Here is a 57,671-nt window from a genome sequence, read left to right as displayed (position 1 = left end):
ACCCAGGAACCCACCGTCGCCGAAGGCGACAGTGCCGTTGTTACCGCGCAGGTCCCGCCAGGCCAGCCTGGTGACCGGGCGGCCGGCCGCGGCCACCGAGAGGAGCAGGTCACCCGAGCGGTGCCACCCACCGGCCCAGCCCTCCTGGGTGGAGAAGCGCCGAGCCTCCTTGGCGACGGTGTCGCGCTGGGTCAGCCGGCCACGGAACTCCGTCGGCTCTCCGCCCGGCTGCCGCCGCCAGCCGTAGAAGGCGGCCTGCTGCTTCTCGAACGTGATCGCGTACTCGGCGCCGGACTCGTCGGCCCAGGCCACCTGCTCGAGAACGGCCTGCTCGCCGCGGTCGATGAAGATGGTGATGTCGCCGGCGTCGCTGGCGTACCGCAGCACCGGCTCGGCGATCGCCCGCCGTTCGAGGGCCAGTCCCGCCTGGTCGTGTGCGTGCATCGGGTCGATCGTCACCCGGTACAGCCACAGCATGCTGCGGGCGTCGACACCGCTCTCGATGCGCAGCGTGTTCCGGCCGGCCGTCAACTCCTCGGCCGGCACCGCGAAGACCAGCCGTTGCGGGAGCCCACCGCCGTTGGGGATCCGCAGCCGGTTGGCCAGCGGCCTGCCGTTGAGGCGGACGGTGAGCGGGGCGTACCCGGGCGCCCGGGAGAGCATCGACGCGAGCGCCCGGACGGCGACACAGGCCTCGCCGACGACGGCCGGGTCGGGCACGTCGAACTCCAGCTCGACCGACCCGCCGGCCCCGATGGCCAGGTGGTCGCCGGCGGCCGAGGAACGGTCGACGCCGGTGATCGTGACGTTCCCGACCCGGGGCGGCTCGGTGCCGAAGTCGACGTAGGTGGGGTCCATCTGGATCCCGGGCCGCCGCCCGCTCGCCGGCGCGGCAGCCGGCGGCCGCAGCAGCACCTCGTAGGACCGGGCGGTCCGCTCGGCGTTGCCGTATCCGAGGTTGGCGGCGCCGAAGGACGACCGCACCTTGCCGATGTGCAGGGCGCCCGGCCCGACCGCCGCGCGGGCGACGTAGAGCGGTTCGCCGTCAGCCTCGTGGCCCGCCGGCAGCGCGTCCGCGGGCACCGCCCCACCGGACGCGATGCCCCAGACGCCGTGGTCCATCAGCACCTCGTACTTGTCGACGCGGACCTCCGCGCCGGCCCAGGTGGTCTTGGCGGCGCCGAAGGCCGGGCGGACCTCGCCCGGGTGCACGCCGCCACGCATCCGGACGCGGCACACCCACAGGGGCTCACCGTCCGCCGCGTACCCGTGCGGTACCGCGCCCGCCGGGATCGCGCCACCGCCGGCTGCCTCCCAGCGATATCCATCGAAAGCCAGGTCCATTCCGGAGAGGCTAGATCAACAGGGTCGGGCCTCGCCGACCACCCAACCCGTGGGTGGCGGCTCAGGGATTGACGGTGACCGGCGGTACGCCGACCAGGTCCAGCCGGTCCCCGAGGATCACCGCGCAGGCCCGGACGAGCTGGGAGAGCCGATCCACCTCGGTGGTGTGGAACGCGGCGGCGCTGAGCGTGTCGCTGTGCTCCCGGGCCACCACCAGGACCAGGCCGGCCCGTCCGAACGGCGCGACCGCGTGGTGGGTGCCGTCCGCCGTGGTCAGGGACCGGCCGCGCAGCGGCGTCACCTCGGGCAACCGCAGCGGTACGGGTGCCCGCCAACTGGCGTGCCCCACGGTCGCCCCGGGGCCACCCCCGGACCGCGAGGCCCAGTCCAGCGGGACCACCGCCGCCACCGCCCAGTCGGCCGCCAGCAGACCGGGCACTGCGTCGACAAGGGTGGCCAGCCCGTCGGCCGGGTTGGCCGCCACCTGGGCCAGCAGCTCGGCGTCCTGGCCGGTGGTGGTGGGCGCGCCGATCGCCCGCCACACCCCGTCCACGCGGACGCCGGGGATCGCCGCCAGCCCTGCCAACAGTCCCTCCACCCGGGCGGCGCCAGGCCAGACCACAGTGAAGTCGTCCACCGCGCGCCCGCCGAGCCGCTCCAGGACCACCACCTGGACGATGTCCGCGCCGGAGACGCCGAGCGTGCGGGCGACCTGGCCGAGGGTGCCCGGACGGTCCGGCAGGGTGACCCGAACTCGCAGCAACATGTCTGTCCCTCCGCTCGGCGGCCGGCGGCGGCCGGCAGGCTGGTCACAGCCTGGTCGTTGACCATTTCGTCCCTGTTGCAGGGGCATGTCCCGAGCGGAAATTTGCGGGTTGACGGCCGGCGAAGGGCCCGGCCGGGGCGCTACGGCAGCCCACCCAGGGGCAGGACCGGCGTGGAGGCGAGCTGCGCGTGGTAGTCGGCGGCGGACGTCTCCCGACCCCACTGCGGCATTCCGGTGGGCAGGTCCAGTGGGTCGGTCTCCACCTCGACGAGTGTCAACTGGGCCGGCCGTCCGTCGATGCCGGCCAGGATGGTCGCGAGTTCACCCTCGGTACGGGCCACGTGGGCGGTGAAGCCCTGCTCTCGTGCGAACACGGCGGGCAGTTCGGTGTACCGCCAGTTGTCGATGTCGTTGTACGGCTGGTGCCGCCCGTCGACGGCCCGTTCGACCGTGTAACCGCCGTTGTTGACCACGATGATGACCGGACGTTGGTTCGTGGCGAGCATCCGGCTGATCTCCTGCACTGTCAGTTGGAGAGATCCGTCGCCGGTCACGAGCACCGTCCGTCGATCCGGTGCCGCCACCCCGGCACCGAAGGCGGCCGGGGTGGCGTAGCCGATCGAGCCCCAGATGGGCGGCCACACGACCGTGACGTCGGCGGGCAGTCGCATCGTCGCCGCGCCGAAGGACGGGGTGCCGGTCTCCGGAACGAAGATGTCCCCCTCACGCAGCATGCTCTGGATCGCCGGCCAGAGCCGGGCCTGCCGGATCGGTTCGTTGTTCGACGGGTCGAGTGCGGGCGGATCGGCCGCCAGCAGCGGCGCGCGTGACCACTGCGCCGTACGGTTCGGGGCGATCTCGTGCAGGCAGCGCAGCGCCGCCGGCAGGGCCACCGGGGCGAAGCGGGTGCCCGCGACGACTGCGGCGTCCCGGTGCAGGCTGATGACCCGGTCCACCGTGATGTCGGCGGTGAACAGGCCGTCCCAGTCGAAGAACGTGGTGCCCAGACAGACGAGCGCGTCCGCGCCCTCCACGACCGCGCGGACCTCGTCGACGCTGTCACCGCCGTTGTAGACGCCCACGTAGTGGGGGTCGGACTCGTCGAGCAGTCCACGTCCCAGCGACTGTGCGGCGACCGGCCAGTTCCGTTCGGCGGCCATAGCCGTGACGGCGGCGCCGAGGTGGAAGCGGATCGGCAGGTTCCCGACGAGCATGGCGGGCCGCTCGACACCGTCGAGCAGCCGCCGGGCGGCCGTGGCGAAGGCGTCGAGCTGCCCGGCCGCCACGACCGGCTCGGGGCGGGTGAACCGTCGCCCCGGCCGGGCGATTTCGGCGTGGGCCACGTCGCCGGGCATCCGGACGTAGACCGGACGCTGCTGCGACCAGCACTCGGTGAGCACCCGGTCGACCTCCCCCAGGGCGTTCTGCGGGGTCAGCGAGGTCTGGGCGACAGTCACCTCTCGCGCCACCCGTACCCAGTGGTCGAAATCGCCGTCGGCGAGCGAGTGGTGCATGGAGGTGTGCTGTCGCATGATCTCCTCGGTCGGACCGCCGACGATCGAGACGATGGGTACCGACTCCGCCATGGCCCCGGCCAGCGCGTTGACCGCCGACAGCTCACCGGGACCGAACGTCGTGAGGATCGCTCCGACGCCGGCGAGGCGGGCATACCCGTCGGCGCTGAAGCCGGCGTTGAGCTCGTTGCAGCTGCCGACCCACTCGATCCCGTCGAACGCCTCGATCTGGTCGAGGAAATCCATGTTGTAGTCGCCTGGCAACCCAAAGACATGGCGCACCCCGAGGTCGTAGAGCCGGCTGAGCAACAGCTCACCCACCGTCGTCGTGCCCCCGCTCGCCTTCACCACGATTGACCCCCGTCGCTCCGGGGACCGCCTCCGCAGCCCACCATCAAGACCATATCGGGGCAATTGCCATGAAAGGCGTGGGTTGTTCCCCTTGAGACGCGCCCCGGCGGCGGCGCTGGCCCGCTTGGCCGAAGCCCTCCCGACGAGACGTGCGGTGAATCTGACCTTGACAACGTGAACGGGCTGCCATCAACTGGTCGGATGAGTGATCCGGCCGTCGATGCGTCGCGGCCGGAGGCCGTCCCCACCTCACCCGCGGGTCTGCCCCTGGACCGTCTCGCCGACCACCTGGCCAAGCACCGACCCGAGCTGCTCGTCGGGCCGTTGCGCGCCCAGCTGATCGCCGGCGGCAAGTCCAACCTCACCTACCTGCTGCGCCTCGGCGACCGCGAGGTAGTGCTGCGCCGCCCCCCGCTGGGGCACGTGCTGGCCACCGCGCACGACATGGGGCGCGAGTTCCGGGTCATCTCGGCGCTCGCGCCGACCGAGGTGCCGGTGCCGGGCGCGCTGCTGCTCTGCACCGACCCGGACGTCATCGGCGCACCGTTCTACCTGATGGAACGGATGCCCGGCGAGGTGTTCCGCACCCGCGCGCAGACCGACCCGCTGGGCGACGAACGACGCCACCACCTCGCCATGGCGATGATGGACACCCTCGCCGCGCTGCACAGCGTCGAACCGTCCGCCGTCGGGTTGGCTGACTTCGGCCGCCCCGAGGGCTACCTGGCCCGGCAGGTGCGCCGGTGGGCCGGTCAGCTCGACCGCTCCCGCAGCCGCCCGCTGGCCGGCATCGACGAGCTGCGTGACCTGCTCGCGGCGACCGCCCCGGAGGGTGCGAACGCCGGCCGGATCGTGCACGGCGACTACCGCCTCGACAACCTCCTCGCCTCGGCCGACCCCGTCGCCGTGCACGCGGTGCTCGACTGGGAGATGGCCACCCTCGGCGACCCCCTCGCCGACCTGGGGCTGCTGCTGACGTACTGGGACGTGCTCGGCGGCAGCGACACCGCCGAGGGCAACCCCGTCGCGGACGGGCTCGGCCCGCGCGCCGGCTTCCCCACCGGCAGCGAGCTGATCGACCGGTACGCCGGGCGCAGCGACGTCGACGTCGGACCACTGCACTGGCACGTGGCGCTGGGCTGTTTCAAACTCGCTGTCATCTGCGAGGGCATCCACTACCGCCACACGCTCGGGCAGACGCTCGGCGAGGGCTTCGACCGGATCGGCGAGATGGTGGCACCGCTGGTCGCACACGGGCTGACCGCCGCCAGGGAGCGGTGATGGACTTCTCATACGACAGCCGGACCGAGGAGCTGCGCGACGAGCTGACCCGGTTCCTGACCGAACACGTCTACCCGGCCGAGCCCGTGCACGCCGAGCAGGTGGCCGCCGGGGACCCGTGGTCGCGTACCCCGGTGTTGGCCGAGCTGAAGGCGGAGGCCCGCAAGCGCGGCCTGTGGAACCTCTTCCTGCCCGACCCGCGCTACGGCGCCGGCCTGACCAACCTCCAGTACGCTCCCCTGGCCGAGCTGACCGGGCGCAGCCCGCACCTCGCGCCCGAGGCGGTCAACTGCGCGGCACCGGACACCGGCAACATGGAGTTGCTGGCCGAGTTCGGCTCGGAGACGCAGCGGCAGCGCTGGCTGATGCCGCTGCTGGAGGGTGAGATCCGCTCGGCGTTCTGCATGACCGAGCCGGACGTCGCCTCCTCCGACGCCACCAACATCGCCACCCGGATCACCCGCGACGGCGACGAGTACGTGATCAACGGACGGAAGTGGTGGTCGTCGGGCGCGATGGACCCGCGCTGCGAGATCTTCATCGTGATGGGCAAGACCGACCCCACCGCGGACCGGCACCGCCAGCAGAGCATGGTGCTGGTCCCCCGGGACACCCCCGGTGTGACGGTGCGCCGGGGGATGACCGTCTTCGGCTACACCGACGGCTCCCACGGCGGGCACGCCGAGATCGACTTCACCGACGTCCGGGTGCCGGCGGAGAACCTGATCGGCGCCGAGGGCACCGGCTTCGCCATCGCGCAGGCCCGCCTCGGCCCGGGCCGCATCCACCACTGCATGCGACTGATCGGGATGGCCGAACGGGCACTGGAGCTGCTCTGCCGCCGGGCCAACGACCGGATCGCGTTCGGCCGGCCCCTGGCGGAGCAGGGCGTCGTGCGGGAGTGGATCGCCGAGTCCCGGGTCCGCATCGAGCAGGCCCGGCTGCTGGTGCTCAAGACGGCGTGGCTGATGGACACCGTCGGCAACAAGGGCGCGCACACCGAGATCCAGGCCATCAAGATCGGCACTCCGGCGATGGCGGAGTGGGTGATCGACAAGGCCATCCAGGGGTACGGCGGCGCCGGCGTCAGCCAGGACACCCCACTGGCCGCCCTCTGGGCGCAGACCCGCACCCTGCGCCTCGCCGACGGCCCCGACGAGGTACACCGCAACTCCCTGGCCAAGCGCGAACTCCGCCGCTGGGCCCCCACCTCCGCCTGACCGCCGGGCACCAACCCTGCCCCACTCACCCGCCCCGCGCACGCCCACCGCGGCCCCGCACGCCGCACGCCCCGCCCGCACACCCCGCCCAACCCGCCCGCACGCCCCGCACGCCCCGACACCTGAAGATCGCGCTCGATCCTGGATGTAGTGGTGTGCGGTCGCCGGGAGGCCACTCGATCCAGGATCGAGCACGATCTTGCCCTGTCGGCCTTCTTGATCATGAGGTTGGCGAGTCGAGATGCCGGGAATGTCCAGGCCAACCTCATGATCGACGCGGGGGGCGCTGTGCGGGGCGCGCGCTGTGCGGGGCGCGCGCGGGGCGCGGGGTGCGCGCTGTGCGGGGTCCTGGGGGCGTGGGGTTAGGCGGAGGCTCGGTGGACCAGTTGGGTGTCCAGGAGGATGTGGGAGGCGGGTAGCTCCTCGCCACGGATCCGGGCCACCAGCAGGCGGGCCATCTGCCGGCCCATCTCCTCCACCGGCTGGAAAACGGTGGTCAGCGGCGGCTCCGCCTGACGGGCGATCGTCGCGTCGTCGAAGCCGATCACCGCGACGTCCCGTGGCACCCGCCGGCCGGCCTCGCGCAGGGTCCGCAGCGCGCCGAACGCCATCAGGTCGGAGGCGACGAACACCGCGTCCAGGTCCGGGCAGACGTCCAGCAGCCGACGCATGCCGGCCGCGCCGCTGCCCTCGCTGAAGTCGCCGTACGCGATCAGGTCGGGGTTGACGCTGGCCCCGGTGGCCTTGACCGCCTCGGTGTAGCCGGCCAACCGGGCCAGACCGGCGCCCATGTCCTGCGGACCGGCGATGGTGGCGACGCGTCGCCGCCCCTGCCCCGTCAGGTACTCCACCGCCTGCCGGGCCCCGCCAACGTTGTCCACGTCGACGAACCAGGCCGGTTGGGCGCCGGGTTGCAGCATCCGGGCGGGCCGACCGCCGAGCACGGCGGGCAGGCCGCGCTCCTCCAGCAGCGTCGGCAGCGGGTCGGAGTCGTGCAACGACAGCAGCAGGACGCCGTCGACGTGTTGGTTGGTGAGGTGGTGCTCGACCCGCTCCCGCTCCACCGGCGACTGGGCCATGGCCAGCCAGAGCTGCATCGGCGTCTCCAGCAGCCCGGAACTGATCCCCCGCACGATCGAGGCGAAGAACGGCTCGGTGAAGACCCGCTCGCCGGATTCGGAGACCACCAGCGCGACCGAGTCGGTCCGCTGGGTGACGAGCGCGCGGGCGGCCCGGTTCGGCACGTACCCCAGCTCGGCGATGGCCTGTTGGACCGCGGCCCGGGCCTCCGGGCTGACCTGGGGCGAGCCGTTGACCACGCGGGAGACCGTGCCCCGACCGACGCCGGCACGCGCCGCGACCGCGTCGAGGGTCGGGCGCCCGAGCGACCGGGTGCGCTGCGTTGTCATCGTCTGCTCCTCCGACGGCGGGCGGACCCGGCGCCACCTGCGGGAGGTGGACGCCGGGGCCGTCCTGATGGCTGGCCCGAGCCTATTGTGCGGCCAGACCGTTGCGCCGGATCACCGAGGCGTACCACTTGGCGCTGGACTTGGGGGTGCGGACCTGGCTGTCGTAGTCGACGTGGATCATGCCAAACCGCTTGGTGTAACCCCAGGCCCATTCGAAATTATCCATCAACGACCAGGCAAAGTATCCCCGCAGCGGCACCCCGGCGTCGATCGCCTCGTGGGCGGCGCGCAGGTGGGCGTCGAAGTAGGCCAGCCGATCGACGTCGTCGACCTGCCCGTCGACCACCGAGTCGACGAACGCGGAACCGTTCTCGGTGACGTACAACGGCAGCTCGGTGTAGCCGTGCACCCGACGCAGCGTCTCGGTCAGGCCCGGGGCGTCGATCTCCCAGCCCATGTCGGTGACCGGGACGCCGCGGCTGACGAACCGGACGTCCTCGCTGCCCGGCCAGCACGAGGGGGCCGGGTCGGCCGGGACGCCCTCGACCGGCGCGGCGACGACGTGCCGGCTGTAGTAGTTGACCCCGACCAGGTCCAACGGCGTGGAGATGGTCGCCAGGTCGCCGTCGCGCACGTGGTCGAAGTCGGTCACCGTGCTGAGGTCGGCAACCAGGTCCTCCGGGTACGACCCGCGCAGCAGCGGGTCCAGGAAGAACCGGTTGGCCAACCCGTCGATCCGCCGGGCGGCGTCGCGGTCGGCGGGGGTGTCGCTGGCCGGGTCGACCGGGTAGAGGTTGACGGTCACGCCCACCTCGGCGGTCGGCCGGGCGGCCCGCAGCGCCTGCACGGCCAGGCCGTGCCCGAGCATCAGGTGGTGACCGGCGCGCACCGCGTCCGCTCCGTTGGTGCGGCCGGGGGCGTGCACCCCGGAGCCGTAGCCGAGGAACGCCGAGCACCACGGCTCGTTCAGCGTGGTCCAGTAGCGCACCCGGTCGCCGAGCGCGTCGGCCATCACCGTCGTGTAGTCGGCGAAGCGGGCCGCGGTGTCCCGGGCCGGCCAGCCGCCGGCGTCCTCCAGCGGCTGCGGCAGATCCCAGTGGTAGAGGGTGAGCCACGGCTCGATGCCGTTGGCCAACAGCTCGTCGACCAGCCGGCGGTAGAAGTCCAACCCCTGGGGGTTGACCGCGCCGCTGCCGGCGGGCTGCACCCGCGACCAGGAGACCGAGAAACGGTACGACTTCAGGCCCAGCTCGGCCATCAGCGCGACGTCCTCACCGAGGCGGTGGTAGTGGTCGCACGCCACGTCACCGGTGTGCCCGGCGACGACCCGGCCCTCGGTGTGGCTGAAGGTGTCCCAGATCGACGGGGCGCGGCCGTCCTCGGCCGCCGCCCCCTCGATCTGGTACGCCGCCGTCGCGGCCCCCCAGAGGAATCCGGGTGGAAAGGTCAGCCCCGGGCGCTCGTCGAGGACGTCGACGGCGGGTGGGCTGGCGGGGTTGCTCACGACTTGACGGCACCTTCCATGATCCCGCCAATGATCTGGCGGCCGAACACGAGGAAAACGATCACCAGGGGGATGGTGCCGATCGCCGTGGCGGCGAACACCTGGGAGTAGTCGGTGTAGTAGGCGTACGAGAGGAAGGAGAGCGAGACCTGCAGGGTCGGGTTCTCCGGGGTGAGGATGGCGTACGGCCAGAGGAACGAGTTCCAGGTCTCCATGAAGGTCAGCAGACCGAGGACGCCGGCGGCGGGCCGCAGCGCGGGCAGCACGATGCTCCAGTAGATCCGGAACGTGCTCGCCCCGTCGACCCGGCCGGCCTCGATCAGCTCGTCGGAGATCGCCTGGCTGGCGTACTGCCGCATCATGAACACGCCGAAGGCGGTGACCAGGAACGGCACGGTGACCGCGTAGAGGGTGTCGTACCACCCGAGGTCCTGCATCATGCCCCAGAGCGGGATGAGCCCCATCTGGGTCGGGATCATCATGGTCACGATGATCGCCAGCAGGAGGATGTTGCTGCCGCGGAACTTCAGCTTGGCGAAGGCGAACCCGGCCAGCGAACCGGTGAGCACCACCGAGACGGTGACCACCGAGGAAACGATGATCGAGTTCATCATGCCGGTGAGGAAGTTGGCGGCGTCGTTGTCGAGCACCCGCCCGAAGTTGTCACCGAACGCGCCGCCGGGAGTCAGCGGGGGTGGCACGTCGTTGATGTTGTCCAGGCTGCGGGTGCCGATCACCAGCATGTAGTAGAACGGGTAGATCGACAGCAGCGCCGCCAGGACGAGCGCCACGTAGGTCAGCGGGCTGGTGCGCCACAGGCGCTGGGAAGCCGAGATCATCGATCTCTCCTCACTTCGCCGAGCGGCGGACGAGTAGGAAGTTGAACAGCGACACCACGATGATGATCATGAAGATCGCCCAGGCCACCGCGGCTCCGTAGCCGGCGCTGTTCAGGTTCACGATGCCCATCTCGTACATGTACATGGCCAGCGTCTGGAACTCCCGCTGGTTGCCGCCGATGATGTTGCCGTTGCCGAAGAGCAGCGGCTCGGTGAAGAGCTGCATCCCGCCGATCGTGGACAGGATGACCACGAAGATGAAGGTGGGCTTGAGCATGGGCAGGGTGATCTGCCAGAACTGTCGCCACGGACTGGCGCCGTCGATCTCCGCGGCCTCGTAGAGGTCCTTCGGGATCGCCTGCATGCCGGCGAGCAGGATCAGGGTGTTGTACCCGGTCCACCGCCAGTTGACCATGGAGGAGATGGCCGTCCATGAACTCCACCGGTGCCCGTCCCAGTCGACCGGGTCGACACCGACGAAGCTGAGCAGCCAGTTGAACAGGCCGAACTCCCGCTGGAACAGCATCCCGAAGACGATCGCGACCGCTGCCACCGACACCACGTTCGGCATGAAGATGGCCATCCGGAAGAAGGTCTTGGCGCGCAGGAAGGTCCGGTTGAGCAGGTTCGCCAGGAAGAGGGCGAGCAACAACTGCGGGATGGTCGACAGGGCGAAGATGCCGAACGTGTTGACCAGCGCGTTCCAGAAGTACTCGTCGGACAGCAGCCGGGTGTAGTTGTCGAAGCCGATGAACGTGTGCTCGCCGATCATGTCCCAGTCGTGCAGTGACATCCAGGCGGTGCGCAGCATCGGGTACAGCCCGAAGATGCCGAAGATCAGGAAGAACGGGGCGATGTAGAGGTACGGCGAGTACTTGACATCGAGGCGGTTGAGTAATCTCCCCCGGCGACGTCGCCGAGAGACGTCGGGAGAAGGCGGTGCTGCTGGCGACGGCCGTGCCGTCGTGGCCGACAGGCTCATGCGAATTTCCTTTTCCGGCGAGGCCCGGGGGCCCTCGCGCAGGGCGCTACGCGGAGGGGACCGGCCGGTGGCGTCCGGGAAGCCCCGAACGCCACCGGCAGGGAATCACTCAGAAGGCACCCTGAGTCTTTGCGTCCTTCGTGAACTGCTCCCAGGCCTTCGCCTTGTCGGCCTGCCCGTTCTCGAACGCCCGCAGAGCCGGCTCGAGCGCGTTCTCCTTGACCGCCTGGTGCTTCGGGCCCAGGTGGATCGGCTGGATCTTGGCGACGCTCTCACCGAAGATCTTGCCGGTCGGCGCGTTGCTGAAGTACTCGTTGGTGTAACCGAGGAACGCCTGGTCCTTCAGCGCCTCCAGGTTGGTCGGCAGCGGGCCCTTGAGCTTGAAGGCCTCCACCTGGCTCTTGGCGTTGGTGAGGTACTCGGCGAGCTTCGCCGCCTCCTTCGGGTACTTGCTCTGCGCCGGAACCGCGAGCCACGAGCCGCCCCAGTTACCGCCGCCGCCCGGCACGGACGCGACGTCCCACTTGCCCTTGTTGGCCGGACCGGAGTTGTCCGAGACGATGCCGAGCATCCAGGACGGGCAGAAGGTCGCCGCGAAGGTGCCCTGCTTGAAGCCACCCGACCACTCCGGCGACCAGGTGGACGCCTTGGCGGAGATGTCGGCCATCGACGTGGCGGTGTCCCAGGCGTTCTTCACCGCGGGGCTGGTGTCCGCGATGATGTTGTCTTCCTTGTCGTAGAACAGATCACCGTTGCCCTGGAAGAGCACACCGTTGGAGACGGCGGTGATCGAGTCGATGAACGCCTTGCCGCCGCTGCCCTGCTTGTACTTCAGACCGGCGTCGTGGAAACCCTTCCAGTCCGGCCAGAGCGCCGACACCTGGTCGCGCTCGGTGGGCAGGCCGGCCGCCTGGAACAGGTCCTTGCGGTAGCAGACGGCGAGGCTGCCGACGTCGGTCGGCAGGCCGATCAGCCGACCGTCCGGCGCCTTGCCGAGCTCCCACTTCCAGGGCAGGTACTCCTTCGAGTGGTCCCCCACCAGCGGCGCGAGGTCCTCCCAGTTGCGCGCGTTGGGCTTGAACTCGTTGAGGATGCCCTCTTCCAGCGCGGTGACGTCCGCCGCGCCCTTGCCGGTGGCCAGGTAGCGGACCAGCTTCGGCCGGTACTCACCGAGCTGCGCGGTCTTGCGCAGCTCGACCTTGATGCCGGTGTCCTTCTCGTACTGCTTGACAAGCTCGTCGTAGCCCATCTCGCCGAACGTGTCGACGACCAGCTTGGCCGGCTTCTCGCCGGCCGCCGGCTTCTCGTCGTCCTTGCCACAGGCCGCGAGACCGCTGATTGCGGTGATCGCGGCCAGGGCGGCGGCTGCCAGGCGGGTACGCCGCGTGGTGACACTCATGCGCTGACCCCTCTTTCCGGTGGTGAGGCTGGATGGGTGTGGTGGGGGGTGCCCGTCGCGCCAGGCCGGGGATTCGTGAGTGAGCCACGCCACCTCCGGGAGCGCTCCCATGAGATTGCCGGCGGGTAACGGGAGTGTCAATAGGGCGATGGGAGCGTTCCCAGATCGTTACCGCTGACCACTCGGGTAACAGAAGCCCCAGCGACACCTCCCGCAACTGGCGGTTCAGCAGAAGCGGCGCAGCAGCGTGGTTGCCCGGTCCGGGTCGAAGCCCGACGGGTCGAAGGCGGCGCCCGCCCAGTCGCGCAGCATCGCGTGCCGGGAACTGACCAGGTCACCCGGGCCGGCCTGGGCGTCCAGCGCCTCCAGGAGCGCCTGATAGCCCACCGGCCCGCCGATGCCCTCCGGCGGGCAGGCCCGCTCGCCGGCCAGGCAGACCGGGTACCGCTCGTCCGGGTCGGCGGTCAGCGCGTCCTCCACGACCAGGTCGTGCTCCCACCAGTCGCCGAAGTCGTACGTGTAGGAGAACCGGCTGCCCTTGCCGAGCACCGCGTCGAGCCGCACGTCCAACTCGTCGTGCAGCGCCAACTCACCGTCCGGGTCGGGCTCGCCGTACTGCATCGCGTCGATCTCGAACGAGTGCAGGTGGCAGTCCCGCCAACCCATCGCGTGCTGCGCCACCCGGTGCAGCCGGTCCAGCGTGTAACCGGCCGGCACGAGCACCCGGCGCCACACCGGCGGCCGGGTCCCGGCGAGGGACATCTTCAGCTGGAAGATCTGACGCGGCATGCTGTCCTGTCCTCCCGCGGCTTAGGCTGCCAGCATGATCTGCCGAGCGTGCCGGGCCCGGCGACACGATGAGTGCCCGGGCCGGAACTGGTGCGACTGCCAGCACCGTACCGCCGAACCGACCCCTCCGGTCACCGGTCCGGCCGGCGAATGACCGTCAGAATTCCGATCCGACGGCTCTGGCCCGAGCCGTCGACGCAGCCACTCGACGACACCGAGCTGACCGCCCTCTACGGCCGCGCCGACCAGCCCCGGCTGCGAGTGAACTTCGTGACCAGCCTGGACGGTGCGGTCAGCGTGGACGGCTACTCCGCCGGGCTCTCCGGCGAGCCGGACAAGCGGGTGTTCGGCCTGCTGCGGATGGCCTGCGACGCCCTGGTGGTGGCCGCCGGCACGCTGCGCCACGAGGGATACCGGGCGGTCCGCCTCGACGAACGCCGCCGCGCCTGGCGTCAGGCCAACGGTCTGGCCGCGTACCCGACGCTGGTGGTCGTCTCCGGATCGCTGGACCTGGACCCGGCGCAGGCCGCGTTCGCCGACGCACCGACCCGCCCGGTGGTGCTCACCCACGCCGACGCCGACCCGCCGCCCGGGCTGACCGACGTCGCCGACGTGCTGCGCTGCGGCACCGGGCGCGTCGACCTGGCCGCCGGCCTCGCCGAGCTGCACGGACGCGGGCTCACCCAACTGCTCTGCGAGGGCGGCCCACACCTGTTCGGCGCGCTCACCGCCGCCGACCTGGTCGACGAACTGTGCCTCACCGTCTCGCCGCTGCTCGCCGGGCCCGGCCCCGGCCGGATCACCGCCGGCGACGTCACCGCGCCCCGGCACCTACCGTTGCGGCACGTGCTCGCCACCGAGGACGGCGTCCTGATGCTCCGCCACGCCCGCCAGTAGCTCCCTACACCGGCGGCCAGGACTCGCGCGGCACCCGACACGCTCGCGCCCACCTGGTGCGCCCGGTCGAACACCCAGCGTCATGAGTGTGACGGGGCATGGTGTCGTCCGCCGCGTCGCGTGGCGACCTGTCGTACTCCTCGGGCACTATGCACGTCATGCGCGCCGACAGTGATGCCCGAGCGACAGGGGTCGCCCGATGACCGACGCCGACCTCGACAGCCCGGGCGAGGCGGTCGGGCGGGTGCTGGGCACCGCCGACGCCACCCCGTTGCAGTTCTGGACGGCCGTGGCGCCCGGCAGCTACCTGCAGCTCGACGACGTGGTGGTCACCCGACGCGACCTGCCCGACCGCGAGCCGGTGACGATCGCCGGGGTGGTCACCCAGGTCCGCGCTCGGCACGAGGGCGCCCAGTTCGACTCCGACGTGTTCGCCATCGCCGACGGCACACTGCCGGCGATGGTGCAGGAGGCGGCCGAAATCACCACCACCCGGGTCGACCCGGAGCTCTACGTGCCGCCCACGCCGGGGGCCGTTGTGCACCGGGCCGAGGGCGACGCGCGGGCGCGCGCGCTGCACTTCGACCGGATGGAGCGGCGCATCCCGATGGGCATGGGTCGCGACGGGGTGCCGGTCTACCTCAACGCCGACTTCCTCGACGGCAGCCGGGGCGCGCACGTCTCCATCTCCGGCATCTCCGGGGTGGCCACCAAGACCAGCTTCGCCACCTTCCTGCTCTACTCGGTGTTCCGCTCCGGGGTGCTGGGCGGCGACGCGGTCAACGCCAAGGCGCTGATCTTCAACGTCAAGGGTGAGGACCTTCTCTTCCTGGACCACCCCAACACCCGCCTCGACGAGCCCACCCGCGCGGCGTACGCGAAGCTCGGGTTGAGCGCGGGCGCCTTCCCCGACGTGCGGGTCTACGCCCCACCACGGGTCGGTGACGCGGCCGGCACGCCGGATGTGAGCAGCCGGCTCACCGGCGTCGACAGCTTCTACTGGACGCTGAGCGAGTTCTGCACGGACCGCCTGCTGCCGTACGTGTTCGCCGACGCCGACGACGAGCGCCAGCAGTACACGATGGTGGTTCACTCGGTGGCCGCGCACCTGGCCCGCTACGCCCAGCCCGCCGACGGCGGGGTGAGCATCGACGGGGTTCGGCTCGGCTCGTACGGCGACCTGGTCGACCACATCGTCGACCAGCTCAACGACGACGAGACCCGCTCCGACTGGGCGGGCAGCGCGGTAGGGCTGGGCACCGTCAACGCGTTCGCCCGGCGGTTGATCGGCAGTAAGAAGGACCTGGCCCGGCTGATCCGTGGTGACCTCGCGGCCCGCCGCCCGCACTCGATCAACACCAGCGAGTCGGCGCAGGTCACCGTGGTCGACCTGCACAACCTGCCGGACCGGGCGCAGCGGTTCGTGGTCGGTGTGACGCTGAAGAGCGAGTTCGAGCGCAAGGAGAAGTCCGGCACGGCCAAGCCGCTGCTGTTCGTGGTCCTCGACGAGCTCAACAAGTACGCCCCCCGGGAGGGCTCCTCCCCCATCAAGGAGGTGCTGCTCGACATCGCCGAGCGGGGCCGCTCGCTCGGGGTGATCCTGATCGGCGCGCAGCAGACGGCGAGCGAGGTGGAGCGGCGGATCGTCACCAACTCGGCGATCCGGGTGGTCGGCCGGCTCGACCCGGCCGAGGCGTCCCGCCCGGAATACGGCTTCCTGCCGCCCGCGCAGCGCCAGCGGGCGTTGCTGGCCAAGCCGGGCACCATGTTCGTCAACCAGCCGGACATTCCGGTTCCGCTCTGCCTGGAGTTTCCGTTCCCGGCCTGGGCCACCCGGGTCTCCGAGGCGGGCCGGGCACCATCGGAGACGCTGCGCTCGATCACCCAGTCCGCCGACCCGTTCGCCGTGGTGGGCTCCGGCGGCGGCACCACCGACGACGACATCCCGTTCTAGGGGGCCGGCAAGCCATGAAGATCCTGCACACCTCCGACTGGCATGTGGGCAAGGTGCTCAAGGGGCAGTCCCGGGCCGACGAGCACAAGGCGGTGCTGGCCGGGGTGATCGAGATCGCCAATGCCGAGCGGCCGGATCTGGTGATCGTCGCCGGTGACCTCTACGACACCGCCGCGCCCAGTTCGGAGGCGACCCGCCTGGTCACCCGGGCGTTGACGGCGCTGCGGCGGACCGGCGCGGACGTGGTGGCGATCGGCGGTAACCACGACAACGGCCCCGCACTGGACGCGCTGCGCCCGTGGGCCGACGCCGCCGGCATCACGCTGCGCGGCGGGGTACGCGAAAATCCGGACGAGCACATCATCGACGGCACCACCGCCGGTGGCGAGCGGTGGCGGCTGGCCGCGTTGCCGTTCCTGTCCCAGCGGTACGCGGTGCGCGCGTTGGAGATGTACGAGCTGACCGCCGCGGAGACCAACCAGACGTACGCCGACCACCTGGGCCGGGTGCTGGGGCGACTGACCGAGGGATTCACCGAGCCGGACCGGGTGCACCTGGTCACCGCGCACCTGACGGTGACCGGCGCGGCCACCGGCGGCGGCGAGCGCGACGCGCACACGGTGCTGGGTTACGCGGTGCCGGCCACCGTCTTCCCGGCCACCGCGCACTACGTGGCGCTGGGTCACCTGCACCGGGCGCAGCGGGTCGCCGGCCCCTGCCCGGTGCGATACAGCGGCAGCCCGCTCGCTGTCGACTTTGGGGAGCAGGAGAACGTCCCCTCGGTGACGATTGTCGAGGTGACGGCCAGCACCGCAGCCCGGGTGCGGGAGGTGCCGGTGACGGCGGCGAGCGCGCTGCGGACGGTGCGCGGCACCCTGGCCCAGCTCGCCGAGATCGAGGCGCCGGACGCGTGGCTGCGGGTGTACGTGCGGGAGCAACCGCGTGCCGGCCTGCGCGAGGAGGTCCAGGAGCTGCTCCCCCGGGCCCTGGAGATCCGGATCGACCCGGAGCTGGTGGCCGCGCCGGGCAGTGGCACGCGCATCGCCCAGCGCTCGGGGCGTTCGCCCCGGGAGTTGTTCGCCGACTACCTGGACAGCCGGGGCCACGCCGACGAGGGTGTCCGGGAGCTCTTCGACGAGCTTTTCGAGGAGGTCGAGCACTGATGCGTCCGATGCGCTTGGACATGGCCGGGTTCACGGTCTTCCGGGACGAGACCACTGTCGACTTCACCGACGCCGACTTCTTCGCGCTGATCGGCCCGACCGGTTCCGGTAAGTCCACTGTGTTGGACGCGATCTGCTTCGCCCTGTACGGCATGGTGCCCCGGTGGGGCGGCGCCCGGGGGTTGGCCAACGCGCTCGCCCCGTCGGCGACCGAGGCGCGGGTGCGGTTGGTCTTCGAGTCCGGCGGTGCCCGGTACGTGGCGACCCGGGTGGTCCGCCGGGACGGCCGGGGCAACGTGAAGACCGCCAACGCCGGGTTGCAGCTGATGCCGGCCGGCTTCGACGTGACCAAACTGGACACCGGTCTGAGCCCGGACGACCTCGGCGAGGTGGTGGCCGGCACTCCCGCCGAGATGGAGCAGGCGGTGCTGGAGGCGGTCGGGCTGCCGTACGAGCAGTTCACCAGCTGTGTGGTGCTGCCACAGGGGCAGTTCGCCGACTTCCTGCACGCCAAGCCGGCGACGCGGCAGCAGATCCTGGTCAACCTGCTGGGCCTCGGCGTCTACGAGGACGTGCAGAAGAAGGCGACGGCGCGCGCCGCGCAGGCGGAGGCCCGGTTGGAGGCGGTCGACCAGGTGCTCGCCGGGTTGACCGGCGTGGACGACGAGGCGTTGGCCGAGGCCGACGCCCGGGTCGACCGGATGACCGAGCTGGCGGCCGCGGTGGCCGAGGCGGTGCCGGAGTTGGCGGCGGCGCGGGTCACCGCACGGGAGGCCGCTGCGGCGCTGACCGCCCTGGACGACGAGCTGACAGTGCTGACGGGGGTGCGGGCGCCGGGTGGGGTGAGCGCTGTCGCTCGCGCGGTCACCGCGGCGCGGGCCGAGGCGGAGGCGGCGGCGACCGGGGTGTCGCTGGCCGAGGAGCGGGAGGAGAAGCTGCGCGGCGAGCTGGCCGCCGCCGGTGACGAGAGCGCGCTGCGACTGCAACTGCGGGCGTACGACGATCGGGACCGGCTGGCCGGCGAGGCCGACACGGTCCGCGAGGCGGTGCGCACGGCGCACGACGAGCACACCACGGCGGTGGCGGCGCTGGTCGACGCCCGCGCGGTCGCCGAGCGGGCCGACGCGGACCTGGAGGCGGCCTTCCGGGCGCACGAGGAGGCGAAGGCCACCGACCTGGCGGTCAGCCTGCGGGTGCACCTGCATGCGGGGGCAACGTGCCCGGTGTGCGAGCAGCCGGTGGCCGAGGTGCCGGCGGTGCCGGCCGATTCGGCGGTGGCCGCCGCGACGGCGGCCGGCAAGGCCGCGCGGGCCGCGACCAAGGCCGCGCAGGAGACGGTGCGGCAGCGGGACGCGGCGGCGCGTGAGCTGGAGCGGCTGCTGGTGCAGGCGCGGGCCCGGCAGGAGCAGCTGGAGGCCCGGCTGGCCGAGCTGGACGGGCAGCTTTCCGGGGCTGCCGAGCCGGCCGTGCTGCGCCGGGAGTTGGCCGAGCACGCCCGGTTGCGGCGCGCACTGGACGAGGCGGCGACGGCGGTCCGGGCCGGCCGCGAGACCGCTCGCCAGGCCCGGGCCGCTGTGGATGCCGCCGAGGAGCGGCTGCGGGCGGCGTGGCGGGCCTTCGACACCGCCCGGGACGGGTTGGCCCGGTTCGGTCCCCCGGCGACCGACCGGGACGATGTGGCCGCCGCCTGGTCGACGCTGACCGGTTGGGCGACCAGCGAGGCGGACCGCCGCCGCGCCGACCGGGACGGTCGGGCCGCTGCCGTGGCGGCGGCCGAGTCGGTGGCCGACGGGGTGCAACGGGCCATCGCGGCCATCTTCGCCGACGCCGACGTGCCGGTGGGGGACGATCCGGTGCACGCGGCGACGGTGGCGGTGGAGCGGGCCGACGCCGACCGGCGGCGGCTGCACGAGCGTCGCGAGCAGGCCGGTGCGTTGCGCGAGCAGCGGGCGGGGCACGAGCGGGAGGCGCAGGTGGCGCGCGCGCTCGCCGGGCACCTGCGGGCCAACAACTTCGAGCGGTGGTTGCTGGCCGAGGCGTTGGACCTGCTGGTCGACGGTGCGTCGGGGATTCTGCGGGAGTTGTCCAACGGGCAGTACGAGCTGGTGCACGACAAGGGTGAGTTCGTCGTCGTCGACCACCACGACGCCGGGCTGCGTCGGGGGGTGCGCACCCTCTCCGGCGGTGAGACGTTCCAGGCGTCGCTGGCGTTGGCGTTGGCGCTCTCCGAACAGTTGGCCGGGATGTCCACCACGGCGGCGAGCCTGGAGTCGATCGTCCTGGACGAGGGTTTCGGCACCCTCGACGCCGCCACGCTGGACACGGTGGCGGCGACCCTGGAGAACCTGGCGGCCCGGGGCGATCGGATGGTCGGCGTGGTCACCCACGTGCCGGCGTTGGCCGAGCGGATCCCGGTCCGCTTCGAGGTGCGCAAGGACGCCCGCTCCGCCCGGGTGGAACGGACCGGCCGGTGAGCGCGAGGAGTGCCGCGCAGCGGAGCCCCGCAGTCGCGAACGACAGGCGAGCCCGGTGAACGTGCGGGGCGACGCAGCGTTCTTCGTCGACTCGTGGGATCCGGCGTACGGGGCGTCGTTCGAGGCGTCGGCGGCCGGGCCGGCCGCGCCGAGCAGCGCCCAGGTCGACGCGGACGTGGAGCTGCCCGCCGTGGACTGGCGGGCGATCGGGGTACGCCCCGGGGTGCGCGCACCCGACGTGGTGTTGCTGGTCGACGGGGTGCGTCGGATCGACGCGAGCATCTGGACGGCCGAGACCGACGGCGGGTCGTTTCCCGGGTTGGCGGCCTCGTACGCGGCCGGGGTGGTCCGCTGTGACCTGGGCCGGGGTGCGGCGCAGTTGGCGGGCACCCAGGTTGGTAGGGGTCTGTTCACCGCGAGCCCGTCGGCGCGGGATGTGGTGGCGGGCGCGATCCGTTACCCGGTGCACCGGGTGGGTGGCACCGGTGAGTTGGCGAAGCTTCCGGCCGCCGTGCAGGGTCCGCTGACCGCGTTGGAGGTGGCGGTGTCCGACGCGGCCCGGGTCGACGGTGACCTGTTGGTGGTGGACGGCCCGTTGCGCAGTCGTCGGCAGTTGCCGCGCACTCTGGGCTACATCAAGACGCAGCACAGTCAGTATCTGGATGCTCGGCTGACCGCCGTGGTGACCGGGATGGCGTCGGGTGAGCGGTCCCCGGTGTTCCGGCTCGGCACCGCCTGGGGCGGTTGGTCGTGGTATCTGCGGCTGCCGGTGGCGATCGGCGCGCCGTGGGCGGGCATCGTCCGGGTGGAGTGCTCCGCCGACCTGCCGGTCGAGGCGGCGATCGAGCTGGCCGATCTGTCGTTGGTGACCCTGCCGCGCTTCGCGTCCACCCCGTACAAGGACCCGCGGGCCCCGCAGAACCTGATCCCGATCGCCGGTCTGGAGCGCCGACTGCGGGCCCTGCTGGGTGATTCCCGGCTGCTGCACCGCGCGTTGACCGCAGCGGCCCGCGCCGCCCGTTGAACGCGGATACTGGTTCCGATGGGGCGTAAACGGGCGGCTGAGCGGGTGGTCGAGCAGGTGGACACCGGGCTGGCGGAGCTGGTGCCGGATCCGGACCGGGCCGGCTCGTGGACGTTGCTGCTGGATGGCGCGCCGCAGTCGCACGTCGACCTGGCCGACCCCACTCACCTGGAGTTCGAGTACGTGCGTCGGCTGGCTGCCGCAGTGGATCTGGTCGCGCCGGCCGGCGCGCCGCTGCGGGTGCTGCATCTGGGTGGCGGCGCCCTGACCCTGCCCCGGTACGTCTCCGCCACCCGGGCGGGGTCGACCCAGCGGGTGTCCGAGGTGGATGGCGCGCTGGTGGAGTTGGTCCGTCGGGCGTTGCCCTGGCCGTCGGACCCCCGGTTGAAGGTTCGGGTGCAGGACGCCCGGGCGGTGTTGGCATCGACCCGGGAGGCCAGCTACGACGTGGTGGTCGCCGACGTGTTCGCCGGGGCGCGTACCCCGGCGCACCTCACGTCGCTGGAGTACGCGGCCGAGGTGGCCCGGGTGCTCCGCCCGGCCGGTTGGTACCTGGCGAACCTGGCCGACGGCCCCCCGTTGCGGCACGCCCGGGGGCAGGTCGCCACGGTCCGGTCGGTGCTGCCGCAGGCCTGCCTGGTCGGCGACGCGGCGGTGCTGCGCGGGCGCCGGTACGGCAATCTGGTGCTGGTCGCCGGGCGGTCCCAGCCGCCGGTGCCGGAGTTGACCAGACGGGCCGCCGGTGACTGGTTTCCGGGCCGGGTGGTGGCCGGCGACGAGCTGGACCGTTTCGTCGGTGGCGCGCAGGTCGTGCGGGACGCCGACGCGACGGGTTCGGATCCGCCACCGCCGGGGTTGTTCTCGGTACGCCGCTGATCGTCCACCCGACGGGCGGCGCGGAAGTTTTTTCGCCGTTTGTTGATCCGTTGGGACCGGTGCTGCGTACCACCGGGCGGCCCGCCTCGTGGGCCGGCGTTGGTCACGGAGATCCCGGAGGTCTGCATGCACGCGGTGGCGGCCGGTTGGCATGGCGACGCGGTCCGCGCTGACTGGTTGTCGGCGCGACCCTCGTCACGGTCGACCTCGTCTGCCCGGGGGGTCGACGCGAGAGCGACGTCTCGCCAGAATGGTCCGGTGACGCCGCGACCGGCGCCCGGGCGCCATCAGGCGACGTCAACCGAGGCCAGCCACTCCGACCAGTTGATCCGTCAGCTCTACGCCGAGCACGCCGGCCCGTTGCTGATGTTCGTCATGCGCCTGACCGGGGGGGACCGGCAGCGCGCGGAGGACATCGTCCAGGAGACGCTGCTGCGGGCCTGGCGCAACGCGCACCGCCTGGGCACGCAGGGGCAGGGTTCGTTGCGGCCGTGGTTGGTCACTGTGGCCCGCCGCATCGCCATCGACGAGCACCGCAGCCAGGAGGCCCGGCCGCCGGAGACGTACGACCGGGACCTCACCGCCTTCGCCGAGGCGGACAGCACGGACCGGGTGCTGCGCACCATGACGGTGGCGGACGCGCTGCGTACGCTCAGTCAGTCGCACCGGGAGATTCTGATCTCGACGTACTTCCGGGGGCGGACGGTGCCGGAGGCGGCCGAGGAGTTGGGCCTGCCGCTGGGCACCGCCAAGTCGAGGGTCTACTACGCGCTGCGCGCGCTGCGCACGGCTCTGCAGGAGCGGGGGGTGACAGAATGAGCCGGCCGGACCACATGGACGTCGCGGCGTACGCGCTCGGTGTGCTCGACGAGCAGGACACTGAGCGGTTCGAGGAGCACCTCGCCACCTGCTGGGCGTGCGCGGCCGAGTTGGAGACGATGGTGCCGGTGGTCGGGCTGCTCTCCGACATCGACGGCGAGACGATGATGGCGCTGGAGCAGACGGCGACGGATCCGGCCCTGCTGGACCGGACGCTCGGCGCGGTCCGGGCGGATCGGCGGCGTACCCGGTTTCGTCAGATGCTCGCGACGGCCGCCGCGGTGGTGGTCTTCGGCGGTCTGACCGGGTACGGCTTCGTCAGTGTGACGGGCAACGAGCAGCCGCCGGGGGTGCTCGCCGAGTCGACGCCGAGCGCGCCCAACGATCCGCCGACGAGCGTGCCGACGGCTGCGCCGAGCGGCCCGGGTGTGGGTGGCACCGAGGTGGAGGGTGACCAGGTCGAGGCGACCGACCCGACCACCGGTGTGCAGACCACCATGTTCCTGGTGACCAAGGACTACGGCACCCGGATCAATTTCAGCTTGCGGAAACTGCCCGGCCCGCGCGTCTGCCGTCTGGTGGTGGTGCGCAAGAACGGCAGCACCGAGGTCATCTCGAGCTGGTCGGTGCCGGATGGTGGCTACGGCACCAACACCCGGCCGCAGGGTCTTGAGCTGAGTGCCTCGACGTCGGCTCTGCCGGCGGATATCAAGCAGCTCCAGGTGCAGTCGGTGAATGCCAACGGTGTGGCGAGTCCGCTGGTCACCGTATCCTTGTAGGCGCGCCTGCCGCATCGGCGCCGGTCATTTCCACAATGACCGGCGCCGATCTGTCGTTGCGGGAGGCATCCCCTGCGGGGGCGTACGCAGCGCAGCCGGAAACGGTTCAATCGTTTTACGTGAAATTGACCACTGTTACTGCTTCAACCTTGACAGCCCGCCCCCCGTACCTATGGGTGAACTGTCAAGAATGAGGAGGGCACGTGGCACAGATGAAGCGGACCGTCATCGTCGCGAGCGCGATGGTCGCACTAACGGCCTGCGCTCCCGCGGGTTACGACCCCGCGAACTCGAGCGCGGCGGAGCCGGTCGCCGTCGCCGCGGCCGAGCCCACCGCGACGGTTGAACCCGAGGTGTCGGCGTCCGCGGAGGCGCCGGCCGCCGACGCGCCGCCCGCGGACGTCGACCTGACCGAGAAGTTGGTCGGTAAGAGCGTCGCCCGGATGGGCAAGGTGGTCACCGACCAGGACGGCTGGATCCTGTACCGCTTCGACAAGGACACCGCCGACCCGCCGTCGTCGAACTGTGTCGACAAGTGCGCCGAGGTGTGGCCCCCGGCACTGACCGACGGCAACCCGGAGCTCACCGGCGTCTCCGACGACAAGGTCGGCAGCGTGACCCGGCAGGACGGCACCCGTCAGCTCACCGTCGGCGGCTGGCCGGTCTACCGCTACATCGGTGACAAGAAGCCCGGCCAGTGGAAGGGCCAGGCTGTCGGTGGCACCTGGTTCGTGGTCCAGCCGGACGGCAAGAAGAACCTGAGCTGCCTGCCCAAGGGCACCCCGAAGGCGGTCGCGCCGCCGTCGGACAGCGGCTCCAACGACGCCGGGGGTTCGGGCTACTCGTACTGAGCCTGACCGCCCGCGAGGGCACGGTGGTCGGTCGTCGCCGGGGAGGGCGCGACCGGCCACCGTCGTGTCCGGGGGTGGGTCAGGCCCGTTCCCACGGGCTCGGCACCGGGAAGTACGTCTCCAGGAACGGGATGAGCAACGCCATCTGCGCGTCGAGGTCCTCCTCGACGGAGAACGCGTCGTTGAGGCAGAACACCTGCCGGTCCCGGCGGGCGAGCAGGTGCGCCAACCGGGCGGGTGTGTCCGGGTGGGACAGCTCGGCGATGGTGTACCGCAGGTCCCCCGGTGCCGCGCGTCCGGTGTGGAAGGCGTAGTAGTGATGCAGCGACGAGGCGATCGACAGGTCGTCCATGCTGCGGAACTGACTCGCCGCGGTCCGCCGGTACTGCTGCGGGAACGTCTGCTCGATCTCCTGGAGCACGCTGCGCCGCAGCGCGTGCGGCATGTGCTTCATCTTCTGGGTCAGTACGGTGCCGAACCGCTCCGCGATCAACGCGCGGTTGTTCTTCCCGGCCGCCGAGGACGGGATGTCCCCGGCGGTGGGTGGCCCCGGCGGCACCAGCGCCGGCGAGGGGAAGAACCGGGAGATGCCGTTGGCCAGGAAGAAGTCCTGGGGCAGCACCTCGGTGCCGAGGAAGACGTCGTCGTTGAAGTACAGGAAGTGCTCGGAGAGCCCGTCGATGTGGTGCAGTTGACTCTCGATGGCGTGCGAGTTGTACGTCGGCAGCACCGTCGGGTCGGTGAAGATCTCCCGGTGGCTGACCACCCGCAGCCCGCTGGCGGACGGGTCCAGCCAGACCGGCACCTGGTCGTCGGTCACCACGTAGACGTGGCGTACCCAGGGCGCGAAGAGGTGCAGCGACCGCAGCGAGTAGCGCAGCTCGTCGCGGCTGAGGAAGCGGGCCGCGCTCGCCGCCTCCGCGTGGTACGGCACCCCGGCCACCTCGGCCCGTCGCCGTAGCCAGGCCGGGTCGGTGCCGTCGACCCAGGTGTAGACCACGTCGACCGGGAACGGCACGTCGTCGGGGCGCGGTGCGGCGAACTCCGGACGGGTCCAGGCGGTGGCCGGCGCGGAGGGGGACGCCAACCCGGTGAACCGCGACTCCGGTACGAGCACCAGCGGCGCCGCTACCGTCACCTGTTCGGCCACGGCGTTGGACCGCGGCGCGACAAGCGTGTCACCCTCCCGGGTCCAGAACTCGACGTCGCACCCGTACGCCTGCCCCAGCACCAGCCGACGCTGGGGGTCCGTCCAGTACCAGGTCAGCCGTACCACCGGGGCGTCCGCCAGCCGGTCCCAGGTCTTCGTCTCGAACCCGGCGGCCGGTTGCCCGGTGCCCTCCGGCACCGAGACGTAGCCGGGGACCCGGCCGCACGCGGCGGCGAGCGCGGCGCACGCCTGCGCGCGGTGGGTGGCCTCGACAGCCACCACCGACGAGCGGTGGGACTCCCCCCGCACCCGGAAATGGGGTACGCCGGCCTCGTCGAGCGCCGCCGTCACCGCGGTGAGATTGTCCAACCGTGCCATCAGAGGGGTGACCGACGCCCCGATCCGGGCCACCCGGGGCCCTCGGTCGGCGGTGACGACCACCCGGTCCGCGCCAGCCAGCAACTCCGGCTGGCGGCGGGCCAGCCGCTCGCCCCGGCGCTCGGAGAGGTGGCCGTCGCGGGCGGCCCGGGCGACCCACTGCTTCAGCTGGTGCCGGGCCCGGGGGCTCACCTTCGTCGCGATGGCACGCCGGGTCTGCGGGCTGAGCACCCGCCGGTACACCTCGACGAACCCGGTGGGTTCGGCCAGTGCCCGGGGTGGCTCGCCCGGGGTGGGCGTCGGTCCGGTCACGCTTGTCCCTTCCCTGCGTCCGGGTTCACGGACGGTCAACGACGACGATCGACAGTTCGCTGTCGCGGGTGTAGTACGGCCGGACCCGCAGCAGTGGCGCCGGGTCCTCCTCGACGAGTTCCAGTCCTGGGTCGTCCACCAGGTATATCTCCGGATAGTTGTAGACGAGCTTCTTGTCGACCACGTCGTCGACGAGCAGACCCAAGCGGACCTCCCGATCCGTGTCGGCTCGCCGTAGCCAGAGATCCCAGTCCTCGTAACGGCCCAGTCGGTGTGCGGCCAGTTCGTCGACGGCCACGTCGATGCGCAGATGACCGCTACGGGTCCGCAGAACCGGCACGGAGACCATGCCCTCGCGGTGGCCGCGTCGGTGCAGCACGGCCCGGTCGGGGGTGCCCGAACCGCACCAGACGGCCTCGATCGACACCCGCTCGCCGCTGAGCGCGATCCGCCGCACCTCCGCGTGCTCCTCCCGCACCCAACTGCGTACGGCCAGAAAGCCGTCCGCCGTTCGGTAGGGCAGGTGCGCACGGATCGGGTTTGCACCGCTCGGACCATCCACCGGTTGGTATCCGCCGGCGAGTACCCGCGTGTCGATCCGGTCGGGCGTCAGTCGCTGGCGCGCCCCCGTTACCGGCTGCACGTACGCGTTCCAGCGGCCCTCCGGCAGCGCGTCGGCGGGCAGCACCACCGACTGGTAGATCCCGTCGTCCTGTGGTTCCAGTGGCATCCGCACCTTCTGCCCGCTGTCGCGGTCGCGCAGGAGCAGGTGCGCACCCGCCGCGAGCCCGGACGCGTTGACATGCAGGCTGAGACCGTGGTCCGGCAACACCTGGCAGTTCACCTTCGGCCCAGCGCCCGGCGCGGCAGCCCGCCGACGGATCGCCTTCTGCAACCGGGCGGAGGTGGCCCGAGCCTGCCGGATGCGGGAGAGGCGGACCAGAGCACCCATGCTCGCCCGGCGAGCCAGGTCGCTGCCGGCGATCCCGCGCAGCAGCGGGTCGCCCAACAGCCGCGCCAGACCAGGTTCCCGGACCACCTCACCGCCACGAGCCAACACCGAACGGCCGGTTCTCGGTCCCTTGGCCGACCGGGTGACCCGCGACGGCCGCCCGGTTGCCGGGCCTCGCTCAGCCAGCACGGCGGCGCACTGCTGGGCGAAGGACTCGGCCAGCGTGTCCGGATCGAACCGCGCCGCGTTCACCAGCGCCAGCTTGGCCAGCCTGGCCCGGAGGTCGTCGTCGCTCATCAGCGTCCGCAGCGCGGAGGCGTAGGCGTTGATGTCGTCCATCGGGACCAGCAGGCCGTCGACGCCGTGCTGGATGATCTCCCGGGGGCCTACCGGGCAGTCGGTACTGACAACGGGAAGGCCGAGCCGCATCGCCTCCACGATCGTCATGCCGAACGACTCGCGTTCTGAGGAGACTGCGGCGATGGAGCCCTTGACCCACTCCGTGGACATGTCCTCGCGCCGGCCCATCAGTTGGACCTGGTCGGACAGGCCCAACTCACGGATCTGTGCGGTCAGCGCGGGGCGTTGCGGGCCGTCGCCGTAGATCCGCAACTTCCAGTCCGGGTGGTCGCCGGCGATCCTCGCGAAGGCGGCGATGAGCCGGTCGTACCGCTTGATCGGGTCGAGCCGACCGGCGGTGACCACGATCCGGTTGGACCCGTCGGTGGGCGGGACCGTGGGCTGGGGAACGCTGTTCGGCAGCGCCTCGACGCGAGTGTGGGGCACCGGATTGCCGGAACGGAACGCGGCGGCGTCAGCCTCGGTCACCGTGAAGGCCAGATCGATCCGGTCGTACGAGAGCCGGATCTCCTCCTTCAACGCGTCATCGATCAGGTCCTGTGTCATGTGCTCCTGCGCCACAAGGACCGCGTGGTCGGGGCCGTGCCGCGCCACCACCAGGTTGATGCCCGGCCGGGTTCCCACGACCACGTCAGCCGAGGTCGAGCGCAGATAGCCGATCATCCGTTCGTCGGTGAGCCGGCTGTACTGGGTGTGGAACTCCTCGCTCTTCGGCACCAGCAGGGACGGCTCCCGAAGCTGGGGATCGGCCCGGTCGGGACGTCGCGGCCGGGTGTCGACGAGAGCCACCAGCGCGATCCGGTCATCGATGTCGAACATCGGCTGGTCGGTACGGCGGAACACGGAGGCGATCTCGACGTCGTGACCTTGGCCCACCAGGGCGGTCGCCAGGTTGAGTACGGCTCGGTTGGTGCCGCCCACGCCGTACATGTTGTGGATCAGGAAGGCGAACTTCACCCGATGGTCCTCAGTTCGTAGGGGCTGGGGACCGGGAAGTACGCCTCCATGAACGGTTCGAGGATGGTCATCTGGTGCTGCAACTGGGCGAAGGTCGAGTAGGCGTCGTTGATGCAGAAGGTGTCCCAGTCCCGCCGTGCCTCCGCCCGGCGCAGCCGTGCCTCCAGGTCGGGTACCGCGAGCTGGACGTAGCCGTAGTTGACGCGACCGGGCAGCGCGCGGCCGGTCAGGAACGCGTAGTAGTGGTGCAGTGAGTACGTGATGGTCAGGTCGTTGGCACTGCGGAATCGACTGCGCATGGTGGCCTCGTGCTCGACCGGGAACTCCCGCTCGATCTCCGCGAGGATGCTGCGCCGCAGCGGATAGGGCACGTGCTGGCTGCCCTGGGTGAGGGTACGGCCGAACCGCTTTTCGATCAGTGCCCGGTTGTTCTTGATCATCGCGTCCACCGGGGAGTCCAACTCGCTGATCTCGCCGAGCGGAATTCGGTTCTGGGACAGGAAGAACTTGGTGTTGCCGTTGGCCAGAAAGAACGTCTGCGGCGCCAGCGGGCGACCGAAGAACATGTCGTCGTTGAGGTACAGGAAATGCTCGGCGAGGCCGTCGATGCGGTGCAACTGACTCTCGATAGCGCAAGAGTTGAAGGTCGGCAGCGCGTCCGGGGCCGCAAAGATCTCCTCGTGGTTGACCAGGAAGATGTTGCCAGCGCTCAGGTCGAGCCAGGCGGGCCGTTGGTGGTCGGTCACGATGTAGATGTTGCGAACCCACGGCGCGTTCAGATGCAGAGACCGCAACGAGAACTTCAGCTCGTCCCGGTTGATGTACCGGGACTCACTCGCCGCCTCAGCGTGCAACGACTCGCCACGGACGCCCGCGCGGCGCTGCTGCCACTCTGGATCCGCGCCGTCGACCCAGGTGTAGACAACGTCGATCGGGAAGTCGATGTCGTCCGGGAGCAGGTGGTCGAACTCGGGGCGGCTACGGCGGGGCGGGTGCCACTTCACCGGGGACGCGAGGCGGCTCAGCCGGTGCTCGCCCACCTGTACCGGCGTGCCGTCCAGTGCCACCGCCCGCATCATCCGGTTGGGCCGGGGCGAGCGGAGCAGTCCGGCCTTCCGGTCGGGCTTCCAGAACTCGATGTCGCAGCCGTACGCCGGGCCCAGGATCAGCTTCAGGCTCGGGTCCGCGCGGAACCAGGTCAGCTTGATCGCCTGCGCGGCGTACAGCTCGGTCCAGGCCGGCGCCTCCGACGCGTCGGTGAGCCCGCCGACGATCGGCGGCCGGGGCAGTACCTGGCTCACATAGCAGGTCTCCGCCCCGCCGAGCTTCTCCAGTGCGCCAAGTGCGGCCAACCGGTCGACCTCACTCACGCCGATGACCGGCGTCCGGTCGTCCATGCCGCGCACGAGGAAGTAGTCCACCCCGTGCGCCTCCAGCGCGCCGCTCACCGCGTCGACGTTCAGCTGACGCCCCAGGATCGGAGTCAGGTCGGCATGCACGTGCGCGGTACGACGTCCACCGTCGACCAGGACCTCACGCAGCTCGCCCGGGCCATGCCCAGCGCCGCCCGCCGGCACGGACCCGGCCACGTTGACGGCCCGGGATGGTACGACCGCGCGCTGCGGTGCCACCGGCGTGTTGTTCACGGCACTTCCTTCATCGATGTCACTGACGATCCGAATCGTTGCGGTCGCGAGACGCGTAGGCCACCCGCTGTCGACACGGCCAGGACGACGGGGCGGCCGCTGCCGTCAACCTGCACCGCGTGCCCACCGGTGATCGGCGTCGCCTCACGAAACCATCGGCAGGGCGTCGGCCCGTCCGGGTCCAACCAGGCGACGCTGGAACCGGAAGCGTCGTCGCGGACCGCGAGCAGGACCGCGCCCGCCCGGGAAACGTACCGGACGCTCAGCGGGCCGGGACCACCGTGTCCGCCGAGGTCGGCCGCCGTCGACAGGTCCCACTCCCGACCGGCCCCCCGGGTGCGGTACGACAACAACGACGCCGAGTCCCGTCGTCGGAACAGCAGCAGCCGCTCGCCGTCAGGCAGCCGCGTCACGGCGGGGGGACCCGCCGGTGCCTCCGTCCCCAGCACGGCGTACTCGGCCGTGAGTTCCGGTACGGAGACCAGCCAACGTGCGGTCCCGGTACGCGCCGCGGCGAAGACCTCCACGATGTGGCCGTCGAGCGCGACCGCGGTCAGGCCGTCCTGGACGTCCCGGCCGCCGAGATCCTGCCACCGCGTCCAGGACGTCCCGTCGTGCAACCGACAACTCAGTCCCTTGTCGGCGTTGCGGACGAGCAGCAGAACGCCACCGCCGGGCAGCGGGACGGCGTGCGGCATGCCGAGGTGCCGACGCTTCGACGGATCGTCGAGCCCGGCGGGGTTGCCGAGCGACTCCCAGCGGACGTCCGTGTCACCCGGGGCCGCCGGCAGCACGGTCGTGCAGATGTCACGAACGTGTCGGTCGGGCTCAGCCGTGATCTTCTGCCGCACCGTGAACAGCCGCAAGCCACCGTCCGCGGCGGCCAGCGCGACGACGTGCGGCAGGAACCCGGCGCCGGCGAGCTCCCGTCCTGGGGAGAACGCACCGGTGTCGGTCTGCTGCCAGTGGACCACCTGGCCGCCGCGTACCGCGAAGGCTGACAACCTGCCGTTCGGGCCCGGCGCGGACCATGCCTGCGAGCCGGGATAGCGCAAGGTGGTGCCTGACGCGTTCCCACCCCCGATCGCGTCGCCCCCGACCTTGCGGTCACCGCGGCCCACTGGACCGTCGGCGGGCAGACCGTCCGCCCAGCCGTAGATGTCCTTGTACCGCTGTTTGACTGCCCGCGCCTCGGGACTGAGGTTGGACGGCCACCGCCGGACGTAGTAGCCGCGGAACGCCTCGACGGACGTGGCTTTGCCACCCCCTTCGGCGAACCACCGTTGGGCCGCCTCGTGTGCGAACAGTCCGGTGACGGTGTGGGCAATGTGGTCGGAGTAGTCACCGGTGTCGGCGTGCTGCGGGTTCGCCCTGTCGTGCAGTTGACGGTCCGGGTCCGGGTCCATCGTCCACAGCAACGTCGGCTCGACCTCGCGCAGGAGGTGCAGCAGCGCTCCGATCAGCCTCTCCCGGGAGTAGACGAAGCTCCCGGAGACCGGCGAACCGAGCGGCACCATGGTGGGTGTGACGGTTGCTTCGCCGGTCCACAGGCGCTGCAGTGGGCCAGCCTCGCTTGGCGAGCCGGGGGGCGGCGTGCACCAGAGGTTGAGAGACACCAGCCGGATCTGTGGCGCGTCGACAAGTGTCGAGAGATCCGCCTCGATGCCCGGAGCCACGGTGACCGCATCCCGGCGCCACTTGGCGTCCCGATCGCCGAGAACCATCTCCCCGTACGCGCGCCGGAGCCCGTTGAATCGGGCGGCGGCGAAGCCCTCGAAGTTCACCGGCAGCGCGGCATGTGCCTCGGACCCGGCCGGAGCGTTACGTCCGTCCGCCTCACCGGCGGTCAGGCAGACGGTCACGTGCAGCTGGCTGTGGCGCAGCTGGTTGACGAGCAGCGGGTTCATGAAATAGAGGTCGTCGTCCTGATGGGCCACGATCGCCATGGACCGTGGGCTGCCGCTGAGCTGGCGATCAGACGTCACGGCGTTCCCCAACGGGGTCGGGTCCTCGGTAGGGCCGGTTCCTCCGGTCTGGAACCGCCTTGAAGTCGGTGACCGTGTTGAGCATGTTGTTGGGCATGGTGGGAGCGTCGATCGGGGCGCCCCGACGGGCGTCCTGCACCGAGCGGTACGAGCGCCGATACAGCTCCCCGGCGCCCACGCTCCGCCGCTCCGCCACCACGTCGTCCGGCAGCTCGAACGGGGCGGGGAAGGGCAGGTAGCGCGGCAGGAAGTCGGCCAGCATCCGCTCCTGCTCGGCGAACGTCCGAGGGTCGGAGTCGGTGTCGTTGAGGCAGAACACGTCGCGGTTGCGGCGGGCCAGCAGCTCGGCCAGTCGGGCGGGGGTCGAGGGGTGGCCCAGGTCGGCGTACTCGTACTCGATGTCGCCGGGGACGGCCTGCGCGGTCAAAAACGCCCAGTACTGGTGCAGCGACGACGGGATGGACAGGTCGCCGTGGTGCCGGAACCGGTGCCGGGCGGTGGCCATCACCTCGTCCGGCAGCGTGCCCTCGATCTGCTGCATGATGCTGCGGCGCAGCGCGAACGGGGTGTGCTTCATCTTCTGCGTGATGGTCACGCCGAACTGCCGCTGGATGTGCCGGCGGTTGTTCTTCCCGGCGGCCTTCACCGGCGGGTCCTCCGGCTTCGCCTCGCCCAGGCCGAACTGGGCCGGCGAGGGGAAGAACTTCGCGATCCCGTTGGCGTGGAAGAAGTGGTTGGGCAGCAGCGGGCGACCGAGGAACACGTCGTCGTTGAGGTAGAGGAAGTGTTCGGACAGGCCGTCGATGCGGTGCAGCCGCGACTCGATGGCGTGCGAGTTGTACGACGACCGGCCGCCGAGGTCGGCGAAGAGTTCGGCGTGCGAGATGACCGTGATCATCGGGTGGCTCGGGTCGAGCCAGCTCGGCAGTTGACTGTCGGTGATCAGGAAGATCCGCCGCAGCCAGGGCGCGAAGCTGTGCAGCGACCGCAGCGAATACCGCAGCTCGTCGCGGTTGTGATAGCGCGAGGAGTTCGCGGCGACCGCGTGCAGCGGGCCTTCGGGGGCGCCGAGCGCCAGCGACTTCCGCTTCAGCCACTGCGGGTCGGAGCCGTCCACCCAGGTGTAGACGGCGTCGATCGGGAAGCCGATCCGGTCCGGCGCTCGAACGGCCAGGTCCCGGCGGGTGCCGTAGGTGTGGTCGTCGGCCTCGGGCACGAAGTGGCTCATCAGCGCCGCCGCCACCCGGACCGGCTGAGCCCGGGCGGGTGCCTCGTCGACGACCCCGTTGCGCCGCGGCGCGCGGACCATGTCCCCGTGCCGGCTCCAGAACTCGATCTCGCAGGCGAACTGCGCGCCGAGGACCACACCGGCGCGGGTGTCGGTCACCGGGAAGCAGACCTGGATCACCTCGGTCGGGGTGGCGTCCGGTTGGTCCCGACGGGGCTGGACCTGCACCACCCGGACGTCCGCGCCGGCCAGTGCGGGGGCGGAGCGGATCAGGCGTTGTACCGCCGGCCGGTGGTCGTCCAGGACCGCGACGGTGCTGCGCAGGTGGTCGTCGTTACGGATGCAGTGGTATTCGATGCCGGCCGCGTGCAGCGCGGTGGTGACGGCCGTGAGGTTGCGGTGCCACTGCTGCAACGGGGTCGCCGTGGCGACGACCTCGGCCCGGGTGCGAACGCCACCGTCGGTCACTGCCACCCGGGCGCCGAGGGGATGCACCGTGTCGCCGCCGCGCGGGCGGGAGAGCGTCTGCACCAGGCCCATCCGCCGGTGCGCGGGCAGCATGCCCAGCAGTCGCCGCCGGGCCGGTGACGGCAGGAGTCGGTAGATCTTCAGGGCGATCATGCGCTGGGCCGTCCGTTCGCTACGGCCGCCTCGTCAGCGGGCACCGTTCAGCCCTGCGTACGGTTGGCGGGGCGACGTCCCACTCGCGATGATTCGACACACACCCGTGCGGCCATCACTGCATGCCTTTCCACAGATCCCCCGTTGGCACCGCGTGGCGATCTGGCGTCAACCGCGCGTCGCCTGGCGGCGGCTGGCGGCGGACACCGATCTCCGGGCCGGACCGCGTTCTCCCGTGAGGGACGACGTTGGCCGCCGCAGGTGGCCCGGGGCAGTGCATGTTACCTGCAGGCCATCAAATAACCACATGATCGATACCTGGCCTACAGGTAAAAATGGCATAAGGGCGGTATGGGGGTATTCGAGAAGATAATCCTGGCCATTCGGGTGGTTCAATGACACCGGGTCGGTCGACCGAACGTACCCTCGCGAAGCTGCTCAACTCCGCGTGCGACCGGTACGGCCGATCGCCGGCCGCTGCCGTGACCTGGCAGAGTAGCGGGGTGACCGAGACCGGACCCGCCGCGACGAGGGTGCTGCACCCACCGGTCGGCTACCGGCTGGCCGCTTCGGTCCGCGCGCTCACCTTCAGCCCGTACGACCCGTGCGCCCGGGTGGCGGCCGGCACCTTCTGGTGGGCGACCCGCACCCCGGGAGGTCCAGCCACGCTCGCGCTGCGACCGGCCGGCGGGGAGCTGCTCGCCGAGGGGTACGGGCCGGGGGCCGAGCACGTCCTCGCCCGCGCCGACGCGATCGCGGGGCTGCGTGACGACCTGACCGGCTTCACCGAGCTGGCCTCGGCGCACCCGCTGGTCGCCCGGCTGGCCCGGGAGCACCGAGGGCTCCGGATGCCCGCCACCGGGCAGGTCTTCCCCCGGCTGCTGCGCGCGGTCTTCGAACAGAAGGTCACCGGCAAGGAGGCCTACCGGGCGTACGCGGCGATGGTGCGGCACTTCCGGGAACCGGCTCCCGGGCCGCTCCAGCCGCTGCTCCTACCGCCCGAGGCCGCCGCGGTGGCCGCCACCCCGTACTGGGTGTTCCACCCGTTCGGGGTGGAGCAGCGTCGGGCCGACACGCTTCGTCGCGCCGCGGCGCTCGCCGACCGCCTGGAGCGCAGCACCGACGCCACCGACGCCACCCGTCGGCTCACCGCGATCCCCGGCATCGGGCCGTGGACGGCCGCCGAGGTGGTCCGGATCGCCTACGGGGACCCGGACGCGGTCAGCGTCGGCGACTACCACATCCCGAACACGGTGGCCTGGGCGCTGGCCGGCGAACCGCGGGGCGACGACGCCCGGATGTTGGCCCTGCTGGAGCCGTTCCGAGGTCACCGGGGCCGGGTGTGTCTGCTGCTGGAGGCCGCCGGCATCCGGGCGCCGAAGTACGGCCCTCGGGCCCCGATCCGCTCGTTCGCCGGCTACTGACCCGTTGGGGCGGACGCGCTCACCGGCCGGCGCAGAGCCGACACGGTACGGCCCAGCCTGCACCCACCGATGCGGCGGCGGGAGAGCCCGACTGTCAGCCCCGCTCGCAGCGACGCCGGAGCCCGTCGGCCTCCATCCGCAGGTAACGGCGGAGCAGCCCGCCGTACAGCCGGCCGATCAGGCCGGCCAGCGGACCGGACTGGTCGATGGCCAGCTCGACGCGGGTACGCCCGTCGGGCAGCGACAGCAGCCGGTGCTCCCCCGTGGTCCGCACACCCGGCGCGCCGGAAACCCACACGAACTCCCGCCGCTCGGTCAACTCGGTGACCCGCCAGAGGGCCGGCCGCAGCTTCGGCTGCGTCAGTCGGGCGGTCGCGCCGACGGCGAGCGGCCCCGGTTCCCCCCGCTCGACCTGGGTCACCGAGTCGGTCCACTCGGGCCAGCTCCCCACGTCGACGAGCACCGCCCAGACCTGCTCGGCGTCCGCGGCGATCTCGGTATCGGCCTCGAACCGCATCACATTTCCTCCCCGGCGGCGCCGCTCGGCACCGCCCCGGGTACGGACGAGGCCGCCGCGAGCATTGTGACAGTCCGAGCCTCCTCAGTGGAGGCCGGCGGCCGGCCCGCGGTCAGGCGGCCTCGTGCAGGTCGGCCAGGGTGAGTGGGGTACGCCGACGCAGCAGCTCCTCCAGCTCCGGCACCGAGCCGACCTCGCCCAGCACGTTGCGGCCACCGCCGAACCGCTCCGGGTAACGGCGGGTCAGCCGGAAGCGGTAGCGGCCCCGGATCAGCTCGACGCTCACCCGCCACCGCCCGCAGCAGTCACAGACCCACTCGGACACCTCGCGAAAGTAGCTCTGACCTGGGGTTATTCGATTCGCCCGGTCGGGACGAGCGACGCGTAGACGGACACGCCGCCCCGGCACCCACGGTGATCTGCCTCACGACTGTCGGCACCGTCTGATTGACTGGTCGGCGTGGACCTGCCGATCAACCCTCCGGTCGAGCCGATGCTGGCCAAGAGTGTTCCCAAGCTGCCCACCACCCCCGGGGTGACCTACGAGCCCAAGTGGGACGGGTTCCGCTGCATCGTGTTCCGCGACGGCGACGAGGTCGAGTTGGCCAGCCGGGGCGGCAAGTCGATGACCCGCTACTTCCCCGAGGTGGTCGAGCAGGCCCGCCGGCAGTTGCCGCAGCGGTGCGCGGTCGACGGTGAGTTGATCGTGATTCGGCGCGACGGGCCGAGCGGCCAGCCCCGGCTGGATTTCGAGCTGCTGGCCCAGCGTGTCCACCCCGCCGCGTCCCGGGTGAAGATGCTGGCCGAGACCACCCCGGCCGACTTCGTCGCCTTCGACCTGCTGGCCATCGGTGACGAGGCGCTGCTCGACCAGCCATACCCGCGCCGCCGGGAGCGGCTGGTCCAGGCGCTGGCCGGGGTGCGTCCGCCGGTGCACGTCACCCAGGTCACCACCGATCCGGACACCGCCCGGCGCTGGTTCGACGTCTTCGAGGGCGCCGGGTTGGACGGTCTGATCGTCAAGCCGGCCGACCTGCCGTACGAGCCGGGCAAGCGCTTGATGTTCAAGGTCAAGCACGCCCGCACCGCTGACGCGGTGGTGGCCGGCTTCCGCTGGCACAAGTCCGGCCCGGTGGTCGGTTCGCTGCTGCTCGGCCTGTACGACGACGCCGGGGTCCTGCACCACGTGGGGGTGAGCGCGTCGTTCAGCATGGCCCGCCGCGCCGAGTTGCTCGACGAGCTGGCGCCCTACCGGGACACCGGCGGCGAGCACCCGTGGGTGCACGGCGACCACGAGCGCGGCCAACGCATCCCGGGTGGGGTGAGCCGGTGGACCGGCACGAAGAACCTGGAGTGGGAGCCGGTGCGCCCGGAGCTGGTGGTCGAGGTGGGCTACGACGCGATGGAGGGCGAACGCTTCCGGCACACCGCCCAGTTCGTCCGGTGGCGCCCGGACCGCGACCCCCGGTCCTGCCGCTACGACCAGCTCGACCGGCCGATCCGCTTCGACGTCGACCAGGTGCTGCGCGGCGATCCGACGGCCACCGTGGACCGCGCCGCCACCGGCCCGGCGTAGCCTGGCCGTCGACCCGATCCCGGAGGACCACGTGACCCGCACCGCCGACCAGCCTCGGATGGCGACCAGCCGCCGGGTCCGTCGCACTCTCGTCGCCTTCGGCGTCGCCGCGCTGCTCACCGCCGGTTGCACGCTGCCGGCGTTCGCGCCGCGCACCGAGGTGGAGGGCGCGGCTGCCCCGACCGGCAGCGCACCCACCTGGCGGCCGTGCCCGGAGGTGCCCGACGAGCTGGTCGGGCGTGGCGCACCGAACATGCGCTACGAGTGCACCCGCATCGCCGTGCCCCGTGACTGGGGCACCGGCGGCGGGGCGAGCACCGGCCCGGGCGCCGGGGAGACCTTCGAGATCGCCCTGCTGCGCGCCCGGTCCACCAAGCAGCGCGACCGGGTGGGCTCGCTGGTGGTCAACCCGGGCGGTCCGGGCGGGTCCGGCGTCGACACCGCCGTCTACCTGTCCTTCGGCCCCCAGTTCGGCGGGCTGCCCACGTCGATCACCGAGCGCTTCGACATCGTCGGCTTCGATCCGCGCGGGGTGTCCCGGTCCAGCCCGGTGAAGTGCATCTCCGACGCCGACCTGGACGCCAGCTTCGGTTACGACCCGGACCCGGCGAGCCAGGCGGCATTCGACGGCTTCGTCGGCCTGAGCCAGCGCATCGGGCGCGGCTGCGGCGACCGGTACGGCGACCAGTTGCCGCTGTACGGCACCGAGCAGGCCGCCCGGGACATGGACGCGGTACGCGCCGCCGTGGGCGACGACAAGCTCACCTACCTGGGCTACTCGTACGGCACCCTGCTCGGCGCCACGTACGCCCAGCTGTACCCGCAGCGGGTGCGGGCGCTGGTGCTCGACGGCGCGGTCGACCCGCAGCAACGGTTGGTCGAGGGCTCGGAAAGCCAGGCCCGCGGCTTCGAACGGGCCTTCACCAACTTCACCACCTGGTGCGCGGCGAACGCGGGCCGCTGCCCGATCGCTCCGGACGCCCGCGCGGCCGTCACCTCGGCCATCGACAAGGCCAAGGTCTCCCCGGTACGCGGCGCGGACGGGCGGGAGGCCACCGCCGGCTGGGTGTTCTACGCCGTCATCTCCTCGCTCTACACCGAGTCGGGTTGGCAGGAGCTGGCACAGGCGATCGACAAGCTGGCCGAGGGCGACCCGAAGGACGTGTTCCGGCTCGCCGACGCGTACGCCGGCCGGGAGGACGACGGGCACTACTCGAACCTGTTCGACGCCAACCTGGCCATCAACTGCGCCGACGAGACTGAGAAGCCGAGCCGGGAGCAGATCCGACAGTTGCAGTCGCAGTGGCGCGCGAAGTATCCGCTGTTCGGGCCGGCGTTGGCGGTCGGCATGTTGAGCTGCGTCGAGTGGCCGGGCGGGCGTGACCCCTACCCGACCGGCAAGGCGAACGGCGCGCCGCCGATCGTGGTGGTCGGCACCACCGGCGACCCGGCGACACCGTACGAGCAGACCCCCCGGCTCGCGTCGATGCTGGGCGTCGGCCGGGTGCTGACCTGGGAGGGCGAGGGGCACACCGCGTACCCGCAGACGTCCTGCATCACCGATGCGGTCGACGCCTACCTGCTCGACCTGACGGTCCCCCGGGAGGGCCTGCGCTGCCCGCCCCGCTGAGCGGTGTGACAGGCTCCCGGCATGACCGATCTGATCTACCGGGAAGCGGTCCGGGCTGACCTGCCCGCCGTCATCGCCCTGCTCGCCGACGACGTGCTGGGCAAGGCCCGCGACTTCACCGAGGTCGACGAGGCGTACGAGCGGGCGTTCGCGGCCATCGACGCCGACCCGCGCAACCAGCTGATCGTGGCCGAGCAGGGCGGCGACCTGGTCGGCTGCCTGCAGATCACCTACATCCCGGGTCTGGGTCGGCACGGCAGCGAGCGGTCACTGATCGAGTCGGTCCGGGTCCGCTCCGACCGACGTGGCCAGGGGTTGGGCCGGGACCTGATGACCTGGGCGATCGACCAGGCCCGGCAGCGCGGCTGCGCGCTGGTGCAGCTCACCACCGACAAGACCCGCGCCGACGCACACCGCTTCTACCTGGGCCTCGGCTTCGTGGCCAGCCACGAGGGCATGAAGCTCGCCCTCTGACCGCACACGGGCTACGTTCGCCGCCATGAGCCAGCCGAGGAGCCCCGGGAGCCCGCAGCAGCGCCCACCACGGCGTCGGCGAGGTCTGCTGCTCCTGGCGGTCGGGGTGGTGCTGCTGGTGGCGGCGTTCTGGCTGCCCGGGTGGCGCAGCGTGTACCCCGACCGGACCGAGGTCGTCCCGGGCGCACGGCTGGTCGGTTGGGCGTTGCCCTTCGCGGTGATCGCCGCCGGCTGCGCGGTGCTCTCGCTGACCACCACGGGGGGTCCCGCTCGTCGGGTGTGGCGGCAGGCCAGCCGCGGACTGCTCATCGCCAACGCGCTCGCCTGCGGCAGCCTCACCGGCGTGTACTGGTACTTCGAGGCCGAGGATCCCTTCGTCGGCCACGAGCTGCTCTCGACCGCGCCGGGCCCCGGCATCGTGCTGGCCCTGGTGGGCTGCCTCCTGATCCCGCTCGCCGGCGCGCTTCCCGAGCGCCACCAACCCGCCGACCAGCCCGGAGGCAACCAGCCCGAGGGCATCCAGCCTGGGGGCAACCAGCCTGGGGGCAACCAGCCCGAGGACAACCAGCCCTGACCGGGCCGGGCGCCGTTGATGCCGGACGGGGGCCAGCACTTCTCCCTCGGGCCCTTTGGAGCTGATGTCGTAAACGATTCACCGCCGCGATTCAGCTACGACATCAGCTCCACAGTGGGCGCGACCACCATGCCCTACCTGTCGCGCCGGCCGCCCGACAAGCCGACAACAGCCAGCCCCCGACAACAGCCAGCGCCCGACAGCGGCCAGCGCCCGACAGCGGCCAGCGCCCAAGAGCGCCAGCCGTCGACAGCGCTCAGCCGTCGACCAGACGACCGTCGCGCAGGACGAGAACCCGGTCGGCGAGGTCGATCAGGGCCGGATCGTGCGTGGCCACCAGTGCGGTCATGCCGCGGGCGTGCACCACCGCGCGCAGCAGGTCCATGATTGACCGCCCGGTCTCCGAGTCGAGCTGACCGGTGGGTTCGTCGGCGATGAGCAGGTCCGGCTCGTTGGCCAAGGCGCGGGCCACCGCGACCCGCTGCTGCTGCCCGCCCGAGAGTTCGTACGGGCGCTGCGCGGCGTGCCCGCCCAGGCCGACCAGTTCCAGCAGCACCGCGACGCGCTCTTCCCGCTCCGCAGCCGGCACCTGCGCCAGCCGCAACGGCACGCCCACGTTCTCGGCGGCGGAGAGGATCGGCACCAGCCCGAAGGTCTGGAACACGAACCCGACGGTGCCCCGGCGCAGCCGCAGCAGCTCCGCCTCCCCGGCGGAGGTCACCTCGTGCCCGGCCACCACCACCTGACCGCTGTCCGGTCGGTCCAGCCCGCCGATGAGGTTCAGCAGCGTGGTCTTACCGGCCCCGGAGCGGCCTCGGATGGCCACCAACTCGCCTCGCCCGGCAGTGAAGGACACGTCCCGCACGGCGTGCACGGCGTGCTCACCCCGGCCGAAGGTGCGGCTGACCCCACTGACGCGGACCACCTCGTCGGAGTTCGTCGTCAGCCCGCCGCCGAAGCCGGTCGCGCCGGTCACCACCATGTTCCGCTGGCTCATGCCCGCGCCCCCCGATCCTCCGAGGCCCGGTCGCCGGGCCGTACCTGCACATGGTCGGGCTCCAGGTCGAGCCGGACCCGCTCCTTCAGCGCGAGCGCGTCGACGAACGCCGCCGGCAGCTGCATCCGACCGTTGCGGTCCAGCACCGCGTACTCCTCGCTGACCAACTCCGTGTTGCCGTCCGCGTCGATCCGGGCGGTCCGGCGTACCTCGGAGGCGGTTCGGCCGTCGCGGATCGCGACGGTCCGGCGGACCTGGGTGGCCACGGCGTGGTCGTGGGTGACGACCACGATCGTCACGCCCAGTTCCGCGTTGATGGTGCGCAGCGCCGCGAAGACCTCCGCGCCGGTCGCCTCGTCCAGCTCACCGGTCGGCTCGTCGGCGAAGAGCACCTCGGGGTCGTTGGCCACCGCCACCGCCACCGCGACCCGCTGCTGCTCGCCGCCGCTGAGCTGCCCCGGCCGCCGGTCGGCGCAGTAGCCCACGCCAACCAGGTCGAGCAGTTCCCGGGCCCGCTCCCGGCGGGCCCTGCGGCTGCGCCTGCCGGCCAACTGCATCGGCAGCTCGACGTTCTCCAGCGCGTTGAGGTACGGCAGCAGGTTGCGGCCGGTCTGCTGCCAGACGAACCCGACCAGCTGCCGCCGGTAGCTCAGCCGCCGCTTGGCCGACAGCGAGAGCAGGTCGTAGTCGGCCACCCGGGCGATACCGGCGGTCGGCGTGTCCAGGCCGGAGAGGATGTTGAGCAGGGTCGACTTGCCGGAACCGGAGGCACCGACGATCGCCACCAGCTCACCCCGGTCGATGACCAGGTCGAGCCCCTGTAGGGCGACCACCTCCACCCCCTCGGTCTTGAAGATGCGCACCAGGCCGTCGCAGACGATGTGCCCGCGGAGACGGTCCTGCCCGCCGGCCCGCTCGGCGGCGCGAAGCGCTGCCCGCTGTTGCAGCGCGGCCAGGTCAGGCACCAGTGGCGTCTGGGCGGTAGCGGTCATCTCAGCTCTCCTCTCCGAGCCGAAGCACCTCTCCGAGGCGCAACCGGCGGTTGTTCAAGGCCTCGACGGCGACCGCGAAGCCGAGGGCGACCGCCCCGAGCGCGAGCACCGCGGCGACCAGACTGGGCTCGAACGCCACCCGGACGGGCACACCACTGGTGAACGCGGACAGGCCGAGCACCGGGTTGAGCAGCAGGGGCAGGACCGCGCCGACGAGCGCACCGGTCAGCACCGACACCGCGACCAGCGGGGTCAACTCGACCAGCAGCAGCCCTCGCCACTGACGGCGGGACAGGCCGAGGGTGCGCAGCCGGGACAGCACCTGGCCCCGGGACCGCGCGCCGGCCAGCACTGTGAACGCGATGGCCAACAGTCCGAGCAGGGTGCCGCCGACGGCACCGCCCAGGAACCCGAAGGCCAGCACCCCGTTCGCCCCGCCCTCGCCGAGATCCCGACGGACGTCCGCCCGGGTGTCGACGGTGACCCCGATCAGCCGTTCCCGACCGGTGACGGCGCCGTCGCGCTGGTAGCGCTCCTGGCCCTGGTCGCCGACGACGCGCAGCGCTTCCGCGTCCAGTGCGTCCCCGGCGATCAGCAGGCTGGTCGGCACGGGTGTGGTGGTCCGCGTCGGCAGGGCCTGCCAGGGCAGGATCACGAACCGGCTGGCGTTCGCCGCCAGCATCGGGAAACCGGCCTCGGTGCCGGCCACCCGGAACTCGTACCGCTCGCCCTGCACCACGACGAAGGCGGAGTCGGCCAGCCCGGCCTTCGCCAGGTCGGCGGCGATCGCCGGTGAGACGATCGCCGGCAGCGGACCCGGGCCGGGCAGGGCGGTGCGCAGCGCGGCCGGAATCGACAGGTCCACCTGGGACTGGCGGGCCACCAGGTCCAACCCCGAGCCGTCGACCAGCAGTACGTCCGTCTGCCCGATGGCGGCGTCCGTGCCGACCTCGTCGGCGGCCAGCCGCTCATCGTCCTCGTACAGCACCCGGGTGACGGCCCGGACCCCCGGCAGGCGACCCAACTCGTCGACGGTGTCGGGTGCGAAGCGCTCCCCCCGGATCACCGCGTCGGCGGGCACGAGCTGCGCGGCGGCGCGTTCCCGGCTCGCGTCGACGCCGGCGGCGACGACCGCGCAGAACGCGGCGGTGCCGATCGCCAGCACCACCACGACCAGCGGGGCGGCGACCGCCGCGCGGCCGGCGCGGGCCGTGCCGAGGAACGCCACGCTGCCCCGGGTCCGCGCGGCCAGCCGACTGACCAGCAACAACGGCCAGGGGTACGCCCGCAGCGCCACTACCGCGGCGGCGACCGCGAGGAGCACGGGCACCGACACGAGCAGCGGGTCCACCTCGCCGAGAGTCAGCCCCCGTCGGCGCAGCAGCACCGCGGCGAGCCCGGCCAGGAGCAGCAGGGAGACCTCCACGGTGAGTCGACGGGCCGACGGGCGCACCCGGATCAGGTCCCGGCGCGCCGCTGCGCCAGCCGGTACGGCCAGCGTCGCCAACGGCAGCGCCAGCGTGACCAGCACGGTCACCGCGATGAGGTACGGCACTGTCGGGTCGGGGGCGCCGGGGACCAGGGTGCCCAGCCACCAGCCCAGCACGGCGGCCACCGGAACCACCAGCACCGACTCGGCGAGGCTGCGCCGGGCGCCGGCGGTGGCCCCGCCGCCGCGGGCACGCAGCAGCACGAACTCGGACCGACGCCGTCTGGTGGCGAGACCTGCCGCGAGCACGATGAGCCCGGCCAGGGTGGCCAGTACGCCGGCTGCGATCACCGCGAGCAGGGTGCGGACCGCGTCGATCTGGGCGGCGAACGCGCGCAACGGAACGTCGACGCCCTGGGTCAGGGCGAGGTCCGCAGGCTGGTTGCGTTGCATCACCTGCAGGCCGTCGATCAGCTGGTCCAGCTCGCGGGCGTCGATCCGGTCGACGCCCAGGCGGTACCGCCAGATCGACTGGATCGGCCAACCCTCCACAGCCCGCTTGTTGAGGGCCGACTGCGCGACGACGCCGGTGATGATGAACGGCTGGCCGTCCCCCACCGGTTCGATGATCTGCAACATTTGGGGCAGCGCGTCCCAGATGCCGTTCGAACGGTCGACGGGGCGGAACAGCCCGGACACCAGCAGCGGGGAACCGTCGACGAGGTTGCCCTTGTCATCGGTGTTGCCGATGCGCAGTTGGCTGCCGGCGCGCAGGTTGAGCTTGCGGGCCACGTCGACGTCGAGCGCCACCTCTATCGGCCGGTCGGGAACGTACGTCTCGCTCGGCCATGCGCCCTCGACCAGGGTGCCCGCGCCCTGGATGTCGGGCATGGCCCGCAGGCCCATGTCGAGCAGCAGGTTGCGGGCCGCCAGATCCGGTCCGACCACCCGGGCCGCCTGGGTCTCGACGCTGTACCACCGCTCGGTCACCGCCGAGCGCACCTGCTCTGGCATCTCCGCGGCCAGGGTGTTGAACCGCTCCACGGCGTTGCCCATCGCGGTCCGCTGCGACGGGGCGGGCGCCATGGTGCTGGTGTACGTGAGGTCCCGGCGTTCCGCCGGCTCGCTGGTGAGTTGCGCTCGCAACCCCTGCTCGGCGAGCCGGTTGACCAGCCGGGGCACCCCACTGATCAGCAGCGTGACCACCAGGGTCAGCACCGCCAACAGCAGGAACTGCCCCCCGTACGCCCGGACCCGCCGGACGGCTGCCCCGACGCTCATCGTTCTCCCCCGATTCGCAGCTGCGCCGCCGCCACCCGCTGACGGATGCCGGTGGCGATGAACGCGCTGAAGGCGAGCGCCGCCAGCAGCAGACCGACCGCGGTCAGGCCGATCGGCACCCAGGGCAGCGCGAACGCCGCCGGGGGGACCGGCCGGCCGGCGGCCGGGGTGAGGATGACCAGTGGGGCCATCGTCGCGCCGACGGCGGTGCCGAGTAGCAACCCGACGCCCACGCCGATGCCGGCGAGGAACGTCTGTTCGGCCAGCAGCGCCCTGGCCATCAGCCGGGGCGTGGCGCCGAGGGTGTGCAGGACCGCGAACTCGCCGAGCCGTCGCCGGGCGGTCGCCCACACGTCCACCATCAGGCCGACGATGGCGAGCAGCACCGCGCCGAGCGCGGCGGCGAGCATTCCGGTACGGGAGCCGCGCCAGTACGGGTCGTCGGCGGCCGCCTCGATGGCCGCCTCCCGGTTGAGCACTGTGACGCCCGGGAGTTCGCTGGCCGCCTGGGCTGCGGCGTTCGCGTCGGCGGTGCGGATCCACCATTCCGGTACGGGTCGCACCATCCCGTCGCTACGGATCAGCGCGTCGACCGCCGCGGGCAGGTCCAGCAGCACGCCGGCCGCGGTGGTGGTCGGCACGGCGCTGAGCTCACCGACCAGTCGCACCGGCAACGTCGCCCCGGAGAGGGTGAGGTCGACGGTGTCGCCGACGTTCATGCTCAGCGCCTCGCTTACCTGCGGGGTCATCAGCACCGGTACGGGCTTGTTGTCCCCGCCCGGCACGACGGAGAACCGTGTCGGCGGCTGGTACGCGAACTGCCCGCCGGGAATCACCTCCACGTCGTGGACGGCGGCGAACCCGGCGCCGTTGGTCCGCACCGGCGTGGATGCCTCGCCGGGGGCGGCCAGCACCCAGTCGCCGCCAAGGTCGGCGGGCTGGGTTGCGCCGTCGGCCATGACCACGCTCAGATCGTCCAGCTCGAGTCGGTAGGCGTTGCCGGCCGCCAGCCCGCCGTCGGCCTCGAATCCGGCCAACCGCAGCCGCGCCCCACCCAGGTCGGGCAGCTGCACGGTGAACCGGGTAGCCCGACCGTCGCCGTCGGCGTTGGTCGCCGGCAACCGTACCGCGAGCCCGTCGGGGCTGGTGACCAGCAGCGTCACCGCGACCCGGACCTGCCGGGCGGCGTTGCTCACCGGGGTACGGACGGTGCCGGTGACGGCGCGCGCCCCGGCGGGCAGTTCGATACCCGCTGGTGCCGCACGCTCATCGATCATGCGCTGGTACTGCTCGGAGGCCGACCCGTCGGCGAGGCGGTCGGCGAGGCGGACGACGCCCGGGGCGCTGGTCGGGTCGACGCCGATCACCGTCGCCGGCAGGTTCTGCCGGCCGACCCGGATCTCGTCCCGCCACACCGGCAGCACCCGGTCCACGCTCGGCAGCGCGGCGAGCTGACCGGTCCGGGTCGGCGGGGCTCCCCCGGCCCGTTCGGTGACGCGGATGTCGGCGCCGACCGTGTAGCCGGCCTGCTCGACCTGGGACCGCTCGCCGGTGCTGATCAGGGACCAGGCCAGGGTGCTGCCGCCGACGGCGAGGGCGAGCAGCAGGACCGGGCCGGCGTGCGGACGCCGACCGGCCTGCCACATGCCGAACATGGTGGCGGTCCACGGACGACGGTCGACGAACCGCTCCGCGAACCGGGTGAGCGGTGGGAGCACCCGCAGCGCCAGCACGGCACCGGCCAGCACGCCGAGTGTGGGGGCGGCGACCAGCAGCGGGTCGAGGCCGAGCCGACCGCCCGAGCCGGCCAGCGGCGAGGCGTAGCGGCGTAGCTGCACCCAGGCGAGCACGGCCAGCGCCACCAGCACCAGGTCGACGCTGGCGCGTTGGACGCTCGCGGCCCGGTTCGGGCGGGATCGGGCCGCCATGTCCGCGACGTACGTCCCGGCGCCGCGCAGCGTCGGCAGGACCATGGCGACGAGGCAACCGGCCGCGGTGGCCGCTGCCGCCGCCCAGATCAGTGTGGTGTTGCCGCCGGCGGTGGAGAGGTCACTCGACCCGCCGGGCCGGATGTACCGCAGCGCCTCACCGGCGATCAGCGGACCGAGCACGGCCGCCGGGGCGACCACCAGGGTCGCCTCCCGGGCGGCCAGGCCGGCCAACTGCCGACGGGCGGCGCCACGGGCGCGTAGCAGCGCGGTCTGTGGGCGACGGTCCTCGTGCAGCAGCGCGGCGACGAGCACCAGCGCGTACCCGCCGAGCACCAGGATGAGCAGCAGCGGGGTGGCCAGCGACGAGCGACCCACCAGGTCGGCGCGGGAGATCCGGTCCAGCAGCTGCGCCATCTTCGTCACCGCCTGCCCGGAGCTGCCCAGTTGGGCAGCCTCGGGCACTGCCGACAACGCCTCGGTGAGGGCTTTCCGAACGGCGGGCAGGTCGGCGGTGTCGACGCCGCCGAGGTCCGGTTGGGCGAGCCAGGACGCCGACACGGAGCCCGGGAAGGTGGCCGCGAAGTCCGCCGGGTCGAGCGTGAACGGGCCGTACGAGGTTCCGGAACCGGCGCTGCCCGCTCCCACGCCGGGGGCCAGCAGCCAGTACGCGTCGGTCGGGTCGCGGGGCCGCCAGGTGCCGGCGAGCACCAACTCTCCCCGTCGTTCGGTGGCCCGGTCCCGCACCGGGACGCGTTCGCCGACGGTCAGGCCGAGGGTGCCGGCGACCCGCTCGGGCAGGCTCACCTGGATGGGATTGGCTCCGGGGCGGGGCCAGGCACCGCTGGTCAGCTCGGCGTGGCTGGCGAGGTCGTCGAGCGTGGCCAGGCTCGCGAAGACCGGTTCGTCGGCGGTACGCGGAATCTGCCCGAGGTCGCCGGTCAGCTCCCGGCCGGTGCCGTACCGGGCGGCGGTGACAGCGACCGGGACGCCGCCGAGCCCGGTGGCGAACTCGGCGCGGACCGCCTTGTCCCGGGTTGCGAACTCCGCCGCGTCCCGCCCGCCCGAGCCACTGACCAGTAGGCCGCGCTCCTCGGCGGGCGAGGCGGCGACGAGAGCCCGCTGCCCGGCGTCGACGGCCCGACGGTTGTAGTCGGACAGTCCCGTGACCAACGCGACGGCGACGAGGGCAGCGATCACCGCCGCCATCAGCAACCCGCGCGCCTCCCGGGCCCGCCTCCACACCAGCTTCATCCGACGCCTCCCCTGGCCCTGGCGGGCCGACGACCATCAAGACAGGCCACCTACCGGGAAAGGTTCGCGCCCGTTACTTGATCGTTATTACGGGAGGGTCGGCCGAAGCCGGGCGGCTAGCTGCCGCGTCGAACGTTGCGGATGCCGAACACCACCGCGCCGATCACCAGCAGGACGCCGATGCCCTGCAGGCCCGGGGAGTCATCGGCCCCGCCGAGGACGACGGCGGCGACGCCGAGCGCCACCCCGAGGACCGCGGCAGCGATCAGGGCGTACCTCATGGGGTTTCCTCCTCCACCCACTCGAGCAGGTCTCCGGGCTGGCAGTCGAGCACCCGGCACATCGCTTCCAGGGTGCTGAACCGGACGGCCTTGGCGCGGCCGTTCTTGAGCACCGCCACGTTGGCCGGCGTGAGCCCGACGCGCTCGGCGAACTCACCGACGCTCATCTTGCGCTTGGCCAACTCGACGTCGATGCGGACGACGATGGGCATCAGATCACCGCTTCCATGTCGCTGCGCAGCGTGGTGGCCTGCCGCAGCAGCGCACGCATCACCACCATGAGGAGCCCCAGCACGGTGACGCCCACCGTCAGGAGGAAGAGCAGGAGGGGTAGTCCCGGGTCGTCCGCGTTGAAGCCGACCCAGAGGAAGACGCCCACCAGCACCACCCAGGCGGCGGCGATGGCCCACACGATGGCGTCCACCCACTTGAGCGACGCCTCGGTGAAGATGCGGTCGCTCTTGACCAGGCTGAGCAACTGCCACGTCGCGACGATGACCACCTGGACGCAGAGCACCCAGAACACCGTCACGGCGGTCGCCGGCCAGCGCAGGTGGGCGTCCTGCGGCGACTGCTCAGCCATGTACGCGAACTGGCCGGGCAGCGAGAGGGTCTGGAACACGACCAGCACCCCGAACAGCACCACGAGAAAGACTCTGAGAGCGGCAACCGCTCGATGCTCAGTAACCATGCATCGAGTTTCGCTCGCTACCTATCGAAAGTCAATCGGTTCGTCAGTTGCCGCCTGTTGCGCCGGGCGCGTCGGCCGCCGAGGACGGTCTGGCCTTCTGCGGGTAGAACGCCTCGTGCCGGGCCAACATGGCGACGAAGTCGACGATCTTCCGCTCGCGGGTCTCCGCCCGCTTGACCGCGTTGAGGCGGTGAATGAGGGCGAACCGGTTGGCCTTGGTGAGCACGTCGAACATGGCCTGCGCAGCGGGTTCGGCGGCGATCGCGGCGAGGAGGTCGGCCGGCACCTCCGCCTCCGACGGCGGGGCGTACGCCGCCGCCCACCGACCGTCCGCCTTCGCCGCATCCACCGCGGCCCGACCCGGTGGCAGCATCCGTCCCTGTTCCTCCAGCCGGGCAACGTTCGCCACGTTGCGTTGCGACCACGAGCTGCGGGACCGGCGCGGGGTGAACCGGATCCACGAGGACCCCTCGTCCCGCTTACGGGCCTGCCCGTCGATCCAGCCGAAGCACAGGCCCTCGTCGACCGCCTGCTGCCAGGTCACCGTCGTGACCGTGCCGCCCTTTTTGGTCAGCGCGAGCCAGACACCGGGCGACGAGGCGTGGTTCGCCGACAACCAGGCGCGCAGCGCGTCGGCGTCAGCGACGATCAGCTCGTCCAGCTCAGCGCTCGTCATGCCGGCAGGCTAACCCCCGGGTCTGACAGTCGGTGCCCGCCGTGGGACTCGACCAACGCGTCCGCCACCACGTCGGCGTCGGCGTCGGCCACCTGCGCCGGGTACTCCGGCAGCAGGTCGTCCCAGGCGACCAGCCACGACCCGAACAACTGGGCCTGCCCCTCCGGCCGAGCGAAGAACCAGATGTGCAGGTGGGCGCCGCCGTCGCCGAAGCGGTAGACGTGGGCGCGTGAGATGTGCGGCAGCGCCTGCACGTGGCGGACGATGCGGGTGCTCAACAACCCCAGCTCGGCGGCCAACTCGTCGGGCAGGTCCGCCATGTCGTAGTGCTCGCGCGGCAACAGCATGAGCACCAGCGGGACACCCACACCCTCGATCCGGGTCAGCCGCCACCGCTCGTTGAACCAGATCCCTTCGTCCCGCTTGCGGCAGGCGTCGCAGTCTGACGGATCCTCGCCGTGGCGCGGCGGCTCGGGGAGCACCGGCGGCCGCAGCGGCGCCACGCGAAGTCCGTCCGGCTCGAACGGACTGATCTCCCACCCGGTCATGCGCGCCAGGGGAAGGCGGCGCTCGTCGTCCGCGGCGGCAACCGCGTGGTCGTAGAACTCATCCGGTCGCATGGCCATGCGACACAGGCTAGTCGACAAGATCCACATTGGTACGACGAGAGCTACGTGGCCCGACGGCGGGCCGTCGCCGAGTGGCAGCCCACCGAAGACGCCCCACCTCCCGACCGCCGTGCCGACTGGCGGCACCGGGTCGGGTTCCGTTCGATGGTGGCAGTCGGTCGGCCTATGTTCGATGGTGGATGCCGGTCGGCCGCCGTTCGGCGATGGCAGCCGGTCGGCCTCCGTTCGGCGGTGGCAGTCGGTCGGCCTATGTTCGTTGGTGGTAGTGGTTGCGGCGCGGAATCTGGTCTGGATCGAGCCAGGCCGGCGGCACGAACTCGGGGTGTCCGTTGCCGCCCAGCCGGACCAACCAGTCGGTCTGGTGGATGTGCCGGTGGTGGTGGCCGCAGAGCAGCACCGCGTTGTCGAGGCTGGTCGGGCCCCCGTCGGCCCAGTGCCGGATGTGGTGGGCGGCGCACCAGCGGGGTGGCCGGTCGCAGCCGGGGAAGGCGCAGCCGCCATCGCGAAGCACCAGGGCCCGGCGCAGGGGGCCGGTGACAAGGCGACGCTGTCGGCCCACGTCGAGCACCTGCCCGGCGCCGCCGAGCACGGCGGGCAGGATGGCCGCGTCGCATGCGAGTTGGCGCACCGTGTCGGGGGTGAGCCGCAGGCCGACGTCGAGGGTCCCGCCACCCACCTGCCGTGCCAGCCCGTCGTAGTCGATGGTGACGACGAGTTGGGCGGGGTCGCCGCCGTTCTCGGGCAGCTCGCCGGTGCGCAGCGCCAGCCGACACACGTCCGCGAGGGCGTCGTGGCGGCGCTGCCCGGCACAGCGGGTGTCGTCGGGGCCGGCGGGCGCGCTGAGTGGGTCGATGACGGCACGCAACAGTGCTGCGGCCTCCGCGTCGAGGGTGCCGCTGAGCCGTAGCCGCCCGCCGGCCTGCTCGGAGATGGTGACGTGTCGGTCGCGGGTGGCCCGGGCGGCCTCGGCGGCCAGGGCCGCTGCGGCGGCAGCGTCGGCGAGGTCGGGAGCGACGTGGTCGAGGATGCGGGTGCCGAGTTTGCGGAGCAGGGTGGGGTCGAACTGCCTGGCCCACTCGACCAGCACACCGACGGCCTTGTCGGCCACCTCGGAGCCCGCCGACGCCGTCACCGTGGCGGCCGTCTCGGCGATGACCCGGGCCTGCTCCACGCTGACCGCCCCGCTCGCCAGGGCGTCACGCACCGCGGGTGGCGCAACGTCGATCGAAGCCGCGAGGCCGACCAGCCGACGCGCGGCCGAGACATCGAGACGTAGCCGCTCGCGCAACCACACCGCTGTGGAGGACGCGCCCTGCGCCAGCGCGACGCCGCGCCCGTCCAACTCCCGGACGACCGCCAACTGCACCGCCGCCAGCCGCTGCTGCAACCGGTGCGTGGCGTCGAGCGCCGCGATGAGATCGCGCTCGGAGAGGGCCCAGGCGGCAGCGTCGGCACAGCTCACCACTGCCGCCTCGGCCCGCACCAACTCATCGATCACATACAAACTCTAGAACAGGTGTACGACAAAAATTCGGCCGTCACAGACGTGCGGAACCACCGGCGCAGGCGCCGCACGGAATGCCTGTCGCCAAGATCCGCACAACATCAGCGATGTTGCTGTCTCCCACCCACCGGAGGCAGCAACATCGGGAAAGTTGCTCGAACCTTGGCGCGACGCGGTGCAAGGCGGCGCGGAGGGCGCGGCGCAAGGCGGGGCGGCGCAAGGCCGGGGCGGCGCAAGGCCGGGGCGGCGCAAGGCCGGGGCGGCGCAAGGCCGGGGCGGCGCAAGGCCGGCCCGCTGGCCCCACCCGGGAGACCCGTCAGGGACCGTCGGGGGTGCGCTTGGCGCGGCTGGGCTGCACCCGCTTGGGTTCGCCGGGCATCTTCGGGTGGTCCGGCGGGTACGGCAGGTCGCCCTGGCCGGCGGCGGCGTCGCGCTCGGCCCACTCCAGCAGCGGGGTGATGTCCCATGGTGTGTCGTCGATGCCGGCGTGCGGGTCACTGCGCTCGGCGAGCCGCGCCGGGACGGTGCGCAGGTCGAAGTCGTCCGGGTCGACGTCGGGCAGCTCGTCCCAGGTGACCGGGGTCGAGACGGTGGCCCGCGCGTTGGCCCGCAGCGAGTACGCGCAGGCGATCGTCCGGTCCCGCGCCATCTGGTTGAAGTCGACGAACACCCGGGTGCCGCGCTCCTCCTTCCACCAGGCGGTGGTGACCAGGTCGGGGTTGCGGCGCTCCACCTCCCGGGCCAGCGCGATGGTGGCCCGGCGCACCTCGGTGAACGTCCAGCGGGGTTGGATGCGCAGGTAGACGTGCACGCCCCGGCCACCGGAGGTCTTCGGCCAACCAATCGCGCCCAGCTCGTCGAGGAGCGCACGGACCTCCCCGGCGGCCCGGGCCGCGTCGGCGAAGTCGGTGCCGGGCTGCGGATCCAGGTCGATGCGCAGCTCGTCGGGACGGTCGACGTCGGCGGCCCGCACCGGCCACGGGTGGAAGACGATGGTGCCCATCTGCGCCGCCCAGGCCACGTGCGCGAGGTCGACCGGGCACAGCTCCGCCGCGCTCCGGCCGCTCGGGAAGGTGATCTGGGCGGTCGTCACCCACGGCGGAACCCCTCGGGTGGGCACCCGCTTCTGGAAGAACGCCTCGCCCTCGACGCCCTCGGGGAAGCGTTGCAGGGTGGTCGGCCGGTTCCGCAGGGCGCGCATGATCCCGTCGCCGACCGCGAGGTAGTAGTGGAAGACGTCCGCCTTGGTGAACCCCCGCTGCGGGAAGATCACCCGATCCGGACTGCTCAGTCGGACGGTGTGCCCGGCCACCTCGATCTCGGCGGCCGTGGCCTTGGTGCCACCCATCCCGCGACCTTATGCCACGCCCCCGACGTTCGACGTACCGTTGACGGGTGAGTCTTGACGACAACGAGCTGCCCCGTACCGACGAAGAGTGGCGGGTCCGGCTGACCCCCGAGGAGTTCCACGTCCTGCGGGAGGCCGGCACCGAACGCCCGTGGACAGGCGAGTACGTGGACACGAAGACCCAGGGGGTCTACCACTGCCGCGCCTGCGGGCTGGAGCTGTTCTCCAGCGACACCAAGTTCGACTCGCACTGTGGCTGGCCGAGCTTCGACGACGCCATCCCGGGCCGGGTCAAGGAGATCGAGGACCGCAGCCTCGGCATGGCCCGCACGGAGATCCGCTGCGCCCGCTGCGACAGCCACCTCGGGCACGTCTTCCACGGCGAGGGTTTCACCCCGAAGGACACCCGGCACTGCGTCAACTCGGTCTCCATCAAGCTGGAACCCCGCTGACCACGGAGCCACTCACTGCGTACCCCTGAGCAGCTCGATCTCGGCGGTCCGGGACTGTTCGACGCGCCGGGCCAGGTCGCGGACCCGGTCGTCGCGGCCGACGTCGACGTGGGATCGGGCCAGGTCGGCAGCCGATCGTTGGTGGTCGGCGAGCACCTCGCGCAACACCCGGTCGACGTCCGCGTCCGGCGCGGTCCGCAGCCGGTCGAGCGCGGCGTCGTCGCCGTGCCCGTCGTGGTGGTGTGCCGCCGCGCTGGCGCCCGGCCCGGCCGTGGCCAGCCAGCCGCGCATCGTGGTCAGCTCGTCGGCCTCGGTCGCCTCGATGGCGGCGGCCAGGGTGCGCAGCGCATCGTCGCGCAGCCGGTCCCGGGCCAGCCGGACGATCTGCAGGGTGCGTTCGCTGTGCCCGACCATGGTGCTGAGGAACACCACGTCGATCCCGCTCATCGCGGCCCCGTCGGTCGACGATCCGACGCCCGCGGACCCGGCCGGCGCTGAGCTGGCCGGGGACGCGGGGGCCGGCTGCGGCACTGCCGACGGACTCGACGTGGGTGATCCGGCGCACGCTCCGCTGAGCAGCAGAGCGGCGACGAGGGACGCCAGTGGGGTACGGCGGGGCATGCCGATGCTCCGTTCACGCGAGGGTGGCGACACGGGTGCGACCGACCGGCCGCACCCGTGCGGTCAGACCTGGAGCCAGAGCGCCGGTACGTTCGGCGGCTCCCAGCCCGCGATCGCGGTGTGCGCCTGCCGGCAGCGGTACGTCGCTCCGCCGTAGGTGACCTGGTCGCCGACCTGGTACGCCCGACCGGCCGCCCAGGTGCCGCCCTGCGCGGGTGGAGTGGTCGGCGTGGGGGTCGGGGTGGGCCGTGGGGTCGCCGTGGGGGTGGGTGTGGGAGTGGGGGTGGGGGTGGGGTTCGTCCCGCCGCCGCCGATCTGCACGTCGATGCAGGAGTAGAAGGCGTTCGCCGTGTCGGAGATGTTCCACACCGCGAGGATCTTCTGCCGGCCGGTGAAGCCGCCGAGGTTGACGTTGTGCGAGACGGTGGCGCCGGGCTGCTGACCGTTGCCGTTGACCACGCCGACGCGGGTGTTGCCGATCCAGTACTCCCAGTTGCTGGTGGCGTGCCGGGCGGTGTTCACCCAGGTGAAGGTCAGCGAGCTGCCCACCGAGGTGGCCGGCCAGCCCCGACTGTCGTCGTTGAGGACGGCGAACTGGGCGATTCCGGCGTTGCAGCTGCGCAGACCCTTGGGCCCTTCGACGCTCTGCGGCTCGTACTTGATCTGCCCGCAGTCGGGCACCCGGCCCTGCGCGCAGAGCGCCTGCCGGCTCGGTGGGGCGGAGACGTAACCGTGCGCCTGCGCGGGGGCGGCGACGGTCAGGGTGGCGGCGACGGCGCCCGCCGCCACCAGCGGAACAGTGATTCTTCGACGCATCGGGGCAGCTCCTTCTCCAGGTGCGGTGAGGTGCCCCTCAACGTAATTTAAACATTGTTAACAGTAAAGACTCTCATCGATAAATACATCGATGGTGACGGTTTTCTTCTCAGAGCCGCAGCAGGCTGCCCCGGTCGTCGACCTGATCGGCGGACTCGTCGTCCAACCAGACGCCGCCGGTGCCGAGGTACCGGAACCGGTGCTCCCCCGGCGGCAGTTTCACCGTCACCGTCCTGGTGCCGTCGCGGCGGGCCACCAACTCGTGTCGACCCGGCTCCCAGCCGTTGAAGGAGCCGACGACGCTCACCGGGCCGGGCGGGACGTCACGGGGCAGGCAGAAGGTGACCCGGGTCTGGTTGCCGAAGAGCCTGTTGCGCTTGATCACGGTGATCCTCCGGGGGTCGCGGCGGTTCACCAGGCACAACGGGCAACACGCCGACGCCGACACGCCGCCACCCGGGTCAGGCGTCGACGTTCCGCCGCGCGCCCCGACAGCCCTGGGGGATTCTGTAGGCACTTGTCCACGTAACGGAGGTTTTTCGGTGGCAACCTGCGAGGTCTGCGGCAACGACTACTGGATGGCGTTCGAGGTGCACACCGTCAGCGGCGACGTGCACACCTTCGACTCGTTCGAATGCGCGATCCACCGGATGGCACCCATCTGCGAGCACTGCCAGGTCAAGATCGTCGGGCACGGTGTCGAGGTCAACGGCCGCTTCTTCTGCTGCGCGCACTGCGCCCGCGCCGTCGAGGGCGCGGTGGGCGCGGAGGTCCGCGACGCCGTCGGCGCCCGCCCGGCCTGACCGCGCCAAACCGGCCGCGGGTCAGCCGGGCCACCAGACTGGGGTACGGTCGTCGCCATGCGACCGTTTCTGGGCGTCCTGCCCCCGCCGCGCTCCTGAGCGGAGCGCCGCGCCTCTCGCCGACCGGGTGACCTGACCCCGCTCGGCCATCCTGTCGTACGCGCTCCGTCGACGTCGTCCCCGTCAACGGCTGACCCTTCGGAGCGCTCCCGTGTCCATCACCCGTACCCCGTTGCCGGCCGCCTCGGCCGCCCGCCACGCCGCCCGCAGCGGCCTGATCCAGATCACCGTCACCGGCGTGCTGTGGGGCACCACCGGCGTGGCGGTGCAACTCCTGCGCGAGGGCACCGGGCTCAGCCCGGTGAGCATCGGCTTCCACCGCCTCGCCATCGCCGCGCTCGTGCTGCTGGCCTGCACCGCCGGCCGGCTCCGCACGATCGTGTCCACGCTGCGCGCCGCACCCGTACCGCTGCTGCTCACCGGCGTCGGCCTCGGCCTCTACCAGGCGCTCTACTTCGCCGCCGTGGCCTGGGCCGGCGTCAGCGTGGCCACCATCGTCAGCCTGGGCCTGGCCCCGGTGCTCGCCGCCGCCTGGGAGTCGGTGCAGGCCCGCCGGCTCCCCGGCCCGCTGCGCCTCGGCACGCTGGTCGCGGCGGTGGCCGGCCTCGTCCTGATCACCGGCGCCACCGGGCAGCCCGGCGCGGCGGCGCCCGCCCCGCTGCTCGGCCTGCTCGCGGCGGCCGGCTCGGGCCTCGGGTACGCGGTGACCACCCTGATCAGCCGCCAGGTGTCGCAGCGCACCGCGCCGATGACCCTGACCACCATCTCCACGGTGGTCGGCGCGCTGACCCTGGCGCCGTTCGCCTTGGTCGCCGGGGTCGGCCTGCCGGTACGCCTGGACACCGTGGCGCTGCTGCTGCACCTCGGCGTGGTCACCACGGCGGTCGCGTACGCGTTGTTCTACGCCGGACTGCGCACCACCCCGGGCAGCGTCGCGGCCGTGCTGACGCTGCTCGAACCGCTCACCGCCGCGGCGCTCGCGGTGGCGCTGCTGCGCGAACCGCTTCCCCTGCCGGTGATCGTCGGCGGCGTCCTGCTGCTTACCGCCGTGGCCGCCACCTACCTCGCGCCCGACCGGGCGGACAGCAGGTGAAACCGCCCGACCTACGATCGGTGGATGCCCCAGCAGACCACCGAGGTCCGGACGGCCTCCTTCGCCGACCTGAACACCCGCACCTTCCACGACCTGCTCAAGCTGCGCATCGACGTGTTCGTGGTGGAGCAGAACTGCCCGTACCCGGAGCTCGACGGGCGCGACGTCGAGCCGGGCACCCGCCACCTCTGGCTCACCGACGGCGGCGCGCCCCTGGCGTACCTGCGGATTCTGGCCGACCCGGACGGCACCGCCCGGATCGGTCGGGTGGTGGTGGCCCCGGCGGCGCGCGGCGGCGGACACGCCGGCCGGCTGATGAGCGCGGCGCTGGAGGTGGTGGGCAACCGGCGGTGCGTGCTGGAGGCCCAGTCGCACCTGGTTGGGTTCTACGCCCGGCACGGCTTCGCGGTCAGCGGCCCCGAGTACGTCGAGGACGGCATCCCGCACACGCCGATGCGACGCGAACCCATTGACGTGTGACGATCAAACTGGCATCGTGCCGGGTAGCGCCGTCGCGGGAGCCAGCGATGAGGCCTGGGAGTGGGCAACTCCCGGCGATCCGGGTGTCGACGTCCGACCTCATCCCCCCGGGGGCTCCATGTCCACTCTCACCCGATCACGACGCGTGCTCTGGCTGTTCGCCATCGTGGCGACCACCACGCTCCTGTTGACGACCGCACTGACCACCGTGCTGACCAAGCCCGCCTCGGCGCACGGTTCGGTCGTCGACCCGGCCTCGCGCAACTACAGCTGCTGGCAGCGGTGGGGCGGCGACTTCCAGAACCCTCGGATGGCCA

The 57,671-nt window shown here is 72.0% G+C and carries 51 protein-coding genes (2 of these 51 cut by a window edge); 21 read left to right on the top strand and 30 right to left on the bottom strand.

What is annotated here, in order from left to right:
• From ACX27O_RS14550 to ACX27O_RS14540, 3 genes are all read right to left on the bottom strand, one after another.
• Positions 1–1,344 carry the 5' portion of a DM9 repeat-containing protein gene (locus tag ACX27O_RS14550; protein WP_458939554.1) on the bottom strand. The gene continues 54 nt to the left of window position 1, outside the view, so only the first 1,344 of its 1,398 coding nucleotides appear in the window; the start codon lies at positions 1,342–1,344; its stop codon lies beyond the left edge, outside the window.
• Between the two features lie 61 nt (positions 1,345–1,405).
• Complete coding sequence (locus tag ACX27O_RS14545) at positions 1,406–2,110, bottom strand: ACT domain-containing protein (RefSeq protein WP_030336152.1); 705 nt, start codon at positions 2,108–2,110, stop codon at positions 1,406–1,408.
• Positions 2,111–2,250: 140 nt separating this feature from the next.
• Positions 2,251–3,975, bottom strand: a complete 1,725-nt coding sequence (locus ACX27O_RS14540; protein WP_081884003.1) for an alpha-keto acid decarboxylase family protein — start codon at positions 3,973–3,975, stop codon at positions 2,251–2,253.
• Between the two features lie 201 nt (positions 3,976–4,176).
• Here ACX27O_RS14540 and ACX27O_RS14535 point away from each other — a divergent pair, with 201 nt between their 5' ends.
• Both ACX27O_RS14535 and ACX27O_RS14530 read left to right on the top strand, forming a co-directional pair.
• On the top strand, positions 4,177–5,256 hold the full coding sequence (locus tag ACX27O_RS14535; protein WP_210866442.1) for a phosphotransferase family protein: 1,080 nt from the start codon (positions 4,177–4,179) through the stop codon (positions 5,254–5,256).
• Positions 5,256–6,476, top strand: coding sequence for an acyl-CoA dehydrogenase family protein (locus tag ACX27O_RS14530; RefSeq protein WP_030336158.1), 1,221 nt, complete (start codon positions 5,256–5,258; stop codon positions 6,474–6,476). The genes ACX27O_RS14535 and ACX27O_RS14530 overlap by 1 nt, the downstream gene beginning before the upstream one ends.
• Positions 6,477–6,838: 362 nt before the next feature.
• Here the strand turns inward: ACX27O_RS14530 and ACX27O_RS14525 are convergent, their stop codons facing one another.
• The 6 genes from ACX27O_RS14525 to ACX27O_RS14500 all read right to left on the bottom strand — a co-directional run bounded on the left by ACX27O_RS14525 (position 6,839) and on the right by ACX27O_RS14500 (position 13,398).
• Entirely contained in the window at positions 6,839–7,885 is a 1,047-nt protein-coding gene (locus tag ACX27O_RS14525) for a LacI family DNA-binding transcriptional regulator (protein WP_030336160.1), read from the bottom strand.
• An 82-nt stretch (positions 7,886–7,967) separates the two neighbouring features.
• Positions 7,968–9,389: a GH1 family beta-glucosidase gene (locus ACX27O_RS14520; protein WP_030336162.1), complete on the bottom strand. Its 1,422-nt coding sequence runs from the start codon at positions 9,387–9,389 to the stop codon at positions 7,968–7,970.
• Positions 9,386–10,228, bottom strand: a complete 843-nt coding sequence (locus ACX27O_RS14515) for a carbohydrate ABC transporter permease (protein ID WP_030336164.1) — start codon at positions 10,226–10,228, stop codon at positions 9,386–9,388. Before ACX27O_RS14515 ends, ACX27O_RS14520 begins: the two co-directional genes overlap by 4 nt.
• Before the next feature lie 10 nt (positions 10,229–10,238).
• Positions 10,239–11,210, bottom strand: a complete 972-nt coding sequence (locus tag ACX27O_RS14510) for a carbohydrate ABC transporter permease (RefSeq protein WP_030336165.1) — start codon at positions 11,208–11,210, stop codon at positions 10,239–10,241.
• Between the two features lie 109 nt (positions 11,211–11,319).
• Positions 11,320–12,609, bottom strand: a complete 1,290-nt coding sequence (locus tag ACX27O_RS14505) for an ABC transporter substrate-binding protein (protein ID WP_030336168.1) — start codon at positions 12,607–12,609, stop codon at positions 11,320–11,322.
• A gap of 225 nt (positions 12,610–12,834) precedes the next feature.
• On the bottom strand, positions 12,835–13,398 hold the full coding sequence (locus ACX27O_RS14500) for a plasmid pRiA4b ORF-3 family protein (RefSeq protein ID WP_210858042.1): 564 nt from the start codon (positions 13,396–13,398) through the stop codon (positions 12,835–12,837).
• A gap of 150 nt (positions 13,399–13,548) precedes the next feature.
• On the opposite strand from ACX27O_RS14500, the gene ACX27O_RS14495 reads away from it, so the two are divergent.
• The 9 genes from ACX27O_RS14495 to ACX27O_RS14455 all read left to right on the top strand — a co-directional run bounded on the left by ACX27O_RS14495 (position 13,549) and on the right by ACX27O_RS14455 (position 24,235).
• Positions 13,549–14,295, top strand: a complete 747-nt coding sequence (locus tag ACX27O_RS14495) for a pyrimidine reductase family protein (RefSeq protein ID WP_030336171.1) — start codon at positions 13,549–13,551, stop codon at positions 14,293–14,295.
• Between the two features lie 199 nt (positions 14,296–14,494).
• On the top strand, positions 14,495–16,249 hold the full coding sequence (locus ACX27O_RS14490) for an ATP-binding protein (RefSeq protein ID WP_030336172.1): 1,755 nt from the start codon (positions 14,495–14,497) through the stop codon (positions 16,247–16,249).
• 14 nt (positions 16,250–16,263) lie between these two features.
• Complete coding sequence (locus ACX27O_RS14485) at positions 16,264–17,412, top strand: exonuclease SbcCD subunit D (RefSeq protein WP_030336173.1); 1,149 nt, start codon at positions 16,264–16,266, stop codon at positions 17,410–17,412.
• A complete protein-coding gene (locus ACX27O_RS14480; RefSeq protein ID WP_210866446.1) occupies positions 17,412–19,886 on the top strand; it encodes an AAA family ATPase in 2,475 nt (824 codons plus the stop codon). Before ACX27O_RS14485 ends, ACX27O_RS14480 begins: the two co-directional genes overlap by 1 nt.
• 55 nt (positions 19,887–19,941) lie before the next feature.
• Positions 19,942–20,910, top strand: coding sequence for a hypothetical protein (locus ACX27O_RS14475; protein WP_435823353.1), 969 nt, complete (start codon positions 19,942–19,944; stop codon positions 20,908–20,910).
• A gap of 18 nt (positions 20,911–20,928) precedes the next feature.
• Entirely contained in the window at positions 20,929–21,786 is an 858-nt protein-coding gene (locus ACX27O_RS14470) for a spermidine synthase (protein WP_210861962.1), read from the top strand.
• Positions 21,787–21,912: 126 nt separating this feature from the next.
• Positions 21,913–22,605: a sigma-70 family RNA polymerase sigma factor gene (locus ACX27O_RS14465; RefSeq protein WP_030336181.1), complete on the top strand. Its 693-nt coding sequence runs from the start codon at positions 21,913–21,915 to the stop codon at positions 22,603–22,605.
• On the top strand, positions 22,602–23,384 hold the full coding sequence (locus ACX27O_RS14460; RefSeq protein WP_030336184.1) for an anti-sigma factor family protein: 783 nt from the start codon (positions 22,602–22,604) through the stop codon (positions 23,382–23,384). The genes ACX27O_RS14465 and ACX27O_RS14460 overlap by 4 nt, the downstream gene beginning before the upstream one ends.
• Positions 23,385–23,587: 203 nt before the next feature.
• Positions 23,588–24,235, top strand: coding sequence for a hypothetical protein (locus ACX27O_RS14455; protein ID WP_030336186.1), 648 nt, complete (start codon positions 23,588–23,590; stop codon positions 24,233–24,235).
• A 79-nt stretch (positions 24,236–24,314) separates the two neighbouring features.
• Here the strand turns inward: ACX27O_RS14455 and ACX27O_RS14450 are convergent, their stop codons facing one another.
• From ACX27O_RS14450 to ACX27O_RS14430, 5 genes are read right to left on the bottom strand one after another with little or no spacing between them, the layout of a single operon-like run.
• Positions 24,315–26,075: a stealth family protein gene (locus tag ACX27O_RS14450; RefSeq protein ID WP_357633703.1), complete on the bottom strand. Its 1,761-nt coding sequence runs from the start codon at positions 26,073–26,075 to the stop codon at positions 24,315–24,317.
• Positions 26,076–26,100: 25 nt separating this feature from the next.
• Positions 26,101–28,344, bottom strand: coding sequence for a glycosyltransferase family 4 protein (locus ACX27O_RS14445; RefSeq protein ID WP_458939553.1), 2,244 nt, complete (start codon positions 28,342–28,344; stop codon positions 26,101–26,103).
• Positions 28,341–29,990, bottom strand: coding sequence for a stealth family protein (locus ACX27O_RS14440; RefSeq protein WP_210858789.1), 1,650 nt, complete (start codon positions 29,988–29,990; stop codon positions 28,341–28,343). The genes ACX27O_RS14445 and ACX27O_RS14440 overlap by 4 nt, the downstream gene beginning before the upstream one ends.
• Positions 29,987–31,975 carry a PIG-L family deacetylase gene (locus tag ACX27O_RS14435; protein WP_458939552.1) on the bottom strand — a complete coding sequence of 663 codons (1,989 nt, stop codon included), beginning with the start codon at positions 31,973–31,975 and terminating at the stop codon, positions 29,987–29,989. Before ACX27O_RS14435 ends, ACX27O_RS14440 begins: the two co-directional genes overlap by 4 nt.
• Positions 31,965–33,824, bottom strand: a complete 1,860-nt coding sequence (locus ACX27O_RS14430) for a stealth family protein (protein WP_156057864.1) — start codon at positions 33,822–33,824, stop codon at positions 31,965–31,967. Before ACX27O_RS14430 ends, ACX27O_RS14435 begins: the two co-directional genes overlap by 11 nt.
• A gap of 503 nt (positions 33,825–34,327) precedes the next feature.
• On the opposite strand from ACX27O_RS14430, the gene ACX27O_RS14425 reads away from it, so the two are divergent.
• Positions 34,328–35,248: a DNA-3-methyladenine glycosylase family protein gene (locus tag ACX27O_RS14425; RefSeq protein WP_458939551.1), complete on the top strand. Its 921-nt coding sequence runs from the start codon at positions 34,328–34,330 to the stop codon at positions 35,246–35,248.
• A gap of 94 nt (positions 35,249–35,342) precedes the next feature.
• Here the strand turns inward: ACX27O_RS14425 and ACX27O_RS14420 are convergent, their stop codons facing one another.
• Both ACX27O_RS14420 and ACX27O_RS14415 read right to left on the bottom strand, forming a co-directional pair.
• Complete coding sequence (locus ACX27O_RS14420; protein ID WP_030336200.1) at positions 35,343–35,765, bottom strand: SRPBCC family protein; 423 nt, start codon at positions 35,763–35,765, stop codon at positions 35,343–35,345.
• Positions 35,766–35,877: 112 nt separating this feature from the next.
• Positions 35,878–36,090, bottom strand: coding sequence for a hypothetical protein (locus tag ACX27O_RS14415; RefSeq protein WP_030336201.1), 213 nt, complete (start codon positions 36,088–36,090; stop codon positions 35,878–35,880).
• A gap of 135 nt (positions 36,091–36,225) precedes the next feature.
• Here ACX27O_RS14415 and ACX27O_RS14410 point away from each other — a divergent pair, with 135 nt between their 5' ends.
• From ACX27O_RS14410 to ACX27O_RS14395, 4 genes are read left to right on the top strand one after another with little or no spacing between them, the layout of a single operon-like run.
• Entirely contained in the window at positions 36,226–37,341 is a 1,116-nt protein-coding gene (locus ACX27O_RS14410) for an ATP-dependent DNA ligase (RefSeq protein WP_030336202.1), read from the top strand.
• 58 nt (positions 37,342–37,399) lie between these two features.
• On the top strand, positions 37,400–38,971 hold the full coding sequence (locus tag ACX27O_RS14405; protein WP_458939666.1) for an alpha/beta hydrolase: 1,572 nt from the start codon (positions 37,400–37,402) through the stop codon (positions 38,969–38,971).
• 21 nt (positions 38,972–38,992) lie between these two features.
• The gene (locus ACX27O_RS14400; RefSeq protein ID WP_030336204.1) at positions 38,993–39,445 is read left to right on the top strand and encodes a GNAT family N-acetyltransferase; all 453 of its coding nucleotides are present in this window, start codon (positions 38,993–38,995) and stop codon (positions 39,443–39,445) included.
• 25 nt (positions 39,446–39,470) lie between these two features.
• The gene (locus ACX27O_RS14395) at positions 39,471–40,019 is read left to right on the top strand and encodes a hypothetical protein (RefSeq protein WP_458939550.1); all 549 of its coding nucleotides are present in this window, start codon (positions 39,471–39,473) and stop codon (positions 40,017–40,019) included.
• Positions 40,020–40,275: 256 nt separating this feature from the next.
• On the opposite strand, the gene ACX27O_RS14390 is transcribed toward ACX27O_RS14395, so the two are convergent.
• The 11 genes from ACX27O_RS14390 to ligD all read right to left on the bottom strand — a co-directional run bounded on the left by ACX27O_RS14390 (position 40,276) and on the right by ligD (position 53,029).
• Positions 40,276–41,001: an ABC transporter ATP-binding protein gene (locus ACX27O_RS14390; protein WP_051708782.1), complete on the bottom strand. Its 726-nt coding sequence runs from the start codon at positions 40,999–41,001 to the stop codon at positions 40,276–40,278.
• Positions 41,002–41,012: 11 nt separating this feature from the next.
• Positions 41,013–42,008: an ABC transporter ATP-binding protein gene (locus tag ACX27O_RS14385; RefSeq protein ID WP_030336210.1), complete on the bottom strand. Its 996-nt coding sequence runs from the start codon at positions 42,006–42,008 to the stop codon at positions 41,013–41,015.
• Position 42,009: 1 nt separating this feature from the next.
• A complete protein-coding gene (locus tag ACX27O_RS14380; protein ID WP_358126910.1) occupies positions 42,010–44,718 on the bottom strand; it encodes an FtsX-like permease family protein in 2,709 nt (902 codons plus the stop codon).
• Positions 44,715–47,900, bottom strand: a complete 3,186-nt coding sequence (locus ACX27O_RS14375; RefSeq protein WP_458939549.1) for an FtsX-like permease family protein — start codon at positions 47,898–47,900, stop codon at positions 44,715–44,717. Before ACX27O_RS14375 ends, ACX27O_RS14380 begins: the two co-directional genes overlap by 4 nt.
• 116 nt (positions 47,901–48,016) lie before the next feature.
• Positions 48,017–48,181 (bottom strand): hypothetical protein, encoded by a 165-nt coding sequence (locus tag ACX27O_RS14370; RefSeq protein WP_210866457.1) that lies wholly within the window; start codon positions 48,179–48,181, stop codon positions 48,017–48,019.
• Positions 48,178–48,393 (bottom strand): helix-turn-helix domain-containing protein, encoded by a 216-nt coding sequence (locus ACX27O_RS14365; RefSeq protein WP_030336216.1) that lies wholly within the window; start codon positions 48,391–48,393, stop codon positions 48,178–48,180. Before ACX27O_RS14365 ends, ACX27O_RS14370 begins: the two co-directional genes overlap by 4 nt.
• Positions 48,393–48,827 carry a DUF2975 domain-containing protein gene (locus tag ACX27O_RS14360; RefSeq protein ID WP_245233731.1) on the bottom strand — a complete coding sequence of 145 codons (435 nt, stop codon included), beginning with the start codon at positions 48,825–48,827 and terminating at the stop codon, positions 48,393–48,395. The genes ACX27O_RS14365 and ACX27O_RS14360 overlap by 1 nt, the downstream gene beginning before the upstream one ends.
• An 88-nt stretch (positions 48,828–48,915) precedes the next feature.
• Entirely contained in the window at positions 48,916–49,548 is a 633-nt protein-coding gene (locus ACX27O_RS14355; protein ID WP_030336220.1) for a YdeI/OmpD-associated family protein, read from the bottom strand.
• Entirely contained in the window at positions 49,545–50,174 is a 630-nt protein-coding gene (locus ACX27O_RS14350; RefSeq protein ID WP_210866458.1) for a hypothetical protein, read from the bottom strand. Before ACX27O_RS14350 ends, ACX27O_RS14355 begins: the two co-directional genes overlap by 4 nt.
• A 250-nt stretch (positions 50,175–50,424) precedes the next feature.
• Positions 50,425–51,675, bottom strand: a complete 1,251-nt coding sequence (locus ACX27O_RS14345) for an HNH endonuclease signature motif containing protein (protein WP_210866459.1) — start codon at positions 51,673–51,675, stop codon at positions 50,425–50,427.
• Positions 51,676–51,997: 322 nt separating this feature from the next.
• Positions 51,998–53,029, bottom strand: coding sequence for a non-homologous end-joining DNA ligase (ligD, locus tag ACX27O_RS14340; RefSeq protein WP_458939548.1), 1,032 nt, complete (start codon positions 53,027–53,029; stop codon positions 51,998–52,000).
• 47 nt (positions 53,030–53,076) lie between these two features.
• On the opposite strand from ligD, the gene msrB reads away from it, so the two are divergent.
• Complete coding sequence (gene msrB, locus ACX27O_RS14335; RefSeq protein WP_030336225.1) at positions 53,077–53,481, top strand: peptide-methionine (R)-S-oxide reductase MsrB; 405 nt, start codon at positions 53,077–53,079, stop codon at positions 53,479–53,481.
• 12 nt (positions 53,482–53,493) lie between these two features.
• Here the strand turns inward: msrB and ACX27O_RS14330 are convergent, their stop codons facing one another.
• The 3 genes from ACX27O_RS14330 to ACX27O_RS14320 all read right to left on the bottom strand — a co-directional run bounded on the left by ACX27O_RS14330 (position 53,494) and on the right by ACX27O_RS14320 (position 55,303).
• The gene (locus tag ACX27O_RS14330) at positions 53,494–54,102 is read right to left on the bottom strand and encodes a DUF305 domain-containing protein (RefSeq protein WP_458939547.1); all 609 of its coding nucleotides are present in this window, start codon (positions 54,100–54,102) and stop codon (positions 53,494–53,496) included.
• 63 nt (positions 54,103–54,165) lie between these two features.
• A complete protein-coding gene (locus ACX27O_RS14325; protein ID WP_458939546.1) occupies positions 54,166–54,918 on the bottom strand; it encodes a lytic polysaccharide monooxygenase in 753 nt (250 codons plus the stop codon).
• 109 nt (positions 54,919–55,027) lie between these two features.
• Positions 55,028–55,303, bottom strand: a complete 276-nt coding sequence (locus tag ACX27O_RS14320) for an isoamylase early set domain-containing protein (protein ID WP_030336230.1) — start codon at positions 55,301–55,303, stop codon at positions 55,028–55,030.
• 157 nt (positions 55,304–55,460) lie between these two features.
• Here ACX27O_RS14320 and ACX27O_RS14315 point away from each other — a divergent pair, with 157 nt between their 5' ends.
• The 4 genes from ACX27O_RS14315 to ACX27O_RS14300 form a co-directional block, all read left to right on the top strand.
• Entirely contained in the window at positions 55,461–55,721 is a 261-nt protein-coding gene (locus ACX27O_RS14315) for a hypothetical protein (protein ID WP_030336232.1), read from the top strand.
• Between the two features lie 211 nt (positions 55,722–55,932).
• Positions 55,933–56,874, top strand: coding sequence for a DMT family transporter (locus tag ACX27O_RS14310; protein ID WP_156057870.1), 942 nt, complete (start codon positions 55,933–55,935; stop codon positions 56,872–56,874).
• A 24-nt stretch (positions 56,875–56,898) separates the two neighbouring features.
• Positions 56,899–57,354, top strand: a complete 456-nt coding sequence (locus ACX27O_RS14305; protein WP_030336235.1) for a GNAT family N-acetyltransferase — start codon at positions 56,899–56,901, stop codon at positions 57,352–57,354.
• Between the two features lie 118 nt (positions 57,355–57,472).
• Positions 57,473–57,671: the 5' end (the start) of a lytic polysaccharide monooxygenase auxiliary activity family 9 protein gene (locus tag ACX27O_RS14300; protein WP_458939545.1), read on the top strand. 902 nt of this gene lie beyond the right edge of the window; the window shows 199 of its 1,101 coding nt (coding positions 1–199); the start codon lies at positions 57,473–57,475; its stop codon lies beyond the right edge, outside the window.

The organism is Micromonospora sp. SD19, from assembly GCF_054462275.1.
This window is presented reverse-complemented; position numbering and strand designations above follow the sequence as displayed.

Excerpts from the sequence above, each read along its gene's own strand:
- ACX27O_RS14350 (WP_210866458.1), bottom strand. The coding sequence starts at position 50,174 with ATGGCCATGCGACCGGATGAGTTCTACGACCACGCGGTTGCCGCCGCG.
- ACX27O_RS14370 (WP_210866457.1), bottom strand. The coding sequence starts at position 48,181 with ATGAGGTACGCCCTGATCGCTGCCGCGGTCCTCGGGGTGGCGCTCGGC.
- ACX27O_RS14385 (WP_030336210.1), bottom strand. The coding sequence starts at position 42,008 with ATGACCGCTACCGCCCAGACGCCACTGGTGCCTGACCTGGCCGCGCTG.
- ACX27O_RS14330 (WP_458939547.1), bottom strand. The coding sequence starts at position 54,102 with ATGCCCCGCCGTACCCCACTGGCGTCCCTCGTCGCCGCTCTGCTGCTC.
- ACX27O_RS14470 (WP_210861962.1), top strand. The coding sequence starts at position 20,929 with ATGGGGCGTAAACGGGCGGCTGAGCGGGTGGTCGAGCAGGTGGACACC.
- ACX27O_RS14365 (WP_030336216.1), bottom strand. The coding sequence starts at position 48,393 with ATGCCCATCGTCGTCCGCATCGACGTCGAGTTGGCCAAGCGCAAGATG.
- ACX27O_RS14500 (WP_210858042.1), bottom strand. The coding sequence starts at position 13,398 with ATGCCGCGTCAGATCTTCCAGCTGAAGATGTCCCTCGCCGGGACCCGG.
- ACX27O_RS14325 (WP_458939546.1), bottom strand. The coding sequence starts at position 54,918 with ATGCGTCGAAGAATCACTGTTCCGCTGGTGGCGGCGGGCGCCGTCGCC.
- ACX27O_RS14535 (WP_210866442.1), top strand. The coding sequence starts at position 4,177 with ATGAGTGATCCGGCCGTCGATGCGTCGCGGCCGGAGGCCGTCCCCACC.
- ACX27O_RS14305 (WP_030336235.1), top strand. The coding sequence starts at position 56,899 with ATGCCCCAGCAGACCACCGAGGTCCGGACGGCCTCCTTCGCCGACCTG.
- ACX27O_RS14525 (WP_030336160.1), bottom strand. The coding sequence starts at position 7,885 with ATGACAACGCAGCGCACCCGGTCGCTCGGGCGCCCGACCCTCGACGCG.
- ACX27O_RS14510 (WP_030336165.1), bottom strand. The coding sequence starts at position 11,210 with ATGAGCCTGTCGGCCACGACGGCACGGCCGTCGCCAGCAGCACCGCCT.
- ACX27O_RS14495 (WP_030336171.1), top strand. The coding sequence starts at position 13,549 with ATGACCGTCAGAATTCCGATCCGACGGCTCTGGCCCGAGCCGTCGACG.
- ACX27O_RS14400 (WP_030336204.1), top strand. The coding sequence starts at position 38,993 with ATGACCGATCTGATCTACCGGGAAGCGGTCCGGGCTGACCTGCCCGCC.
- ACX27O_RS14375 (WP_458939549.1), bottom strand. The coding sequence starts at position 47,900 with ATGAAGCTGGTGTGGAGGCGGGCCCGGGAGGCGCGCGGGTTGCTGATG.
- ACX27O_RS14380 (WP_358126910.1), bottom strand. The coding sequence starts at position 44,718 with ATGAGCGTCGGGGCAGCCGTCCGGCGGGTCCGGGCGTACGGGGGGCAG.
- ACX27O_RS14355 (WP_030336220.1), bottom strand. The coding sequence starts at position 49,548 with ATGACGAGCGCTGAGCTGGACGAGCTGATCGTCGCTGACGCCGACGCG.
- ACX27O_RS14405 (WP_458939666.1), top strand. The coding sequence starts at position 37,400 with ATGGCGACCAGCCGCCGGGTCCGTCGCACTCTCGTCGCCTTCGGCGTC.
- ACX27O_RS14505 (WP_030336168.1), bottom strand. The coding sequence starts at position 12,609 with ATGAGTGTCACCACGCGGCGTACCCGCCTGGCAGCCGCCGCCCTGGCC.
- ACX27O_RS14480 (WP_210866446.1), top strand. The coding sequence starts at position 17,412 with ATGCGTCCGATGCGCTTGGACATGGCCGGGTTCACGGTCTTCCGGGAC.
- ACX27O_RS14515 (WP_030336164.1), bottom strand. The coding sequence starts at position 10,228 with ATGATCTCGGCTTCCCAGCGCCTGTGGCGCACCAGCCCGCTGACCTAC.
- ACX27O_RS14430 (WP_156057864.1), bottom strand. The coding sequence starts at position 33,824 with ATGATCGCCCTGAAGATCTACCGACTCCTGCCGTCACCGGCCCGGCGG.
- ACX27O_RS14485 (WP_030336173.1), top strand. The coding sequence starts at position 16,264 with ATGAAGATCCTGCACACCTCCGACTGGCATGTGGGCAAGGTGCTCAAG.
- ligD (WP_458939548.1), bottom strand. The coding sequence starts at position 53,029 with ATGGGTGGCACCAAGGCCACGGCCGCCGAGATCGAGGTGGCCGGGCAC.
- ACX27O_RS14545 (WP_030336152.1), bottom strand. The coding sequence starts at position 2,110 with ATGTTGCTGCGAGTTCGGGTCACCCTGCCGGACCGTCCGGGCACCCTC.
- ACX27O_RS14390 (WP_051708782.1), bottom strand. The coding sequence starts at position 41,001 with ATGGTGGTGACCGGCGCGACCGGCTTCGGCGGCGGGCTGACGACGAAC.
- ACX27O_RS14395 (WP_458939550.1), top strand. The coding sequence starts at position 39,471 with ATGAGCCAGCCGAGGAGCCCCGGGAGCCCGCAGCAGCGCCCACCACGG.
- ACX27O_RS14490 (WP_030336172.1), top strand. The coding sequence starts at position 14,495 with ATGACCGACGCCGACCTCGACAGCCCGGGCGAGGCGGTCGGGCGGGTG.
- ACX27O_RS14460 (WP_030336184.1), top strand. The coding sequence starts at position 22,602 with ATGAGCCGGCCGGACCACATGGACGTCGCGGCGTACGCGCTCGGTGTG.
- ACX27O_RS14465 (WP_030336181.1), top strand. The coding sequence starts at position 21,913 with ATGCACGCGGTGGCGGCCGGTTGGCATGGCGACGCGGTCCGCGCTGAC.
- ACX27O_RS14420 (WP_030336200.1), bottom strand. The coding sequence starts at position 35,765 with ATGCGGTTCGAGGCCGATACCGAGATCGCCGCGGACGCCGAGCAGGTC.
- ACX27O_RS14530 (WP_030336158.1), top strand. The coding sequence starts at position 5,256 with ATGGACTTCTCATACGACAGCCGGACCGAGGAGCTGCGCGACGAGCTG.